General features: G+C 66.2%; 49 protein-coding genes and 1 riboswitch (2 of these 50 cut by a window edge). Of the genes, 27 read left to right on the top strand and 22 right to left on the bottom strand.

Annotated elements, in window-relative coordinates; translation table 11 throughout:
- The 7 genes from B2747_RS14875 to B2747_RS14905 all read left to right on the top strand — a co-directional run.
- Window positions 1-2,133 carry the 3' portion of a chemotaxis protein CheA gene (locus B2747_RS14875; protein WP_291162599.1) on the top strand. Its footprint begins 177 nt before the window's first position, so only the last 2,133 of its 2,310 coding nucleotides appear in the window; the start codon falls outside the window, past its left edge; it ends in the stop codon at window positions 2,131-2,133.
- A 106-nt stretch (window positions 2,134-2,239) separates the two neighbouring features.
- On the top strand, window positions 2,240-2,734 hold the full coding sequence (locus tag B2747_RS14880; RefSeq protein ID WP_291162602.1) for a chemotaxis protein CheW: 495 nt from the start codon (window positions 2,240-2,242) through the stop codon (window positions 2,732-2,734).
- Between the two features lie 114 nt (window positions 2,735-2,848).
- On the top strand, window positions 2,849-3,685 hold the full coding sequence (locus B2747_RS14885; RefSeq protein WP_291162605.1) for a protein-glutamate O-methyltransferase CheR: 837 nt from the start codon (window positions 2,849-2,851) through the stop codon (window positions 3,683-3,685).
- A gap of 2 nt (window positions 3,686-3,687) precedes the next feature.
- Window positions 3,688-4,200 (top strand): chemotaxis protein CheD, encoded by a 513-nt coding sequence (locus tag B2747_RS14890; RefSeq protein WP_291162606.1) that lies wholly within the window; start codon window positions 3,688-3,690, stop codon window positions 4,198-4,200.
- 15 nt (window positions 4,201-4,215) lie between these two features.
- A complete protein-coding gene (locus B2747_RS14895; RefSeq protein WP_291162609.1) occupies window positions 4,216-4,644 on the top strand; it encodes a response regulator in 429 nt (142 codons plus the stop codon).
- Window positions 4,592-5,068, top strand: coding sequence for a chemotaxis protein CheX (locus B2747_RS14900; protein ID WP_291162611.1), 477 nt, complete (start codon window positions 4,592-4,594; stop codon window positions 5,066-5,068). Before B2747_RS14895 ends, B2747_RS14900 begins: the two co-directional genes overlap by 53 nt.
- A 5-nt stretch (window positions 5,069-5,073) precedes the next feature.
- Window positions 5,074-6,180, top strand: a complete 1,107-nt coding sequence (locus tag B2747_RS14905) for a protein-glutamate methylesterase/protein-glutamine glutaminase (RefSeq protein ID WP_414652201.1) — start codon at window positions 5,074-5,076, stop codon at window positions 6,178-6,180.
- A gap of 214 nt (window positions 6,181-6,394) precedes the next feature.
- On the opposite strand, the gene B2747_RS14910 is transcribed toward B2747_RS14905, so the two are convergent.
- Entirely contained in the window at window positions 6,395-7,078 is a 684-nt protein-coding gene (locus B2747_RS14910) for a HAMP domain-containing sensor histidine kinase (RefSeq protein WP_291162617.1), read from the bottom strand.
- Between the two features lie 123 nt (window positions 7,079-7,201).
- Between B2747_RS14910 and B2747_RS14915 the strand changes: the two genes are divergently transcribed.
- The 6 genes from B2747_RS14915 to B2747_RS14940 all read left to right on the top strand — a co-directional run bounded on the left by B2747_RS14915 (window position 7,202) and on the right by B2747_RS14940 (window position 12,054).
- Window positions 7,202-7,801 (top strand): hypothetical protein, encoded by a 600-nt coding sequence (locus tag B2747_RS14915; RefSeq protein WP_291162620.1) that lies wholly within the window; start codon window positions 7,202-7,204, stop codon window positions 7,799-7,801.
- Entirely contained in the window at window positions 7,801-8,463 is a 663-nt protein-coding gene (locus B2747_RS14920) for a DNA-3-methyladenine glycosylase family protein (RefSeq protein WP_291162952.1), read from the top strand. Before B2747_RS14915 ends, B2747_RS14920 begins: the two co-directional genes overlap by 1 nt.
- Before the next feature lie 98 nt (window positions 8,464-8,561).
- Entirely contained in the window at window positions 8,562-9,938 is a 1,377-nt protein-coding gene (locus B2747_RS14925; RefSeq protein WP_291162623.1) for a TIGR01777 family oxidoreductase, read from the top strand.
- 391 nt (window positions 9,939-10,329) lie between these two features.
- Window positions 10,330-10,590: a hypothetical protein gene (locus B2747_RS14930; RefSeq protein WP_291162626.1), complete on the top strand. Its 261-nt coding sequence runs from the start codon at window positions 10,330-10,332 to the stop codon at window positions 10,588-10,590.
- Window positions 10,574-11,554 carry a prohibitin family protein gene (locus tag B2747_RS14935; RefSeq protein WP_291162629.1) on the top strand — a complete coding sequence of 327 codons (981 nt, stop codon included), beginning with the start codon at window positions 10,574-10,576 and terminating at the stop codon, window positions 11,552-11,554. Before B2747_RS14930 ends, B2747_RS14935 begins: the two co-directional genes overlap by 17 nt.
- 8 nt (window positions 11,555-11,562) lie before the next feature.
- Window positions 11,563-12,054, top strand: coding sequence for a hypothetical protein (locus B2747_RS14940; protein WP_291162632.1), 492 nt, complete (start codon window positions 11,563-11,565; stop codon window positions 12,052-12,054).
- A gap of 289 nt (window positions 12,055-12,343) precedes the next feature.
- Here B2747_RS14940 and B2747_RS14945 read toward each other — a convergent pair whose 3' ends face one another.
- From B2747_RS14945 to B2747_RS14965, 5 genes are read right to left on the bottom strand one after another with little or no spacing between them, the layout of a single operon-like run.
- Complete coding sequence (locus B2747_RS14945) at window positions 12,344-13,423, bottom strand: dihydrodipicolinate synthase family protein (protein ID WP_291162634.1); 1,080 nt, start codon at window positions 13,421-13,423, stop codon at window positions 12,344-12,346.
- The gene (locus B2747_RS14950; protein ID WP_291162636.1) at window positions 13,410-14,435 is read right to left on the bottom strand and encodes an NAD-dependent epimerase/dehydratase family protein; all 1,026 of its coding nucleotides are present in this window, start codon (window positions 14,433-14,435) and stop codon (window positions 13,410-13,412) included. Before B2747_RS14950 ends, B2747_RS14945 begins: the two co-directional genes overlap by 14 nt.
- 16 nt (window positions 14,436-14,451) lie before the next feature.
- A complete protein-coding gene (locus tag B2747_RS14955) occupies window positions 14,452-15,231 on the bottom strand; it encodes a lysophospholipid acyltransferase family protein (protein ID WP_291162638.1) in 780 nt (259 codons plus the stop codon).
- A gap of 6 nt (window positions 15,232-15,237) precedes the next feature.
- Window positions 15,238-15,480: a CDGSH iron-sulfur domain-containing protein gene (locus B2747_RS14960; protein WP_291162640.1), complete on the bottom strand. Its 243-nt coding sequence runs from the start codon at window positions 15,478-15,480 to the stop codon at window positions 15,238-15,240.
- 60 nt (window positions 15,481-15,540) lie between these two features.
- Window positions 15,541-15,984 carry a SufE family protein gene (locus B2747_RS14965; RefSeq protein ID WP_291162642.1) on the bottom strand — a complete coding sequence of 148 codons (444 nt, stop codon included), beginning with the start codon at window positions 15,982-15,984 and terminating at the stop codon, window positions 15,541-15,543.
- A 119-nt stretch (window positions 15,985-16,103) separates the two neighbouring features.
- On the opposite strand from B2747_RS14965, the gene B2747_RS14970 reads away from it, so the two are divergent.
- From B2747_RS14970 to B2747_RS15000, 7 genes are all read left to right on the top strand, one after another.
- On the top strand, window positions 16,104-17,102 hold the full coding sequence (locus tag B2747_RS14970; RefSeq protein WP_291162644.1) for an HlyD family secretion protein: 999 nt from the start codon (window positions 16,104-16,106) through the stop codon (window positions 17,100-17,102).
- Window positions 17,099-17,857: an ABC transporter ATP-binding protein gene (locus tag B2747_RS14975; RefSeq protein ID WP_291162647.1), complete on the top strand. Its 759-nt coding sequence runs from the start codon at window positions 17,099-17,101 to the stop codon at window positions 17,855-17,857. The genes B2747_RS14970 and B2747_RS14975 overlap by 4 nt, the downstream gene beginning before the upstream one ends.
- A complete protein-coding gene (locus B2747_RS14980; protein ID WP_291162650.1) occupies window positions 17,854-19,002 on the top strand; it encodes an ABC transporter permease in 1,149 nt (382 codons plus the stop codon). Before B2747_RS14975 ends, B2747_RS14980 begins: the two co-directional genes overlap by 4 nt.
- Before the next feature lie 89 nt (window positions 19,003-19,091).
- Window positions 19,092-19,997: a protein-methionine-sulfoxide reductase catalytic subunit MsrP gene (gene msrP / locus B2747_RS14985; protein ID WP_291162652.1), complete on the top strand. Its 906-nt coding sequence runs from the start codon at window positions 19,092-19,094 to the stop codon at window positions 19,995-19,997.
- An 82-nt stretch (window positions 19,998-20,079) separates the two neighbouring features.
- Window positions 20,080-20,694 carry a sulfite oxidase heme-binding subunit YedZ gene (locus B2747_RS14990; protein WP_291162655.1) on the top strand — a complete coding sequence of 205 codons (615 nt, stop codon included), beginning with the start codon at window positions 20,080-20,082 and terminating at the stop codon, window positions 20,692-20,694.
- Between the two features lie 73 nt (window positions 20,695-20,767).
- Entirely contained in the window at window positions 20,768-23,608 is a 2,841-nt protein-coding gene (locus B2747_RS14995) for a putative bifunctional diguanylate cyclase/phosphodiesterase (RefSeq protein WP_291162657.1), read from the top strand.
- Window positions 23,553-24,812 (top strand): THUMP domain-containing class I SAM-dependent RNA methyltransferase, encoded by a 1,260-nt coding sequence (locus B2747_RS15000; protein WP_291162660.1) that lies wholly within the window; start codon window positions 23,553-23,555, stop codon window positions 24,810-24,812. The genes B2747_RS14995 and B2747_RS15000 overlap by 56 nt, the downstream gene beginning before the upstream one ends.
- On the opposite strand, the gene B2747_RS15005 is transcribed toward B2747_RS15000, so the two are convergent.
- From B2747_RS15005 to pnuC, 3 genes are read right to left on the bottom strand one after another with little or no spacing between them, the layout of a single operon-like run.
- Entirely contained in the window at window positions 24,797-25,237 is a 441-nt protein-coding gene (locus B2747_RS15005; protein WP_291162662.1) for a DUF6526 family protein, read from the bottom strand. The genes B2747_RS15000 and B2747_RS15005 overlap by 16 nt on opposite strands.
- A 26-nt stretch (window positions 25,238-25,263) precedes the next feature.
- Window positions 25,264-25,851: an ATP-binding protein gene (locus tag B2747_RS15010; protein ID WP_291162665.1), complete on the bottom strand. Its 588-nt coding sequence runs from the start codon at window positions 25,849-25,851 to the stop codon at window positions 25,264-25,266.
- Window positions 25,838-26,455, bottom strand: coding sequence for a nicotinamide riboside transporter PnuC (gene pnuC / locus B2747_RS15015; protein WP_291162667.1), 618 nt, complete (start codon window positions 26,453-26,455; stop codon window positions 25,838-25,840). The genes B2747_RS15010 and pnuC overlap by 14 nt, the downstream gene beginning before the upstream one ends.
- Before the next feature lie 25 nt (window positions 26,456-26,480).
- Window positions 26,481-26,584, top strand: a riboswitch (TPP riboswitch).
- On the opposite strand from pnuC, the gene B2747_RS15020 reads away from it, so the two are divergent.
- Window positions 26,576-28,738, top strand: a complete 2,163-nt coding sequence (locus B2747_RS15020; RefSeq protein WP_291162670.1) for a TonB-dependent receptor — start codon at window positions 26,576-26,578, stop codon at window positions 28,736-28,738. Its footprint overlaps the riboswitch before it by 9 nt.
- Before the next feature lie 281 nt (window positions 28,739-29,019).
- Here the strand turns inward: B2747_RS15020 and B2747_RS15025 are convergent, their stop codons facing one another.
- From B2747_RS15025 to B2747_RS15035, 3 genes are read right to left on the bottom strand one after another with little or no spacing between them, the layout of a single operon-like run.
- Window positions 29,020-31,065, bottom strand: a complete 2,046-nt coding sequence (locus tag B2747_RS15025) for a hypothetical protein (protein WP_291162673.1) — start codon at window positions 31,063-31,065, stop codon at window positions 29,020-29,022.
- Window positions 31,066-31,121: 56 nt separating this feature from the next.
- On the bottom strand, window positions 31,122-32,420 hold the full coding sequence (locus B2747_RS15030) for a hypothetical protein (protein ID WP_291162675.1): 1,299 nt from the start codon (window positions 32,418-32,420) through the stop codon (window positions 31,122-31,124).
- A gap of 46 nt (window positions 32,421-32,466) precedes the next feature.
- On the bottom strand, window positions 32,467-36,150 hold the full coding sequence (locus tag B2747_RS15035; protein WP_291162677.1) for a TonB-dependent receptor: 3,684 nt from the start codon (window positions 36,148-36,150) through the stop codon (window positions 32,467-32,469).
- A 108-nt stretch (window positions 36,151-36,258) separates the two neighbouring features.
- On the opposite strand from B2747_RS15035, the gene B2747_RS15040 reads away from it, so the two are divergent.
- The 4 genes from B2747_RS15040 to B2747_RS15055 all read left to right on the top strand — a co-directional run bounded on the left by B2747_RS15040 (window position 36,259) and on the right by B2747_RS15055 (window position 43,307).
- Window positions 36,259-37,539: a sensor histidine kinase gene (locus B2747_RS15040; RefSeq protein ID WP_291162680.1), complete on the top strand. Its 1,281-nt coding sequence runs from the start codon at window positions 36,259-36,261 to the stop codon at window positions 37,537-37,539.
- A 275-nt stretch (window positions 37,540-37,814) separates the two neighbouring features.
- Entirely contained in the window at window positions 37,815-40,586 is a 2,772-nt protein-coding gene (locus tag B2747_RS15045) for a 2-oxoglutarate dehydrogenase E1 component (RefSeq protein ID WP_291162683.1), read from the top strand.
- Window positions 40,586-42,133 carry a PIG-L family deacetylase gene (locus B2747_RS15050; RefSeq protein ID WP_291162685.1) on the top strand — a complete coding sequence of 516 codons (1,548 nt, stop codon included), beginning with the start codon at window positions 40,586-40,588 and terminating at the stop codon, window positions 42,131-42,133. The genes B2747_RS15045 and B2747_RS15050 overlap by 1 nt, the downstream gene beginning before the upstream one ends.
- A 4-nt stretch (window positions 42,134-42,137) precedes the next feature.
- Window positions 42,138-43,307 carry a hypothetical protein gene (locus B2747_RS15055; RefSeq protein WP_291162688.1) on the top strand — a complete coding sequence of 390 codons (1,170 nt, stop codon included), beginning with the start codon at window positions 42,138-42,140 and terminating at the stop codon, window positions 43,305-43,307.
- 114 nt (window positions 43,308-43,421) lie between these two features.
- Here B2747_RS15055 and B2747_RS15060 read toward each other — a convergent pair whose 3' ends face one another.
- On the bottom strand, window positions 43,422-45,086 hold the full coding sequence (locus B2747_RS15060; protein WP_291162690.1) for a sodium:solute symporter: 1,665 nt from the start codon (window positions 45,084-45,086) through the stop codon (window positions 43,422-43,424).
- Between the two features lie 286 nt (window positions 45,087-45,372).
- Between B2747_RS15060 and B2747_RS15065 the strand changes: the two genes are divergently transcribed.
- On the top strand, window positions 45,373-47,343 hold the full coding sequence (locus B2747_RS15065; protein WP_291162693.1) for an ATP-binding protein: 1,971 nt from the start codon (window positions 45,373-45,375) through the stop codon (window positions 47,341-47,343).
- Window positions 47,344-47,346: 3 nt separating this feature from the next.
- On the top strand, window positions 47,347-47,949 hold the full coding sequence (locus B2747_RS15070; protein ID WP_291162695.1) for an ANTAR domain-containing response regulator: 603 nt from the start codon (window positions 47,347-47,349) through the stop codon (window positions 47,947-47,949).
- A 13-nt stretch (window positions 47,950-47,962) separates the two neighbouring features.
- Here B2747_RS15070 and B2747_RS15075 read toward each other — a convergent pair whose 3' ends face one another.
- The 9 genes from B2747_RS15075 to B2747_RS15115 all read right to left on the bottom strand — a co-directional run.
- On the bottom strand, window positions 47,963-49,450 hold the full coding sequence (locus B2747_RS15075; RefSeq protein ID WP_291162698.1) for a M20/M25/M40 family metallo-hydrolase: 1,488 nt from the start codon (window positions 49,448-49,450) through the stop codon (window positions 47,963-47,965).
- A gap of 90 nt (window positions 49,451-49,540) precedes the next feature.
- The gene (locus B2747_RS15080) at window positions 49,541-51,676 is read right to left on the bottom strand and encodes a TonB-dependent receptor (RefSeq protein WP_291162701.1); all 2,136 of its coding nucleotides are present in this window, start codon (window positions 51,674-51,676) and stop codon (window positions 49,541-49,543) included.
- 62 nt (window positions 51,677-51,738) lie between these two features.
- Window positions 51,739-52,836 carry a hydrogenase expression/formation protein HypE gene (gene hypE / locus B2747_RS15085; protein ID WP_291162704.1) on the bottom strand — a complete coding sequence of 366 codons (1,098 nt, stop codon included), beginning with the start codon at window positions 52,834-52,836 and terminating at the stop codon, window positions 51,739-51,741.
- A gap of 7 nt (window positions 52,837-52,843) precedes the next feature.
- Window positions 52,844-53,959 carry a hydrogenase formation protein HypD gene (hypD, locus tag B2747_RS15090; protein ID WP_291162707.1) on the bottom strand — a complete coding sequence of 372 codons (1,116 nt, stop codon included), beginning with the start codon at window positions 53,957-53,959 and terminating at the stop codon, window positions 52,844-52,846.
- Entirely contained in the window at window positions 53,956-54,261 is a 306-nt protein-coding gene (locus B2747_RS15095; RefSeq protein WP_291162710.1) for a HypC/HybG/HupF family hydrogenase formation chaperone, read from the bottom strand. Before B2747_RS15095 ends, hypD begins: the two co-directional genes overlap by 4 nt.
- Window positions 54,262-54,263: 2 nt before the next feature.
- Window positions 54,264-55,448 (bottom strand): NHL repeat-containing protein, encoded by a 1,185-nt coding sequence (locus B2747_RS15100; protein WP_291162713.1) that lies wholly within the window; start codon window positions 55,446-55,448, stop codon window positions 54,264-54,266.
- The gene (locus B2747_RS15105) at window positions 55,445-56,320 is read right to left on the bottom strand and encodes a NifU family protein (RefSeq protein ID WP_291162715.1); all 876 of its coding nucleotides are present in this window, start codon (window positions 56,318-56,320) and stop codon (window positions 55,445-55,447) included. The genes B2747_RS15100 and B2747_RS15105 overlap by 4 nt, the downstream gene beginning before the upstream one ends.
- A gap of 7 nt (window positions 56,321-56,327) precedes the next feature.
- Window positions 56,328-56,714 (bottom strand): hypothetical protein, encoded by a 387-nt coding sequence (locus B2747_RS15110; RefSeq protein ID WP_291162718.1) that lies wholly within the window; start codon window positions 56,712-56,714, stop codon window positions 56,328-56,330.
- Window positions 56,714-57,671 carry the 3' portion of a hypothetical protein gene (locus B2747_RS15115; RefSeq protein WP_291162720.1) on the bottom strand. 320 nt of this gene lie beyond the right edge of the window, so 958 of the gene's 1,278 nt are visible here — the last part of the coding sequence; its start codon lies off the right edge, out of view; it ends in the stop codon at window positions 56,714-56,716. The genes B2747_RS15110 and B2747_RS15115 overlap by 1 nt, the downstream gene beginning before the upstream one ends.

Here is a 57,671-nt window from a genome sequence, read left to right on the forward strand (position 1 = left end):
AATGGTACGGCCGCGGATGTACAGGCCGCCTTCACGGAAGTCGGGCAGTCGATTGAAGAAGCCATGAAGATCTGCGACGCGGCCACGCCACCGGCCGCGGTTGGTGCGGTGCCCGTTGCCCAGGCGCTGGCCGGCACGGTGAACGGCGCGACGGCGATTGCGGTGGCGTCGGGGGCGCTCAAAAAGCAAACGCAAACGGCGGAAGCCGAGACGGCAGAAGCCACAGTGGCAGAAGCCGCAGTGGCAGAAGCCGTGCTCCCGCCTCCTGCGGTTGAGGCTTCTGTAGTAGTGGCTGCTGCTCCTGTGGCTTCCGTGGCGCCGGCTCCCGCTGTTTCGCGGCATCAGCCGCCTGCCCATAGCCAGACCGAGCGTCTTCCCGACGATGCCGACCGCGATCTGCTGCCGGACTTCATCACGGAAAGTGTCGAATGCATCGCGGCTTCCGAGGCGGCGCTGCTCTCCCTCGAGGAGAACCCGAGCGACGAGGAAGCGGTCAACACGGTGTTCCGCGCCTTCCACACTGTGAAGGGCACGTCGGCCTTCCTTGGTCTCACGCGTATCGCCGAATTCGCGCATGAAGCGGAGTCGCTGCTGAGCCGCGTACGCGACAAGGAAATTGCGTACACGCAGGGCTGCGCGGATCTTTCGCTGCGCTCGGTCGACATGCTCAAGGATCTGCTGGACGTGGTGGAGAAGGCGCTGTCGGGTGATGGCCGCCTGCCCCTGCCGGCCGGTTACCACGAACTGCACCAGGCGCTTGCCTCGTACGATCCGGCGCGCGATGCAAACGGCGTCACGCTGGCCATCGTGCCGGCCGCCGAGGACATCTTCCCGGCGCCGTCCGACGCCGCCTCTGGCGACCATGGCAGCGCGGTGTCCGCGCGCGCCGAGTCGGGTCAGGCCGCTTCCCGCAAGTCGGGCGAATCGAACGCCGACGCCACCATTCGCGTGCGCACCGATCGTCTCGACCGACTCATCGACATGGTGGGTGAGCTGGTCATCGCGCAGTCCATGATTGCCGGTGACGAGACCATCGATACCAGCACGCAGTACGAACTGCAGCGCAAAGTCACGCATGCCGGCAAGATCGTGCGCGAGTTGCAGGATCTCTCCATGTCCATGCGCATGGTGCCGCTGCGTCCGACGTTCCAGAAGCTCGCCCGCGTGGTGCGTGACACGGCCACCAAGGCCGGCAAGACCGTGCAGTTCACCACCGAGGGCGACGACGTCGAAATCGATCGCAACATGGTGGACCGCCTCGGCGATCCGCTGGTGCACATGGTGCGCAACGCCGTCGACCATGGCGTGGAGCCGCCGCACGAGCGCACGGCCAACGGCAAGAATGGGCTGGGCCAGGTGCGCCTGCATGCCTACCATGCCTCGGGCAACGTGGTCGTCGAGCTCATCGACGACGGACGTGGCCTGCATCGCGACAAGATCGTGAAGAAGGCCATCGAGAAGGGCCTGATCGAGTCCGACAAGGGCATGAGCGACAGCGACGTGTTCAATCTCATCTTCGCGCCGGGGTTCTCGACGGCCGAGAAGATCACGGACATCTCCGGTCGTGGTGTGGGCATGGATGTGGTGCGCCGGAATCTCGAGGAGATTCGTGGCCGCATCGACATCACCTCGGCGCCCGGCAAGGGCACCACCTTCTCCATCCGTCTGCCGCTCACGCTGGCCGTGACCGACGGCATGCTGGTGCGCGTGGGCAGCGAGCGCTTCATCATCCCGCTCACGCACATCCACATGTCGTTCCGCCCCGAGCCCAGCATGCTGAGCACGGTGGTGGGCAAGGGCGAGATGGTGCTGCTGCGCGGCGAGCTGATGCCCGTCGTGCGCCTGCACCGGCTCTTCGATGTGCCGGATGCCGTGGAAAGCCCGCTCGAGGGGCTGCTCATGATCGTGGGCGATGGCAACAAGCGCACCGCCCTGCTCGTGGATGACCTGCTCGGACAGCAGCAGGTGGTGGCCAAGGCCATCGGTGACGGCCTCGGCAAGGTGCCGGGTGTGAGTGGTGGCGCCATCCTCGGCGATGGTCGGGTCGGCCTCATTCTCGACGTCAACGAGACCGTGGCCCTCGCGCAGAACACGGACAGCAGTTCCAGCCTGACCCGCAGCGTCGCGGCCTGAGCACCACCTCGCAGCATTTCGCACTGCAGCTCCGCCGCCGGGGCGCCGATACCTCCTTTGTACGGGTCATGCGACCCGGCGATCTACTCAACCCATCGAGCGAGCCATGAGCACGCACAGCGATTCCACGACCCTGACCCAGTCCCGCGCCGGCAAGTATCTCACGTTCTTCCTCGCGGGCGAGGAATACGGTCTCGAGATTCTCAAGGTCAGCGAGATCATCGGCCTGCAGCCCATCACGCGCGTGCCCCGCATGCCGGAGTTCGTGCGCGGCGTGATCAACCTGCGTGGCAAGGTCATTCCCATCACGGATCTGCGCCGCAAGTTCGGCATGGCGGCCGAGGACTCCGAGGACAGCTGCATCATCGTTGTGCAGATGCGCGGCATCCAGACGGGCATCGTCGTCGATCGGGTGAGCGAAGTCGTGGCCGTCGCCGAAGGCGACATTGAAGATGCGCCGAGCTTCGGCGCCGGCATCCGCACCGAATTCCTGCTGGGCATCGGCAAGGCGGGTGGCCGCGTGAAACTGCTGCTCGACATCGACAAGGTGCTGGCGACGAGCGAAATCGAGGCCCTGCAGGCCGCGCAGCAGGCGGCCTGATTCGCTGCGTCTGACACCCGGCGGCCCCGGTCGCCGGGTGTCGTCAGCGCCCCACATGCGACGCAGCGATGACGCTGCCCGATGTCTGCGCGACTGCCCCAGTAGTCCCGTCCAATGACTGCCCCCGGAACCAGCGCCCTGTTCGCCGAATGCGAACTGACGGCGACGCAGTTTGCGCGCATCACGCGCCTTCTCCACGATCATGCGGGCATCCGCATGCGCGAGGGGAAGGAAGGCCTGGTGCGTGCACGACTCACCAAGCGGCTGCGCAAACTCGGGTTGTCCGATTTCGATGCCTATCTGACGTTCGTCGAGCAGGAGCCGTCGCGCCGCGAGTTTGCGGAAATGATCGACGCGCTGACGACGAACAAGACGAGCTTTCTGCGCGAGGCCACGCACTTCGATTTTCTGCGTGACGCGGTGTTCCCCCATCTCGACGGCCCCGTGCGCATCTGGAGCGCCGGCTGCTCGAGCGGGGAGGAGCCCTACACGCTGGCCATGCTCTGCCAGGAGACGTTTGGCGGCAGCAGTGCGCGGGACGTGAAGATCCTCGCCACCGACATTTCGCATCGCGTGCTCGCGACGGCCAAGGCCGGCGTGTATCCGGTGGACGGCATGCAGGACGTCCCCGCCGCGTGGCTGCAGAAGTACTGGGCCAAACGCAGCGAGGCCACGGGGCGCGCCGTGTACGAGGCGCAGCCGGCCCTCCGCCGCCTGGTGCACTTCGCCAAGCTCAACCTGATGGAGCAGTGGCCCATGCGCGGGCCCTTCGATGCGATTCTGTGCCGCAATGTCATGATCTACTTCGACAAGGCCACCCAGCAGCAGCTCGTCGAGCGCTACTGGGCCCTGCTGCGGCCCGGTGGGCATCTGTTCGTCGGGCACTCGGAGAGTCTCACCGGTCTCACGCACCGCTTCCGGTACGTGCAGCCAGCCGTCTACGTGAAGTAGCCATGGGGACCGCCGCGCCCGTGCGTCCCACGGAAAAGGTGGTCGGTGTGGCCGACCTCAAGGTATCGAACGTGCCGGGTGAGCGTCTTATCACATATGCCCTCGGCAGTTGCCTGGGCATCGTGGTGCACGACCCGGTGGCCGGCGTGGCCGGCATGCTGCATGTGATGCTCCCCACGGGGACCATCGATCCTGCGAAGATGGCGGACAAACCCGCCATGTTCGTGGACAGCGGCGTGCCGCTGCTGTTCAAGGAATGCTACAAGCTGGGCGCCAGGAAGGAGCGCATGCAGGTGAAGGTGGCCGGCGGAGCCCATGCCGGCGCGCGCGAAGAAGACGACAGATTCCAGATCGGCAAGCGCAACATGATCGCGCTGCGCAAGCTGCTCTGGAAGAACGGCGTGATGATTCACGCGAACGACACGGGCGGCGTGCAGACGTCGCGCACGATGTGGGTGGACGTGACCACCGGTGAGGTCACGCTCAAGATCAACGGCACCGAAAGCACGCTCTGACACGCGGACCGACACATGGCATTCAACGTACTGGTGGTGGACGACAGCGCCGTGATGCGGCAGATGGTCGTCCGGACGCTCAGGATGAGCGGCCTCCCGCTGGGCACGGTCCACGAGGCCGGCAACGGGGAGGAGGGGCTGTTCATCCTGCAGGAGCAGTGGGTGGACCTGCTGCTGCTCGACATCAACATGCCCGTCATGAACGGCGAGGAGATGCTGCGGCGTCTGCGCGCCAATCCCGAGACGGAGCAGCTGCCGGTCATTGTGGTGTCGACCGAAGGCAGTGAAACGCGATTGCAGGCGCTGCAGGAGCTGGGCGCATCGATCGTTCGCAAGCCATTCGCGCCGGAGACCCTGCGCGAGACCATCCTGCGCATGACCGGAGTCACCGATGTCGAATACTATGGTTCAGTCCCTGTCGCGAGCGACGACAGCGACTTTTGAGGAGCTCGCGCTCCTCTTTCCGGAGCTCGAACTCTCGCCCGAACAGGCCGCGGCCCCGCTCGATGTGGCCGTGTCGGTGGACTTTCGTGGCCCGCTGACCGGCCGTCTGGTCGTGCGCGCGTCGCACGGCATTCTGCCGGCCATCACCGCCAACATGCTCGGCGCCGAAGAGTCGGAAAAGCTTCCGCTGCAGCGTGATGCGCTGGGCGAAGTGGCCAACGTGATCTGCGGCCATGTGGTGCCACTCATTGCTGGTGCCGATGCCGTGGTCAATCTCAGTGCGCCCCGGGTGCACGACGGGGGTGAGCTGCCCTCGCGCGATGAAGACGAACCGTCGGCCCGCGTCCAGGTGGGCCTCGAGGACGGCCGTGCCGAGACCGTTCTCTATCTCTTTCACACCGCTGGAGCCGCGTCAACCGCGTGAGCACGCTGCTGGCCTCACCTCATGGCGCAACGGGCGCCGCAGTCCCCGGGCGTACGCCCGGCGTGATTCGCGTGCTCGTCGTCGACGATTCGGCGCTGGTGCGACGCATCCTCACCGATGCGTTGTCGAAGCACGAGGACATCGAGGTGGTGGGCACGGCCACGGATCCCTATGTGGCGCGCGAGCGCATTGCGCAATTGCGCCCCGATGTGATCACGCTCGACATCGAAATGCCACGCATGGACGGCCTGTCCTTCCTGTCCAAGCTGATGCGGCACTTCCCGCTGCCGGTGGTGGTGTGCAGTTCGCTCACACCGCAGAACAGTGAGACGGCGCTGCGTGCACTCTCGCTGGGCGCGGTGGAGGTCATTGCGAAACCCGGCTCGTCGTTGGCGGCGGGTGATGTGGCGGAGGAACTCGCGCGGGCCGTGCGTGCGGCGTCACACGCGCGCGTCACCAAGCGGGTCGATGCACCAGAGCCCCCCGCGGTGCTGCGCCCTGCCATTGCCACGATCGACTCCACCAACAAGCTCATCGCACTCGGTGCGTCCACCGGTGGCACACAGGCGCTCGAAGTGGTGCTGCGCCGCTTCCCCGTTGATGCACCAGGCACGGTGATCGTGCAGCACATGCCCGAGCACTTCACGGCGTCGTTCGCGAAGCGACTGGACAGTGTGTGTCAGATGCGCGTGCAGGAGGCCAAGGACGGCGACTACGTCGTGCCGGGGCTCGCGCTGGTGGCGCCTGGTGGCAAGCACCTGGTGGTGCAGGCCAGCGGTGCACGCTGGGTGGCACGTGTGAAAGACGGACCCAAGGTGCATCACCAGCGGCCGGCCGTGGATGTGCTCTTCCAGAGTGTGGCGCGCAGTGCGGGCCGCAATGCGGTGGGTGCGATTCTCACCGGCATGGGCGCCGATGGAGCCAAGGGCATGCTGGCCATGCGCGAGGCGGGCGCGTACACGGTCGCGCAGAATGAGGAGACCTGCGTGGTCTACGGCATGCCGCGGGAAGCGGTCAAGCTCGAGGCGGCCGTGGATGTGCTGGCGCTTGAACGGATAGCCGAGGCGTTGCTCACGCACACGCACTCGTCGGTGCACGCGCTTACGCCATAATTCACGTTTGACATTTGAGACTTCAGAAATGAGAAGTGCGAATTGGGAGGATGAGACAGAAATAGATCAATGAGAGATGAGCAACCAATGAAAAGGGAAACGGGAAGTGCTGCGGCAGGGACTGCGGTCGGGGTTTGGGTCGGGGTTTGGGTCGGGGTTTGGGTCGGGGTTTGGGTCGGGGGCGTTGGCCGCCGGCGCCAGATTGGAGACCGCCTCAGGCTGGCCCGGAGGGCGACAGGGGCAGCGTGATGCCCACGCGCGTTTCGCCATCCGCACGCTCAACCGCCAGCGCGCCGCCAAGGGCAAGAGCAAAAGCGTTGGTGAGGGCGAGCCCCAGGCCCGCACCGCGCACGCCATTCTTCGACGTCACGAAGGGTTCACCGACTACCGGCAGCGACGACGGGAAGCCTGGGCCCGGGTCGCACACCACGATGGACACCGCGTCGCCCGCGCGCGCGAGACGCACCGCAACCGTCGACCCTGCCGGCGCGGCGTCGTTGGCGTTGCGCAGCAGTTCGATCAGGACCTCACGGAACCAGACCGGGTCCGCATGAACGTCAGCGCCGGTCTGGCCGTTGACCTGCACCGGCCGTGTTGGCAGCTCACGCGCGAAGGCCTCCACGGCCTCGGTCACCGAGTGATCCACCGGGACCGCCACGCGCTTCATGCTGCCGGCCCGCGCGAAACGCGTGACCCGCTGCAGATATTGCACCATGCTCTCGGCAGCCCGCTGAATCTCCGCGACGTCGGCATGCGTGGGCGAGTCCGCCGGCAGCTCGGAGAGCAGCAGCTCGCTGTAGGTGCGCACGACCGTGGAGAAGTTGTTCAGGTCGTGCGAGATCCGGCGTGCAAACCGGATGAGGGTCTCGTCGGCAACCGCTGGTGTCGTGTCTGGCATGGGAGGGGTAGAATATGGACACGCTAGCTGCAGCCGGCCGCCTGCACCATAGGGCGAACGCCCGAGTCCGCTTTCCCTGCCCCTCCGTTACACCACCCGCCCTTCATCTTTCCGGAGTCCCCGATGCGTTCCCGACTTTCCAGGATCGGACTTGTAGTCCTACCTGCACTCCTCGCCATGCCGCAGGCCGTGCAGGCACAGGCAGTCATGACGGTGGACCAGCAACTCGCCTCGGCAGTGCTGCCCCTGCCGGCGGAAATGCGCGAAGGGGCCGGCGTCATGGGGTACAAGGCGGCCGGCAAGCTCGAACTGCTGCGGCCCGTCAAAAACGGCATGCTCTGCCTGGCCGATGATCCGGCCGATGACCGCTTTCACGTGGCCTGCTATGCCGACACCATCGATCCCTTCATGGAGCGCGGACGCGAATTGCGTCGCCAGGGCGTGACCGGCGCCAAGGTGGACACGATGCGCTTCGCCGACATCCGCAGCGGCAAGCTCAAGATGCCCGAGAAACCAGCCGCGCTCTATCAGATCACGGCGCCCAAGAACGCCTACAACGTCGCGACCAGAACCATCACCGGCGGCACATCGAGCATGGTGGTGTACGTGCCGTTTGCGACCGGTGAATCGACCGGACTCAGCACCAGGCCGTCGAACACCTCGCCATGGCTCATGCTGCCCGGCACGCCCAAGGCGCACATCATGTTCACGGCCACGATGTGATGGCCAGGCCGGCGCGCGTACGACTCACGCGCCGATTGCTCGATCAGGCGCAAGACGAACTGGCGGCGGCCGATGTCCGCATGGCCGCCGTCATCGAGCAGGTTGGACCCTGCACGATGTTGCCGCGACGTGAAGGCACGCACTTCGGGCATCTCGTGCGCAACATCGTGTATCAGCAGCTCTCGGGCGGCGCCGCGGCCACCATTCACGGCCGCTTCGCCGAGCGACTGGGCGGCGATCCGCATGCGCCGCATCCCGAACAGGTGTTGGCGCTCGACGAGGCCAGCATGCGTGCCTGCGGCTTGAGCAGCGCCAAGGCGCGCGCCATTCGGGACCTGGCGCAGCATGTGGTGGAGGGCCGACTGCCCATCGAATCGCTGGACACGCTCGACGATCAGGCGGTCATCGACGCACTGGTGCCGGTGCGTGGCATCGGGCCGTGGACGGCGCAGATGTTTCTCATGTTCCGTCTCGGCAGGCCCGACGTGCTGCCCGTGCTCGATCTCGGTGTGCGCAAGGGCGCGCAGCGCATTTATCGCACGCGCGCGCTGCCCGACGCCGCACGACTCGAGAAGATCGCGCGGAACTGGCGCCCGTGGGCCAGCGTTGCCAGTTGGTATTGCTGGCGTGTGCTGGATATCGACGACGCGGGTGGCTGGTAGCATCGCGATCGCGGCGGAAGCGCCATGCAGTTGCCGCGCGACCGCCGCGCGACGGCATCACGCGCATTCCTGTGGTCATCGCCTTGCCAGGACCCATCATGCACGAGTTCTCCCAGCGCTCCACCTATCCCGTCCCGGTCGACGAGCTCTTCGCCTGGCATGAGCGACCCGGCGCATTTCTGCGTCTGTCTCCGCCCTGGGACGCGCCCGAAGTCGTGAAGCAGGAGGGTGGCATTCGCGATGGCGCGCAGGTGGTGGTGCGCGTGCAGGCCGGGCCGGTGCCCACCACCTGGCATATCGAACACCGCGACTACATCGCCAACCGGCAGTTCCGCGATGTGCAGCGTGAGGGTCCCTTTGCGCATTGGGTGCACACCCATCGCTTCGAGCCGGTGGAGCCAGCCGTCAGCGCGCTCGAGGACCACATCGCCTACGCGCTGCCGCTCGGTGCGTTCGGCGACACGTTCGGCAAGAACTTTGTGCATGACACGCTCTTGCGCGTGTTCCGCTATCGGCACGCGGTGCTGGCTGGCGACATCGCACGCCACGCAGCGTATGCCAATCGCCCCAGGCTCACGGTAGCCATCACCGGCGCCAGTGGCTTCATTGGACGACAGCTCGCGGCCTTCCTGTCCACTGGCGGACATCGTGTGCTGCGCATCGGGCGTGGGCCAGTGGTGCCCGGCGTCACGGACATCTCGTGGAATCCCGACCGTGGGCAGCTTGATGCGGCCGCGCTCGAGGGGGTGGATGCCGTCGTGCATCTGGCCGGCGCGTCCATTGCCGATCGCTGGACAAGTGCGCACCGTGCAGCCATCAAGACCAGTCGGGTGGAAGGCACGTCACTGCTGGCGCACACGCTGGCCAAACTTTCGCGCAAGCCTGCGGTGTTGCTGAGCGGATCGGCCATTGGCATTTACGGCGCGCAGCGTGACGAGGAACTCAACGAACGCAGCGCGCTCGGCACCGACTACCTCGCGGAGGTCGGCAAGGCCTGGGAAGGCGCCACCGAACCGGCGGCGCGCGCCGGCATTCGTGTGGTGCATCTGCGCACCGGTATCGTCCAGGGCGCCGCAGGCGGTGCGCTGGCCAAGCAACTGCCGCTGTTCAAGTATGGTGCGGGTGGGCCGCTGGGTGATGGCTCGCAGTGGCTCAGTCCCATCGCGCTCGACGATCATATCGGCGCCATGCACTTCTGTCTCTGGCACGACACGGTGCACGGTCCCGTGAATCTCGTGGCGCCCACGCCGGTCACCAACGCGGAATTCACGCGCACGCTCGCAGATGTGCTGGATCGTCCGGCGTTCCTGCCGGCGCCGGCCTTCGCGCTTCGACTGGCGCTTGGGCGCGAGATGGCGGACAGCACGGTGCTCGCCAGCCAACGCGTCGTGCCTGCGGTGCTGCAGGCGGCGGGTTTTGCATGGCGACATCCGTCGCTGGCGGACATGCTGCGCTTCGAGCTTGGTGTGGCGTGATGCCGTGGCCCGACACAGGCACTTGTGTTGCGGCCAGATCGTCAACAGCTCACGCAGAGGGGCGGAGGACCGCAGAGTTCGCAGAGAGGCGCGGTCGGGGTTGAACAACCTTGTCGCGGATGACACGGATGAAGCGGAAACAGCACGGATTAGAGCTTCAATTGTTGTTGATCCGTGTTTTTTCCGCCCCATCCGCGTCATCCGCGAAACGAACCATGACCAGGACCTTGACCAGGACCAGGACCGCTTCTCTCAGCGCCCTCTGCGGTTCTCTGCCCCTCTGCGTGGGCTGTTAACGAGCCTCGAGTACGCACCACAGCCTGTGGTCCCCGAGAAACTCGCCGAAGATTGACACTTCCGCGCGGCTTGTCCCGTAGGGATCATCAAGACCATGACCGTCATCATCATCGAAAGCGTCCTGTTCATCGCCCTGCTGGCGGTGGGGGGCGCTTTTGTCGCCACGGCCCTTGGTATCACGCCGTGGGGTCGGCGCCTGCGGCAAACGGCCAATCGCAAGCGGATCGACAAGCAGGCCGAGCTCACCTGTCCCCTTCACGGGTTGCAGCGCGAGGAAGATCTCGTGCGGCTGCCCACAGGTGAGCCTTTGTGTCCCAAGTGTTACGAGGAGGCAGTCCATGGCCACATCGGTTGATGCCACCATCGAGGGGCTGCGCAGTGCCATGCGCAACTCCATGAGTGGCAGCGGGCGCGGCGGCGGCGTGAGTGGTGGGGGCGGCGGCGGTGGCGTATTCCGGCGCCTGGGGCTCGGTATTGTCGGCCTCGTGGCTCTGCTCCTGCTGCTGCGGCCCACCGTGGCCTACATCGAACCCGGGCACGTGGGCATCGTCATCAACCGCGCGGGCGGCGGTGTGTCTCCGCAGCCTCTCGGTCCGGGCTTCCACCTGCGCAATCCGCTGTTCACGCAGATTCAGGAGTATCCCACGTTCATGCAAACGCTCGTGCTCACCCGTGACATCACGTCGGGCAGCGGGCGCAACGACGAAATCAACGTGAACTCGGTGGAAGGCCAGCCGCTGTCACTCGACGTGTCGATGTCGTTCGAGCTGGATGGTGCCAAGGTGCCGGCGCTGTATCAGACGTTCCGCACGGATGTGCAGACGATCGCGCAGGGCTTCATCAAGCAGGCCATCCGTCAGTCGCTGCAGGAAGTGGTGGGGCAGGAGGAGATCGCGGCCATTCTCGGTCCCAAAAAGGCCGAGGTGGTGACGCAGACACAGGTGCAGCTGCAGAAGCGACTCGATCCCTACGGCATCAGCGTGAAGCAGTTCACGCTGAACGAATTCCGCGCGCCGCAGGCGGTCATGGACGCGATCTCGCTCAAGAACGTCATGCAGCAGCAGGCGCTCACGGCGCAGAACGAGCTGCAGAAGAACACCTTCCAGGCGCAGGGCGACAGCATCAAGGCGGCGGGTCGGGCCAAGGCCATTCTCACGGAGGCCGAGGCGCAGGCCAAGGCCAACGAACTGCTCTCGCGCAGCATCACCGGCAACCTGGTGCAGTACGAAATGGCGAAGCGCTGGAACGGCCAGATGCCGCAGGTCACTGGCGGTGGCTTGCCCATGCTGCAGTTGCCCGGCAGCAGCAAGACGCCCTAAGCTTCGGCATGCCAACTGTATCGTTCGACACGCTGCCGGACTCGGCGCGGCTGTGGGTGTTCGGCGCGGCGTCTCCCGTCACGGGGGACGCCGCGTCGCGTGTGTTGCGGACCGTCGATGCGCATCTCGCCGTGTGGCGCGCACACGGTGTGCCGCTGGTCTGCGCGCGCGACTGGCGTGATGATCGTTTTCTGGCCATCGCGGTGGATGAGCAGGCCAGTCAGGCGTCCGGATGTTCCATCGACGCGCTGTTCCGGCAATTGCAGACCGTGGAGGCTGAGCTGTCGGTGTCGCTGGTGCCAAGCGGCCTGGTGTACTGGCGCCGCCCCGATGGGGCAATTGTCGCCACCGATCGGGCGTCATTTCGTTCGGCCATTGCAGCGGGTGAGGCTGGTCCGGATACCTCCGTGTTCGACACACTCATCACCACGGTGGGCGAGTGGCGTTCACAGTTCGAGCGCCCGGCGCGGGATTCCTGGCACAAGCGCTGGCTTGCCTGATCGTTTGGGAGAACGGCGGTCGGGGTTCAACAGCCCTGTCGCGGATGACGCGGATTGGACGGAAACGACACGGATCAGCTGCAACGTGCGCCGTGGCGTGAACGTTGTTCATTGTTTCTTATCCGTGCTGTTTCCGCCAAATCCGTGTCATCCGCGACAAGGTTGTTGAAAAGTCCTTCTGCCACACCAGCACTCGTCGTGTGGCCGGATCGTCAACAGCTCACGCAGAGAAAAGGAGGCCGCTGAGGGCGCAGAGCACTGCAGTCAGAGCTGTCGCGAATGATGCCACTCAGGCCAACCACGCATCCCGGTGCTCGGCCACAAACGCATCATCCACCAGTTCCGGATACTGCGCAGACAACCGCGCAATGGCCTCGGCCTGCCCTGGTGACAAGCGTTCGTGTGTGTCAAACGTCCAGCAGCCACGCACCAGACCCTGCAAACGCAGCACCTCGAGGATGCCCGGCAGACAGCCGGTGTATCCATGCGCCGCGTCGAAGATCACGGCGTTGGCCATGGTCAGCGCGGCGCCGCGCGTGAGCCACGCGCGCGGGACGGATGTGGCGCCAGACGCGCGCCAGTCCTGCATCTCGCGCAGCATGGATACCGCGCGATGCGTCCACACGGCCCACTGCCCAAGCAGACCGCCTACAAAGTGCCGCGTATACGCGCGTCCCCCGCTCGTGACTGGCACATCAGTCACCAGGTCGGACACGATCGCGTCGTCGTTGCCCGTGTACAGTGCAATGTCGTCGCGGCCCGCGTCGGCGAGCGCACGCACCACATCGAGTGTGGCGTAGCGGTCGAACGGCGCAACCTTGATGGCCACCACCTGCGGAATCTCCGCGAACTCCCTCCAGAACGTGTAGGAAAGTCGGCGTCCGCCAACCGCAGGCTGCAGGTAGAAACCAAACAGCGGGATGGCCTCGGCCACCCGCCGGCAGTGCGCAAGAATCTGCACGTCCGTGGCGTCACGCCACGCACCGAGCGAGAGCAGCCCGCAGTGATAGCCGAGTGCGAGCGCCACCTGGGCTTCACGCAGCGCCTGGGCCGTGTCACCAAGGAGTCCGGCCACACGCACGAAGGGCCGCGGTGACGAAGCCAGGGCCGCCGTCGCGGTCTCCGCCGCGAGTTCGAGCACCGGCCGATACAGGCCGATCTTGTCGTCGTGGATGGGAAAGCCGGTGGTGTGCACACCCACCGCTATGCCACCCGCACCCGCAGCCACGTAGTAGCGCGTGAGTGCGCGCTGGTGCGCTTCGTCCATGGTGCGCGAGGGCGTGAGCGCCAACGGGTGTGCGGGAATGACAAGCCCCGACTGCAGCGCCCCGCGCATGGAGAACGCGGGTGTTGCGTCAGAAACGCCCATCGCGCACCTCGAACTTTGTCGGCTTGTTCAGCAGACGCCCATTGCTGCGCATCCAGTCCACCGCCCAGGCGCACAGGGTTTCCAACGGCAGGGCGGTGTACGGCAGTTCGTCGCCCAGACGATGCACGTTGGCCACCAAGGCCTCATCGCCTTCGCGTCCGGCAAATCGTGGCGACACACCCGCGTACAGCGCGCAGCGTTCGGCGATCTCACGCACGCGCACCATGGGCCCGGTGACATTGAGTGCCGTGGCCGGCGCACTGGCCACAGCCAGCCCGCGCAACGCCAGGCGGTTGGCATCACCCTGCCAGATCACGTTCACCCAACCCGTGCTGAGGTCCACCGGCTCGCCGTGCAGCACCTTGCGCGCGATTTCGGTGACCACGCCGTAGCGCAGGTCACAGGCATAGAACAACCGATACAGGAGCAGTGGGGAACCCGTTCGCCGCGTCACGCTCTCGAACACCCGTTCGCGGCCTATGGTGCTGGCGGCATACTCGCCATCGGGCACCAGACCATCACCCTCCTGCGAGCCACCGCGTGACACGGCGCTTCGTCCATACACGTTGCCCGTGGAGAAGCACACGATACGCGCACCGGCATAGCGCTCGGCGGCATGGACGCTCGCCACCACGTTGTGCGTCCAGGTGCCAACCGGGTCACCGGTGGTGCCGAACTTCTGTCCTGCCATCCACAACACATTCGCGGCGTAGGGCAGCGCTGCCACCTGCTCTGGGTCGGCAAGATCCGCACGCAGTACCTCGACGCCTGATGCCGCGAGGGCCTCCGCTGCGCCGGTGTCACTGAAGCGCGAAACGGCCATCACCCGCCGCGCGCTGATGCCCAGCGCACGACGCGCCATGCGCGCGACGGTGGGGCCCATTTTGCCGCCAGCGCCCAGCACGATGACATCGCCGTCGAGCGCGGTGAGTGCGTCAATCGTTTCCTGATCGGGACGCGAAAGGCGCTCGTCGAGCGCCTCCTCGGTGGCCGGGACCTGATCGTGCGCCATGCTCACACGATGCGCGCTACACGCCGGCCGGTTCGGCGGCTTCCCGCGGTGCCATGTGGATGCCCAACTCCGCCGCCAGCGCACGCCGCCCCGCTTCGATGCGCTCACGCGTCTTGGCCTTGAGTGTCGGGATGTCGTTCAGGGTCATGCCGGTGGTGTCGATGGGTTCGAGCACCTGCGCCATGGCGCGCGCGCGCAGAAACTTGAACGTGCCCTTGGCCATCGCGTTGCGCGTGCCGGCCACTGCAATGGGCAGCACCGGGGCCTGGGCCTCGATGGCCAGACGGAAGGCACCGTCCTTGAAGGGCAGCATCTCCTGTGTGCGCGAGCGCGTACCCTCGGGGAAGATCATGACACTCACCCGCTTGGCCAGGCGATCACGGCACTGCGCAATGGCGTTGAGTGTGCTGTCCCGGTCACCGCGCACGAGCTTGATGTCGCCGGCCATCTGCATCATCCAGCCCATGCACGGAATCTTGAACATCGTGTCCTTGCTCAGCCACTTCATTTCCCAGGGAAAGAAGCTGATGAGGAAGACATCGGCGTAGGACTCGTGGTTGGCCACCACCACGTAGGGGCGACGTGGGTCGGCGAGGCGACCACGCACACGAAAGGACCAGAGCCCGTTGATGCGCGTGGCACACACCGCTACCAACCGGAAGGCGCGACCCGCCGCGTACCGCCCCTTGTCGAAGGGTGCGGTGAACGCGTACACGAGGGCCACGATTGGCGTCCCGACGATGACACACAGCACCGTCTCCGTCCACGCCCACCAGTTGAGCAGCGTGCCAATCATGGTGCGTCAGCCCTGTGGAAGGTCCGGGTTGTCCATGGGGTCGGCCGGATCGATGAAGCCCAGCTCCTTGTGCGACCCATCGCAGAACGGCTTCACCTTGGACGCGCCGCAGCGGCAGAGCGACATCGGGCGGCCTTCGGCACGGGGCGGAATGACCTTGCCCTCGTGGTCGAGCAACACGATCTGTGCTGCGTCTTCGGCGTTGATGCCAAGCGAACCGTTCTTGCGGACCGTAATGGTGATGGGCATGCGGATGTCGAGAGGGAAAGGAGTCGCGTTCGGCCTGTGCGAAATGCGGCCGGAACTGATTCAGGCGGCGAAGCGCTTGAGTCGCTGGATCATGGCGTTGAGACCCGCTTCGCGGGCACCCAACCCAATGTCGTTCATGAGTTGCCGCACAATATCCGTGGGCAGTGACTGCGTGACCGATGGCGGCTGGTCGTTGACGGCCGCAAACACGATGGCCAGAATGGCGGCCACGGTTGGCGACTGTCGAGCGTTGACGTCGGCATAGAAGTGCAGGGTGCCGTCGTCCTGATGTTCAGGAAAGATGTCCACACGCGTCTGACACTCGTGCACCGTGAAGGCTTCGCGGTCCAGCGCCGCGAACCGCTCCGGCAAGGGCTCGAGCTTGCGTGACCAGGCCAGCAGCGCCTGCATCTTGTCGTCCCGGCTGAGCAGACGAAACTGACGCAGGGTCTTGGCGAGGGCCGGCGGCATGCTGCCACCGTCGATCGTGCTGGAATCGGACATTCCTGAAAGATAGCGTGTTGGCGCAGCGGCACAGACCCGTTTGACGCGGACGCGCCGGCGAGTGACGATTGGGGAGCCCTGCAAACATACCGGCTCCCCCACATCCAGCTGGACGCCCCGTGCCCCGCACTCCCCTGCCCAAACTCCGTCGCTGCTGGATTCCGCTCATGCTGGCCTCGGCGCTCGGCGCCTGCCAGTCCGCGCAAGACGACGGCACAGTGGTCGGTACGCTGGAACAGGTGGAAGTGGATGTGGGACCGCTGCAGCCGGCCCGTGCCCTGCGCGTGCTCGTGGACGAAGGCGACGCGGTGACGATTGGCGACACGTTGGTGGTCTTCAGTACCCCCACCTTGGCGGCCACGGGTGAGCAGCTCGAGGCGCGGGCCGTGGCTGCCGCACGTGCGGCCGAGGAACTCGCTCGCGGCGCACGGCCGGCGGAAATCGGGCGGGCCCGGGCCGAGGCCGAGGCGGCGACCGCCGAGGCGGAGCGGGCGGCCGCCGACCTGGCGCGTCTGGAGCCCTTGGCGGCGCGTGGCGACATCAGCCGGCAGCAGTTGGGGGCAGCCCGCGCCGCGGTGCAGGTGTCGGCCTCGCGCCGCGATGCAGCGCGCGAGGCGTTGCGGCTGGTGGAGGAGGGAGCCCGGCGAGAGCGGCGCGAGGCCGCCGTAGCGGAAGCGCAGAGTGCGCGTGCGGCCGTAGAGGCCTGGCGGGCCACGGCTGGTGATCTCGTGTTGCGCGCACCGGTCGATGGTGTGGTGACCAGTCGGCACGTCGAACCTGGCGAGGTGCTCGGCGCAGGGCAAAGCGCAATTTCGGTTGGGCAGCCTTCGCGGCCCTGGGCGCGGGTCTATGTGTCGTCGGCCGTGCTGTCCCGTCTCAAGATCGGCGATTCGGTGACCGCCTGGCTGGACGGCGACAGTGCCCGCTTTGTGGGGCGCGTGGTGTCCGTGAGTTCGCGTGCGGAATTCACGCCGCGTGTGGCGCTTACCGAACAGGAGCGCGCCGATCTGCTGTTCGGTGTGAAGATCGAGTTCGCGGCACCTGTCGCGTCCAATGGCGCGACGCTGCGGGCTGGGCTGCCCATCACGGTGCGATTGCCGGCAGCGGCCGCGCCGTGAGTGCAGCCGCCGCGGGACCGGTTGTACGCACACACGCCCTGCACAAACAGTTTGGGGCATTGATCGCGGTGCATGGGCTCGATCTCGAAATTCCGCGCGGCCAGGTGTTCGGTCTGCTGGGGCCAAACGGCTCCGGAAAGACGACCACCATTCGCATGCTCTGCGGATTGGTTCTGCCAACGAGTGGCTCGGCCACCGTGGCGGGATTTGACATCAGCACACAGTCCGAGCAGGTCAGGCGACGCATTGGCTACATGTCGCAGCGCTATGGGCTGTATGACGAACTCACGGTGCAGGAGAACCTGCGCTTCTATGCCTCGGTGTACGGGCTGGTGGGACGCGCACGCGATCAGCGTTTGGCGGAGCACATCGCGCGCTTGGGACTCGGGGCGCGGCTCAAGCAGCGTGCCGGCACGCTGAGCGGTGGATGGAAGCAGCGTCTCGCGTTGGCCTGCGCCACGGCGCATCACCCCGACCTCGTGTTTCTCGACGAACCCACGGCCGGTGTGGACCCGGCAGCGCGTCGCACGTTCTGGGACACGATCTACGAGTTGGCGGGCAGCGGCACCACGGTGCTGGTGACGACACACTACATGGACGAAGCCGAGCGCTGCCAGCGGCTGGCCTTCCTGTCGCGTGGTCATCTGATTGGCGTGGGCACGCCGGCGGAAATTGTGCAGCAGTTTGGCGCACGCAGTGTGGAGGACGTGTTTGTCATGCTGCAGCAGCGTGACGAGCAGGAGGTGAAGGCATGACGGGCCGCGTGGACTCCGGTTTGCTGGCGCGCGTCCGTCGCTGGACCCTGTGGCCCATGCTCTGGAAGGAGTTTTTGCAGCTCCGTCGCGACCGGCTCACGTTTGCACTGATGACGGGGTTGCCGGCCATTCAGCTCATGCTCTTTGGCTACGCCATTCAAACGGACGTGCGCCGACTGCCCACGGTGGTGGTGGATGCCTCACGCACGGGCGAGAGCCGCGCGCTCATTCAGGTGTTGGAGAATACCGACAACTTTCGGGTGGTGGCGTCGGTATCGGGGCGCGAGGAGGCGCGGCGCTGGATTGAGCGTGGGGCCGCGCGCGTGGCACTGATCATTCCGCCGGAGTACCAGCGCGACATTCGTCGTGGACAGACGGGCCGGGCACAACTGCTCATCGATGCGGCCGATCCGCAGTCGAGTGGCGCAGCCATTGCCGGTGCGCAGCTTGCGGCGCAGGCACGCAGCGCGCAGCTGCTGGCAGAGCGTGTGGCCCTGCGCGCACCAGTGGAGATCCGCGTGCGGCCGTGGTACAACCCGGCGCAGAAGAGCGCCACGTTCATCGTGCCAGGCATCGTGGGCATTCTGCTCACCATCACCATGACACTCATCACCAGCACGGCCATCGTGCGCGAACGCGAGCGCGGCACGCTGGAGCAGCTCATCGTCACGCCCATTGGCAAGACCAGTCTCATGCTGGGCAAGCTCGTGCCCTTCGTGCTGGTGGGCTACGTGCAGATGTCCGTGGTGCTGTTGCTGGGCGTGCTGGTGTTTGACGTGCCCGTGCGTGGCAATCTGCTGCTCCTCTACGCCATTGCGCTGGTGTTCATCGTCGCCTCGCTTGGCGTTGGGCTGCTTATCAGCACCTTTGCGCGAAGTCAGGCGCAGGCCATGCAGCTCAGCTTCTTCTTCATGCTGCCCAACATTCTCCTGTCGGGCTACATCTTCCCGCGCGCGGCCATGCCCGAGCCGGCACAGTTTGTGGGGCTGGCGCTGCCGCTGACCTATTTCCTGGATGTGCTGCGGGGCGTGCTGCTCAAGGGCGTTGGGCTGCGTGACCTGCTGCCGCAGCTCGGGGCCCTCGCGGCGCTGGGGGCGGTGCTGCTTACGGGGAGCGTGCGAAGGTTCTCGAAGACGCTGGACTGACGCCGGCTTGGTGCATTCGGCGCAGTTCGGGAACCCTCGACCCGCCCAAGCGCTAGTATTGTAGATTGTCCCTCTTTCCCGACCGACCGATGCTCATTCGCCGACCCGACGACATCCCGTCCTCCGAAATTACTCCGGAAGGCCTGTACCAGAACCGCCGCGCCTTCATTGGCACGGCCGGAACCCTGGCACTTGGCGCCCTCGTCGCACCGGCCAATATGGGAGCAGCAGAGCGACAGAAAGACGACATTACGCCCGAAAAAGACGCCACGACGTACAACAACTTCTACGAGTTCGGCACCAGCAAGGAAGATCCGGCCGAGAACGCCAAGGACTTCCGCGCCACGCCCTGGACGGTGAATGTCGAAGGCCTCGTCAAGAATCCGCGGCCCTACGACATCAACGAGCTGCTGGGCCGACTGACCGTCTACGACCGCACCTACCGCATGCGCTGCGTCGAGGCCTGGTCGATGGTCATTCCGTGGCAGGGTATTCAGCTCCGCGACATCATCAACCGTCTTGAGCCCCTGCCCAGCGCCAAGTTCGTGGAGTTCACCACGCTGTTCGACCCGCGCCGCATGCCCGGCCAGCGGTCCGCGGTGCTGCCCTGGCCCTACAAGGAGGGCCTGCGCATGGATGAAGCCATGCATCCGCTCACGCTCTTTGCCACGGGCATGTACGGCAAGCCGCTGCCCAACCAGAACGGTGCCCCACTGCGTCTGGTGGTGCCCTGGAAGTACGGCTTCAAGGGCATCAAGAGCATCGTCAAGATCCGCTTCACGGAAGCCATGCCCAACACCACCTGGTCGGACGCGAATCCGCGGGAGTATGGGTTCTACGCCAACGTGAACCCCGCGGTCGATCACCCGCGCTGGAGCCAGGCCAAGGAACGCCGCATCGGCGAGTTCCTGAAGCGCAACACACTGCCGTTCAACGGCTACGCCGACCAGGTCGCGTCGCTCTACGCCGGCATGGACCTGCGCAAGTTCTATTGAGCGCCGGACGGTGAGTGCCGGAGCCACTGCCGCCCCCGCCCGGGCAGGCCTGATCGCGCGCGCCGAACCCATCGTTCGGCGCGTGCTGCGTCCCGCCCTCTGGGCTGTCGTGCTGTTCCCGCTCCCCTGGATGGTGGGGCGGCTCCTGCTCGACCAATTGGGCGCTGACCCCATCGACAAGCTGGAGCGGGAGTCCGGAGCCTGGGCGCTGCGCTTCCTCATCGCCAGTCTCGCTGTCACGCCCCTCATGCGCCTCACCGGCTGGGGCTGGCTCGTAGCCCAGCGACGGTTTCTCGGGCTCGCCGCCTTCTTCTGGACGGCCGCGCACTTGTCGGTGTACACGGTCCTCGACTGGTTCTTCGACTGGGGCGAGATCATCAAGGACATTACCGAGCACCTCTACATCACCCTCGGCATGGGCGCCTTCACGCTCATGATTCCCCTGGCGCTCACGTCCACAAAGGCGAGTATTCGGCGCCTGGGTGGGTCAAGATGGAACAAGCTTCATGCATTGGTATACGTTTCGGTCATATTGGCCTGTTTTCATTTTGCATGGGCAGTAAAGAAGGATCTGACGCAGCCGATCCTCTATGGAGCACTTGCTGGCGGCCTGCTGCTGTTCCGCGTCTTCTGGCGGACCAGAACGCGTGAAGGCCGGCGGACGAGTGCCCTGGTTCAGTCCCCGAAGGAGGGGTAAGGGCGGCCACACGGGAACGTGACCGCCACTACGCCTCCACTGCGGGGCGAGTTCGCGTCCTTCCCTTCCGCTCATGACCACTGTCGACGACGCCGAACGGCGTCGCACCGATCGTCTCCGCGCCATCGCCGACCGCAGCCTCCCCATGGGAGTGCCTGCGGTGCCGACGCTGGTGTTCGGCCCGATGCGCGATCGCCTCATCATGGCGGCCGTCGGGCTGTACGCGCTGGCGATTGTGATCATGGGATGCATGCAGGGTTCGGTGGACCGCGTGTTCACCTTGCGACTCAGTGTCATTGTGCCGCTCGCGCTCGTCGCCGCCCTGCTGGCGGCCCGGGCCAGTCGCGAACTCGCGCTCGACCTCGGCACCCGACGCTTCTGGCGCTACAGCTCGGTCGCGATTGCGCTCATGCCCGTGCAGCTCTGGCTGGGGACGCTGACAGTGCGGTTGCCCGGCTGGCCGGGCTTCGTGGGCAGTGTGGTGCTGGCGACCACCGTGCCGGCCATGCTCTTCGTGGCCCTGCTGCAACTGCCCAGTGCACCGCGCAACAACGTAGACCGGGCCAAGCTCTGGCTCGACGTCGCCACCGTGGTGGTGGGCGGCGCGCTGGTTGCCTGGTATGACTTTGTCACCACCGGCTTCGGCAATGATCCGGTGCGCCGCGTGCAGGCCACGCGCCTGTATGTGCAGGGCGTGCTCGATATCGGCTTGCTGCTGGTGGCCTCCAATCTCTGGCGACGTGCCGTCCTGCGGCACCGTGCGTCCATGCTGGCCGTCTTCGGCGCCACGCTGCTGGTGCTGTTCCTCGGGCATACGGCTGCCATTGTGCTGTTGCATCGTGGCCTGCGGGTGCCGGGACTGCTGTATATCGTCGCGCCGCTGGTGTTCGTGGGGCTCGCGGCGTCGGCCTGGCTCAGCTGCGCCACCACCCTGCATCGTGAGGTACGTCCGCAGCGCGAAAAGACCAGTCGCTCGGCGTCCATCATTCCGTATGCGGCCGTGCTGCCGGGTTTCGCACTGCTCCTGCGTGTGGCCTTTGAGCAGGACACGCAGCCGCTTGTCGGGCTGGTCATTGGCGCCGTGGTGCTGACCGCGCTGGCCTTTGCGCGGCAGTTTGCCGCCACTCGCGAGGCCGTGCATCTGCTCGCTGAATCGGCGGCGCGTGACAACGAGGCGCGCTTCCGCGCGCTGGTGCAGCATTCGAGCGACGTGATCATGATTGTCGATCCCGACGGCACCATTCGCTACGCCAGTCCGTCCATGACCACGGTCTTCGGGCACGACGCGTCACGACTCGTGGGCACGAATCTCATGACGCTGCTGCACGACGACGACAAGGGGTCGTCGGGTGCGTTTCTCGAGGAGCTGGCCCGCACCACCACGCGCACCGGTACCACCGGCGCCTCACCCGGTGTGCTCAAGTGCGAATGGCGTCTTGCGCACGCCAACGGCGCCTGGATGACGGTGGACAATGTGGGCACCAACCTGCTGCGTGAGCCCGTCATTGGCGGCCTCGTGCTCAACACGCGCGACGTGACCGAGCAGAGTGTCATCAAGCAGCAGTACATGCACCAGGCCTTTCACGATCCCCTCACCGATCTCGCCAACCGCTCGCTCTTCCTGTATCAGGTGGGGCATGCACTCGCACGAGGGTCGCGTCAGAGTCATCCGGTCACGGTGCTCTTCCTCGACCTCGACAACTTCAAGACGGTCAACGATTCGCTGGGCCATGCCGCCGGCGACCGCCTGCTCGTCGAGGCCGCGCGCCGGCTGGCGACCTGTGTGCGTGAGGCCGATCTCATTGCCCGCCTGGGCGGCGATGAGTTTGCCGTGCTGGTGGAAGACGCCGAAACGGTGGACGACGTGTTTGTCGTGGCCGACCGCATTGGCGAGGCGCTCACACGTCCCTTCCTGCTCGGCGGCAAGGAAGTCTTCGTCAACGCCAGCATCGGTATTGCCCGCTCGTATCGTGGGGAGAGCTCCGATGACCTCGTGCGCAACGCCGACGTGGCCATGTATGTGGCCAAGACGCGCGGCAAGGGGCAGCATGTGCTCTTCGAGCCGGAGATGCACCGCGCGGCGCTCGAGCGCCTCGTGGTGGAAGCCGATCTGCGCCGCGCCATCGATCGTGAGGAGTTCTTCCTGGCCTATCAGCCCATCGTGCGGCTCGAGTCGGGCGACGTGATTGGCGCCGAGGCGCTGGTGCGCTGGATGTGTCGGGATCGCGGCACGGTGCCGCCCGGCGTGTTCATTCCCATTGCCGAGGAAACCGGCCTGATTGTGCCCATTGGCCGTTGGGTGCTGCGGCGAGCCTGCCGCGAGGCCCAGCGCTGGACTCGCGAACGGGGAATGCCCGTGCGCATCACCGTGAATCTCTCCGGGCGGCAGTTGCAGGACGCCGGGGTGGTGGACGACGTGCGCGCCGCGCTCGACGAGTCGGGCCTCGATGCCTCGCAACTGGTGCTCGAGATCACCGAGAGCATGCTCATGCAGAACACCGATGTGTCCATGGAGCGCCTCAACGCCCTTCAGGCGCTCGGCGTCTCGCTGGCCATCGACGACTTCGGAACCGGTTATTCTTCCCTGAGCTACCTGCAACGCTATCCGATCGACATTCTGAAGATCGACAAGGCGTTCGTGGATGTCATCGATAAGGGAGGCGAGGGGCCGGTGTTGGCGCAGGCGATCGTGGCACTCGGAGAAACGCTGCAGATGAATACCGTGGCCGAAGGCATCGAGACGGAGGCCCAGCGCGGGCAGCTGCTCGAACTCGGTTGCGAGCTCGGACAGGGCTACCTGTTCGCGCCGCCGCTTGATGCGGAGGATTTCTGGCAGCTCCTCGTGGCCCGTGGCGCCCGTGTGCCATACCTCGGTGGCCGGCGTCGTCGGGTGCGTGAGCAGCAAGCGGCCTGATCGCAGCTCTCCCCGGCTCGATGTCTTCGCGGTGGCAGCGCCTGGCGTTGCCCCGCTGCTCGCGCAGGAGTGTCTGGCCCTTGGGCTCACGCCGCTGAGCGTGACCGATGCCGGCGTGGCGCTGTCGCTCACGCCGGCCGAGCTCTTTGCACTCAACTGTCAGAGCCGGCTCGCCACGCGCGTGCTGCGCCGCCTCGCACAATTCGTGGCGCGCGACTTTGCCACACTCGAAAAGCAGGCGGCTCGTGTTCCCTGGTCACTCATTGTGGCACCGGGTACGCGCGTGCGACTCCGGGTGACCTGCCGCAAGTCGCGGCTCTATCACTCCGATGCAGTGGCCGAGCGCGTGGCGCGTGGATTGGAGGCCGCCGTGCCGGGTGTCAGTGTGGAATTGCGCGCCCGCGACGATGAAGACGATACCTCGGAGTCGCCGGCCGTCTCGACGCAGTCGCAATTGTTTGTCGTGCGCCTCGATCATGACCAGTGCACCATCAGCGCCGACAGCTCCGGCGCGCTGCTGCACCGTCGCGGCTGGCGTCAGGCCGTGGCCAAGGCGCCGCTTCGCGAAACGCTTGCGGCCCTGCTGCTGGCGGTGTTTGAGTGGAATGGCGAACTGCCATTGGTCGATCCGTTCTGCGGTTCGGGCACCATTGGCATTGAGGCCGCTCTGCGCGCTCGGTGTATTGCCCCGGGATTGCAGCGCAACTTTGCCATGGAGCAGTGGCCGGGTGCGGACACGGCCTTGTACGCCGAGCAGCGGGATCGCGCCCGCGAGCGGGTGAAACCCGCAGTGACCGTGCCCATTGTGCTGCGCGATCGCGATGCCGGGGCCATTGCCGCCGCGCGCGCCAATGCCGAGCGGGCCGGCGTGCTGGCGGATCTCGATATCGCGCAGGACGCGCTGTCTGCACTCGACCTGACGGCACACGGTCCTGCTGGCCTGTTGCTTACCAACCCACCCTACGGCCATCGCGTAAGCGAGGGCGCCGATCTGCGTGGTCTCTACGCGCGACTCGGCGACGTGCTCCGTGATGGTGGCCGCGCCTGGCGGCTTGGTCTCTTCATGCCCAACGACCGTGTGCTGCTGGGGCAACTCCGTTTGCGCGTGACCTCATTGCTGCGCACCACCAACGGCGGTCTGCCGGTGGAAGTGTGGGGAACCGAACCGCCACGCGCAGAACGCGCACGTCAGACCCGGAAGTAGTCCGCCCGCCAGTCGCGAATGGCGGCCTTGATGGCCTTGGGCTCCATGGACGGATTGGCCAACACCTGATCCAGCAGCGCGGGCAACTCTGCATCGCTCGCAAAGCGCAGCGCGATGTACTGCCGTGGGCGCAGTGTGGCCTCGGTGCGTGCGGCAAGTTCCGGCGTGAGCAGGCGGCGATAACGCAGTTGCTCCTCAAGGCGAATGAGACGGTCCTGCACGCGCAGCGGGGACAGGCGCGACACCATGGTTACACCGAGCAGGGCGAGGGCGCCGACGAGAAAGTAGCCCGTATCGGCGGACGGCGACTGCGCAAAGCGCACGATGGTCCACACCGCGAAGATCAGCGCCAGCGGACTCGCGAAGAAGTGATAGACCGGCGTGTACTGTGCGTGGTTGGCGAAGGACTGCGGAGTGGTGGCCATGGTGGCTGAACCCGGATGAAGGACGACTACGTGTTCAGGGACAACAAGTGATCGATGGTCTGTATGGCCAACGCGCGGCGTTCGGACCAGGTGCCATGAATGCGTGTGAACGTGGCGTCTACACGCGTCAACGTGTCCACGAAGAGTTGCTGCATCTCCGCACGGCGATCTCCCCGGTCACGAACGCCATCGGGCACCCAGGGCACGTCGATGTCGAGCAGCAGATAGTGGTCGGGGCGTCGGGCGCGCACGAGGTGCTCCACCGCGTCCGGTGCTCCCCCAAAATAGTGCTGCGCGTAGGCCAGCGTGCTGAGCGGGTCGGTGTCGTGCACGACCAGCGCGCTGCCTGTGGCGCGCGCTGCGGCCAGATGCTGGTCTTCGAGTGCGGCCTGCTCGGTGGCAATAATCAGCAGGTCGTTGTAGGTAATGGGTCGGGCAATGCGCTGCGCGTAGCTGCGGACAAACTCCGGCACCACGGGCGCGTGGTAGTGCGCGCCAAGTTCGCCGGCGAGTGTGGTCTTGCCCACGCTCTCCGATCCGGTCAGCACGACGCGCAGTGGACGGTGTGCGTCGCGCTGCGTGCGCGTGAATGGCGTGCGCTCAGGCTTGGACATCACGTCGCCAGCTGATGTGGCCGCGCACGGCCAGCAGGAGGAACAGGAAGTACAGCACCGCCGTGAGCGTGAGGCCGCGCCATAGGAAGAGGCCCACGTAACTGGCATCGATGACAATCCACAGCAGCCAGCACTCGAGCAGCTTGCGGGTCATCATCCACTGCGCGACGAGGCTGCCGGCCACGAGCAGCGCGTCGGCCCAGGGCAGCGCGGCGCCGGGGATGCGCGTCGTGATGAGGGCCAGCGCGATCCAGGTGGTAATCAGGATGAAGGCCAGCGGCAGCACCTGTGTGCCCGGCACGTGTGTGACGCGCAGTGGTGAGCGGTCGGGGGCTCCGCGCCACCAGTGCCACCAGCCATACACGGACAGCAGCAAATAGACCACCTGCAGGCCCGTGTCGGAATAGAGCCCGGCGCCGGCAAACACCACGGTGTAGACGGCGGCGTTGACGATGCCCACCGGCCAGCTCCACAGACTCTGCCGCGTGACCAGCCAGACGTTGAGCACGCCGGTCACGAACCCCAGCATCTCGAAGCACGAGGTGCCGCGTGCCGCGAGCCATCCGCACAGCGCGTCAAAGATCGGAGCCGGGACACTGGTCATGGCTGGCAAAGCTAATTAGCGTTCGCGCACATGACCGGGGTGCCTGTGCCGCTGGTGTGCACAGGCTGAGAGAGTCCCGCAGAACCTGATCCGGTTCGTACCGGCGTAGGGAGTCCAAACATGACACGTGGTTCCGCCACGCGCGCAGCGCGCGTGCGGCGACCGGCGTTGCGTCGCCTCGCGCGATCGACGTCCGGCGTCGCCCGGCCCCTTGGGGCCTCGCCCATTCGGGCCCTCCTTGTTTCCACCGTGATGGCCGCGTTTGTGCCGGCTTTCACGCCCCTTCTGGCCCAGGTCCGCCGGGACAGCGCCGCGGTCGACTCGGCGGCGCGGCGCATCGAAGGGGTGAGCGTGCAGGCCATCCGCGCCGGCAGCGCGGCGCCCATCGCGCAAAAGACCATCGAGCGTGAGGCGCTTACACAGCGGCACTTCGGGCAGGACGTGCCCATGCTGCTCATGAATGCGTCGCCATCGCTGGTGTCGCACAACGAAACCGGCACGCAGTGGGGCTACAGCTATCTGCGGCTGCGTGGCCTTGATCAGACGCGCATCAACATCACCATCGACGGCGTGCCGCTCAACGACATGGAGGATCAGGTCCTCTATTTCGCCAACTTTGCCGACTTGCTGTCCAACGTGCAGAGCGTGCAGGTGCAACGCGGCGTGGGCACGAGCACGGCGGGCACCGCCTCGTATGCCGGCTCCATCAATTTCGAGACGGTGCCGGTGGCGCGGCGGGACGCTGCGGGAGACGTACAAGTGCAGATGGGCTCATTCGGAGCGCAGCGCGCCACGGTGGGGTTCAATACCGGCCTCACGGCCGGCGGATTTGCGGCGTATGGCCGGGTGAGTGGTCTGCGCACCAACGGCTACCGCGATCACAGTGGCGTCATGGGACGCTCGGCGTTCCTCGGCGCGGGCTGGTTTGGACAGCGCGATGTGGTCAAGCTCACCGCCCTCGTGGGACTGCTGGCCGACACGCTGTCGTACACGGGCGCCACGCTCAGCGAACTGGCGCAGAATCGTCGCTTCAACCCGCTCAATCCGGGTGAGCGCGACAAGTTCGGTCAGCAAATGGTCTCGCTGGCCTGGTCGCGGGCGCTGTCCAACGGCGGCACGGTCAACACCACCGTGTATCGCAACTCGGCCAGTGGCAACTACGACTACTTCGACCTGCCCGACAAGTATCGCTACAACCTCGCGCACACCTGGTATGGCGCGACGAGCGTGTACAACGTCGAGCACGGCGCGCTGCGCCTCAACACCGGCGTCAACGCAAATACGTATCAGCGCGCGCATCGTGCCTACTTCCAGCCGACCACCGAGCTGTACGACAACACTGGTCACAAGCAGGATGCCAGTGGGTTCGTGAAGCTGTCGTATACGGCCGGTCGCGCCACCTGGTTTGGTGATGTGCAGGGCCGCTGGGCGCGATTCCGCTACGAGCCGTCGGAGAACGCCGGCATCACCGGGCGCGCCATCGACTGGACCTTTGTGAACCCGAAGGCGGGCGTCACCTACCAGTTGGCGCAGGGGCTGTCGGCATTCGCGAGCTATGGCATCACGAGCCGTGAGCCGGCGCGCAACGACCTGTTCGGCGGCGAAGACGATCTCAACGCCGACAACGTGGCGGACTTCGGCGACTTCACGCGGGTCAAGCCGGAGCGTCTGCACGATACCGAGCTCGGGCTCAACTACACGCGCCCCACGCTCGACCTGTCGGCCAACCTGTACAGCATGGACTTCCGCAACGACATCGCGCGCATCGGGGCGCCGACGGCGTCCGGATCCATCCTGCGCCGTAACGTGGGCAGCAGCTACCGTCGCGGGCTCGAGCTGGATGTGGCCTGGCGCGGCATCAACCGTGTGGTGCTGGCCGGCAATGCCACGTGGAGTGCCAATCGTATCCGGCAGTTCACGGACTCGTCGCGTGGGACGCCGGTGGTCCGGCGCAACGTCGAGCCGCTGCTCACGCCGCGTTTCATCTCCTCGCATCGCGTGGAGGTCACGCCGCGCCGCGGGCTGATGCTCGGGCTGGAGGGTCGCTATCAGAGCCGCGCCTTCCTCGACAACACGTCGAGCCCGGACCGTGTGCTTCCCGATTATTACACGGTGGACGCCACGGCTCGCGTGGCACTGGGCCGGAGTTCGCTCACGCTGCGCGGGCAGAACCTCGGCGATACGCAGAAGTTCGGTTCAGGGTCGGTGTCCGGCTCGGGCACCGTGCGCTACTTCGTGCTGCCGGCCCGGGCGCTGTTTGCCACACTGGCGTACGAGTTCTGAGGCGTCCGGTATTGCGCGGGTCAAGGTGCAGATCGTGCCAGGCACCGGCGTCCATTGTGCCGCGAGATCGATAACAGCTCACGCAGAGAAAAGGAGTTCGCAGAGGGCGCTGAGGGGTTCAGTCAAACTGAAAGGGTCTGGGAGCGTTTGCCGCTGTGGATCCGTGCGGTTTCCGCCCCATCCGCGTCATCCGCGACAAGGCCGTTCAACCAGCACTGCAGTTCTCTGCGCCCTCTGCGCCCTCCATTCCTCTGCGTGAGCTGTTGACGGTCTTGCCGCACTCAGCGCCCGATGATCGTGAGCGCACGCTCGCTCCGCACGGGCTGTCCGCCTGGAACGCGGGCCTCGACCACCACGCGGTACTCGCCGGGTTCGAGGTCGCCCAAGTCGAGCGAGATGGCTCGTGGCATGATGCTCGGGCCCTCGCTCATGGTGGTGCGCGTATCGGGGTCGCGCCAGGCAATGCCGAGCGCCCGGAGAGGCACGTCGCGCAGGCGGGTGACCTCGCCGATGCGCTGCAGGAAGCCGGTGCGTGTCGTACGCTCGATGGCCACGCGGAACTGCACCGAGTCGCCGGGCGTGACCCCGTAGGTCTCCCAGAAGATACCGATGCGATCGCCCTGCCTGAGCATCGTGGTGGCGAGCATGTGCGGAAACATGCCCGGCGCATCGGGCGGCGTGCCGCCGCGCGCGGCGTCGTAGAACACCGGGGCGGAGATGTCGAGCTGCCCCGCTGCGAGCGCCGAAAGCGCGGCCGGTGGCCTGACCCCGAAGCGCGAGCGACCAAACAGGTTGCGGAGCCGAGGATGACGGGCTTCGACACTCACCACCGCAGGCTCGGACGGAATGAGCGCCGAAGTGAACAGCGACCCGCCGGGGTGCACCCGTCCTCTGCCCAGGGTGTTCATGGTGTCGGGCGCGGGCGATACCACCAGGACGGCCTCGGCAGAATCCCGCCGCAGGTTGGTCAGTACCGTGTCAGCCCGCCCGAACAGATTGTGCGTGACCGCGAGCGTGACGCCCGTGTAGCGTCGCAGCATGGCCACCTGGCCCAACGGCATTTCGGCAATGCGCCCTTCGAAGGCCATATGCTCGTGCGGCCACCAGATGCGACCCCGATCCATGGCGTCGTGGGTGCTGTCACGCTGGTGCAACTGCCAGCTGCTGTCGCCAACCGAATAGGGACTGTACACGGCGGACAGCGAGGGCGTGAAAGACTGCCGGCCCGAGGTGTACTCCACGGTGGTGTACGGGCCGGCGTGCAGCTCACCCACATGCGAATCGTGCAGCCGGTCCTCCTTCTCGCCAATCCAGAGTGCGGCACTCGGCGGACCGTAGCGCGTGATGAGCTCCTCCACCGCATCGCCACCGTAGTCCTTGCGCCAGTCGTGCCGCTGGTCGCGATCCATGCCCGAATGCAGGCCATACCACACACGGCGGGCGAAGTGCGTGGCCCGTCGCTCATTGCCGGCCACAGAAAAGAGCGGGTCGCTCAGCCACCAGAACATCCGCGCGATCTTGTGGCGCTCGCTGCATGGCGTGAAGGCATACTCGTCACGCGGGCTGTCCGATGGCGGATCGGGCAGCAGTTGCCGGAGGTCAATCCACGAGCAGGCGCTCAGCTCATCGAGGCGCGAGGTCGCTTCCACAAACAGGGAGTCCGCGCGGGACACGTCGCCGCGCTCGTGCGCCACGTAGCCACGCAGCGAGAGACAGGCGAATGTGTCACCGCAGGTATCGAGGGCGCGCTCTGCACGGTCGTAGCGATGTGCGTCCACCAGGAAACGCACGCGCTGCATGCGCAGAAAGCCGTCTTCCGGCAGCAGGTCCTGAAATCCGTCCAGCGAGCGGATGAGATCTTCGCGCATCTGGCGAATGTGCAGTGTGTCGCCCGTGCGAATGGCGGCATCCGGGTAGCGCGCCTCGTCCATGTCGCGCGGCATCGTCCCCAGCAACCAGCTTGGACAGAGCGCGTACGCCGAGTTGTTGCTGACGATGGGCGTGAAGACCGTATCGGGCGTGCCCCACACCGGGATCATGGGGCGGCCGTTGCCGCGGCCGTACACGTAATCGCAATGACCATACGTGATGCGCATGGCGCGCACCTTCTTGTCCGTCTCGCCCGACACGGCGTTGATGTCACTGCGTATCCAGGCCTGTTGCCACCTGGCCTGAAACAGCGCGATGCGCTGTCGGGCGGTGTTGAGGACGGTGGCCGTGTCTACCGGGGCCGACCTCGGAGCGGGTTGGGCCGAGGCAATGATTGGGAAGCATGTGGCCGAAAAAAGAGCCACCGCGCACAGCGTCAGGAGGGGGGGACGCGACATGCTGAGATGTACTCCACAGCCGCAGGAGGTTCCATGGGCCGCGTCCCCCGAGTTGCTTAGCGGGCCACCCAGGCCCGCTCCAGCGTGGACTTGTTGAAGCTCCGCACATGATTGAGGTACAGCATGCCGTCCGGACCGAAGCCCACCAACGTGCGGCCCTGCGGCAGTTGCACGCGCTCGACGAGACGGCCCTCGCGATTCACCACGTCGTACAGGAGCCCGGCCTTGGCATCCTTCGAGGTGGCCGGCAGGACCCAGATCCGACCGGACGGATCGGCGCGGACCTGACCCTGACGCACGGCGGGATAGAAGTCGGGCAGATCCTCGGCGGGTACCGGGTCAAACCTGAAACGAGGCATGGCCGGCATGCCCGGTGCTGTTGGCGGAGGGGGAGGCAACTTGGCCTGTCGTTCGTCTTCCTGCCGCTTGAGCGAATCGACAATGGTCTGTTTCTCCTCGCGCGTAATGCGCTTCCAGTCGAACGGAAGTCGCGGCCCGGACGTCATGCGCCCATCGGGTTCGAGAATGTCCACGTGGTAGTCATGTCCGCGTACGATGGCGATGGCGCCGTCGGGCAGCATGGTCCACTCGTCAGTGAGGGGCAGCGGGTTTACGAGCGGTAGCGTGGATGAGAAGGTCGGGGTGCGGACCAGCACCATCTTCTCGGCGGCGACTTTGATCAGCGTCACCGTGTCCACCGTCCGCCGATCAAAGTCCATGCGCAGGATGGGAGCCGAGTCGGGCTGTGCGATGATCGTGCGCGACTCACCACCCGCTGGCGCCTGCGTGCCAAACATGTTGGCAATGCCCTGGTTGCGGCGCACGGACTTGTAGAGCAGCCGCCCCTCTGGATCGAATGCCGAACTGGCTGAGTTGCCGCCACCGATATAGAACAGATCGTTGGCGCGCACTGGAGCCATCACGCGCGCGAAGGCGCCGTGCTCGTCGATGACGAGAAAGGCCTGCGAGTCGAAGTCCATGAACAGCGTCGAGTCGCCACGATACGGAATGAGCGACGCGCCGGTAATGCGGAGGCCGTAGGGGTTGGGCGAGTTGCTGCTGGTGTCGGCAATGACGCGCGGGTTGCGGAGCGCCGAGTCGAACACGACCAGCTGTTTCTTGCGCGTGTCGTTGACAATGACGCTGCCGCCGGGCAGGTGCCGCACCGCCGAGGCGTCCATGAGGATGCTGCTGTCGCTGGCGACTACGCGCGACAGGCCGCGGATGGGCACGGTCGCCCGCGTGCTGCTGCGGGTACTGTCTGGCGATTGCGCGACAGCCGAACCGGGCGCGACCTGCGCCGCGAGTGTCGTGGCACAGCCCAGGCCAAACGCGGCGACCGTTGCACGGAGCATCGTGCCATGACGTGAAAACATTCCGGAGCGTCGCATTGGGAGGGCCTCAGAAGAAAAAGAAGAACTCGCCGCCCACCTGGCCGGCACGGAGCAGCTCGAGGTAGCGCGGCTCGAGCTGCTGCACGATGGAGTTGTCCATCACCCGCAGCTGTCCCTTGGTGAGCAATTTGCGCACATTGGGCACGGCGGTAATGAGATAGCCGACGGCCACTTCACGTGCCTCCACCAGGCGACGCTGGGCATCACGCTTGTCGTAGTCCTTGGGCAGCGATGCGAGGTGCTTGGCCGCCGGTGTCCACACCGAGTCCACCAACCGCGTGTAGCGTCGGCTCATGGTGGCCAGGCTATCCGCCTGCACCCGGGTGAGATGAATGCGCTCGCCCACCTGCAGCAGGCGCGCCATGACGTTGGGGAAAATCTGCGGCGACATCTGGCGGACCGAGGCTTCGGTCATCTTTGTGCCCGCCCGGGTGCGTCCCCGCGCGAGCTGCTGGTCGAGGTTCTGCCAGTCGCGCGTGGGCGCAAGATTGACACTCATCTGCAAAGTGAGCACCGCCGGAGCGCGTGAGGTGACCTGCTGAACCCGCGTGGCGCCGAAGCGCTGATTGACGTCGTAGCGGAAGCGCTGTGTGCTCGGGTCGAAGCCGCGCACGAACAGCAGCGACTGATCGATGATGGGCGGCTGCCCCCAGCCGCGCAGACCATTCTCGCCATTGATGAGCAGGTCGGCGGCGGCCAGCGGGTTGCTGAGGGTCAGCGTGAGGGTGGTGCGCTGGGGCAGTCGCACCCTGGACGGATTGGGGACGATGCGAAGCTGCGAACTGGCCGCCGTCCACGGGCCCGTGCAGGAATGGCGATCGGCCAGACGGCCCAATTGGTTGCGCAGGCAGCGGCGCACGAAGGGCGAACCCTGGTCGAGCAACTGCTGCATGGCACTGCTGAGTGCCGCGTCCGTCGTGGCCCCCGGTGCGAAGACAAAGGCGCGGTCGTTGGCGCGGCCGTCGCCGTTGACATCGTGCGAGATCATGGGGGTGAAGCGCTGGCCGGACTGCAGGCGTCCGTTCCAGCTGAACGTCACGGCGTTGCCCAGCGTGTAGCTGAGCGTGTAGCCGATGTCGTGACGCGGTTGCGCCGCGGTGTTCCACGCGATCGCAAAGGGATCACCGGCCGTGTTGCTGAAGCCCCGATACTCCTGCGTGAGATACAGGTAGTTGTAATTGACCGACCAGCGGAATCGCCGATCGGCGAACGAGAAGGGCGACAGCGACACCGTGAGCTGTGCGCTGCGTGACTGCAGGTCGCTTCGCTGTTCCTGTACGCTGGTGAAAGCCGTGCTGCGCCGCGCCGCGCGTGAAGCAATGAGTCCGCTGGCCGCATCGATGTTGCCGGGGGCCACGTACACGGGCCGTCCGTCCTCGTTGGTCAGGGTGAACAGCTGCCCGTCACGGAAGTTGCGATCGACGAAGTCCGGCTGCGAGAAGTTGAGTGCGCCCTGGAGATTGAGTGTGAGGTTGAATCGATTGTCGAAGGCGAGTCCGGTCCATCCGATGTTGCTGCGCAGGCTGCGTTCCTGCACGAATCCCGGAGCAAACATCGTGATGGACGGCGTGTTGTTGGCAAACAGCGTCGCGCCCGTCCCGTCGGCGCAGGCGCCGGGTACGAGGCCCTGACTGAGCAGCACGTCCCAGTCGGCGCCCGGTGTCGCGGCGCCCGTGCAGGTGAGCTGTTGCTGCGCGCTGGCCAGGCCCGTGTTGGCCAGCGCGTTGCTCACCAGGTCGGGGCCTCGGACATTCTGGAACAGGCCAATGCCGCCGCGAATGGTGGCGCGTGGTCCTCTCGCAAAGCCCTCGCCAAACGGGATCTGCGCGGCGGTGCCGTACAGCCAGGAGAAGCCAAGTCGTGGACTCAGGTACACTCGATTGGGAACCGGCGTGTTGCGCAGGCCGAGCAGCGAGTCGAGCGACGTGTTGAGCGCCGGCCGATCCAGAAAATGATTGGCATCGGCACGCACGCCGTATTGCACCTGCACGTTGGCCGTGGGCCGCCACGCGTCGCCCAGGGCCACGGCACCCACCAGCGCCCGTCCGGACTGCTGTACGGTGTTGAGATTGCGGCTGTAGGACGATGGGACGCCGGCTTCCAGGTCTGCCAGCGACTGATACGTGAAGCGTCCGCGCAGATTGAACGCCCGGTCGGACGCGGACTCCTCGAGTCGTGCTTCGGTGATGAGCTTGAGACGATGCTTGTTGTTGGTGCTCACCCACGAGAGCATATTGCGCGCACTGTAGCTGGTGCCCGAGTTGCTGCCGGCATTCAGCCCACCACCAAAGGTCAACGAACGGGTGGCCGAGCTGCCGTCTGGCAGTGTGGAGGTAACCAGCACCGTGCCGCCGGCCGCATCCAGATAGGGTGCGTTCTCGTTCCGGTTGTACGAAGCGCTCACCATGGACTCGGTGAGCACGCCGTTGTTGAAGTAGTTGGTGTGGCGGAGTTGTGCCCCGAGACTGGTGGATTGGGATTCTGACAGCGCGGTGGGCGTCTGGGTGGTGGCCTGGAACTGCGGGCCCGCATTGCTGAAGCTGCCGTTCACCGACAGGGTGAACGCATGCCCACTGGTCGGGCTCTTGGGTGCCCAGTCGAAGGCGCCAATCAGCGAGGCGTTGGTTCGGGGCGACGTGCGTCCCAAGCCACCGGCCGTGAGCGGAATGCGCTGATTGCCAAGAATCTGACGCAGGCGCTGGGCCGAGTCGGCCGAGACACCGGCACTCTGGAACAGTGTCGGCACACTGGAGAGCAGTGTGGGCAGTCGCTGATCACGCTGGTCGAACTGGAAGGAGACGTTGTAGAAGTCCTTGTCCATCACAATGGGCCCCGACGCCCGACCGCCGATGGAGATGAAGCGGTACGCACTGGCCATACCCACGGCGTCGTTGAACTGCGCCTGCGGCGCGTTGAACACACTGCTCAGGTTGCGCGCGATGTAATTGGTGCCGGATTGCGTGGTCACGGCAATCTGTCCGCCGCTGAAGCCACCATTGGCGACGTCGTATCCGGCGCGCAGCTGCGTATTGACGGCGGCATCGCGCGGCAGGTTGGACAAACCCGACTGCTGGCCGTTGAGCGTCGCGTTGTTCTGGTTTGGGTCAAGCCCGAACATCGAGAAGCGATCGGGATTGCCATCGACACCGGGAATGAGTTGCACACCCGGCGTGCCAGCGGCCATGGCGGCAAGATTGCCGGCCTGGTCGGGCGACACGCCCTGCGTGCCAAGAAAGCGGTCCGCGCCCGAGATGTCGGACTGGAACGTGTTCTCCGAGCGTGGAGGCGGGGTGCGCGCCGCGTTGGCCGTCGTCGTCACGGTCTGCAGCATCTGTGCGGCCGACAGCTTGATGTCGGCCACCAGCACCTCCTCGTCGGCATTGCGGCGCACCTGGATGCGCTGCGCCGTGTAGCCGATCGCGGCGAAGGAGATCCAGTAGTCGCCCTCACCGTTGGGATAGGTGAGCGAATAGCGTCCGTCGCGATTGGTGCGCGTTTCCTTGGTGATGCCGCCAAAGTAGGACACGGCGGTAATGCGCGCGCCCACGATGGGCTGCCCCTCCGTACTGGTCACCCGGCCCCGGATGACATCGGCAGTGACCTGGGCGTGCAGGTCGATGGCCATCAGCAACATGCCAAGGGCCAGAATCGACAGGGCGGATTGGCCCCGTCTGAATGCAGTGAACGTCATGGGAGAAAACAGAAGAGTCTTGATGCCATTCATCACCGGGCATCGGTGACGAGCGCCCCGAAAGTGCAGGTCAGTTGGAATGCGCGCAAGATGGTGCAAGCTTACAGCATGCCACTGCCCCGCGACTCGGCCGACGTGCCGTCCCAGACCGACGACCTGCTGTATTCAGACTATCGCAAGACTGAGGAACTGCACACCCTGCGCGAGGTCGCCCGGGCGCTGGCGGCCGAGACAAGCGCCGCGAGTGTACTCAGCACGCTCTGCGACCTGAGCATGGTGCAGGGCAGCGCCAGCGGCGCGGCGGTGGCACAGATCCACGCCGACAGCGGACTCTATGTGGCCACCTCGGGTCGGGCACTGGCGCTCATGGGCATGAGTTTTCCGCTGGCCGGCACTTTCACGGGACGCGTGGCGGCGGAGCACCGCACGCTGGCGCTCGAATCGCCTGCGTCGTCCACGCCCTTCTTTGCCGCGCTGCTGCCGTCCCTCGGCGTGGGGCCCATCATGCTCATCCCGCTGCTGGCCAATCAGCAGCTCTTTGGCGTGCTGTCGGTGGTGCGCGATATCGGACACCCGGTGTTCGATGCGCAGGACGAGGAGCGCCTTGGTGTGCTGGCGGATCTGGCGGCCCTGGCCCTGTGGAAGGCCCGGCTGCTCGAGGACGCGCAATCGGCTGACGCGGCCAAGACCAGTTTGCTGGCCACACTCTCACACGAGCTGCGCACGCCGCTTGCCGCGCTCGAGGGCTACAGCGAACTGCTCGAGGACCAGATTCTTGGTCCGCTCAGCGACGAGCAGCGTGATGTGGTGGTGCGACTGCGCACGGTGGGCCGACACCTCGGCGCGCTCATCGAAGACATTCTGACCTATGCGTCCCTCGAGGCCGACCGGGTCTCGCTGCGTGAAGGACCGGTGCGACTGCCCGAGTTGTTCGACTCACTGCATCCGTTTCTCGAGCCGCTCGCTCGCGAAAAGGGACTGGAGCTGGAGTTCGACATCGAAGCCTCGTTGCCGCAACTCCATACCGACGAAGCGCGCGTGCGGCAGATTCTGCTCAACCTTTGTCAGAACGCCATCAAGTTCACCGAGCACGGTCGGGTGCAGCTCAAGGCGTCGCGTGGCTCGGCCACGCTGGGCAGCACGCAGCCCACGGTGCGTCTGGCCGTAAAGGACACGGGCATCGGCATCGCGGCGGCCGATCTGTCGCGGCTGTTTCGGCCGTTCTCGCAGTTGGCCGATGTGCAGTCGCGCCGGCATCGTGGTACTGGTCTGGGGCTCTACATCTCGCGTCGACTGGCCGGCATGCTCGGTGGCCGCATTGAAGTCGTGTCGCGTCCTGGTGAGGGGTCGGTGTTCACGCTCGTGCTGCCCATGCCGCCAGGCAACTGACTCTCCAACTGATTATCACGGATTCCACGGAAACAACGGACAACAACAGGAAAAGCCTTGTCGCGGATGACACGGATGGGGCGGAAACAGGCAGGGATCAAACAGTTGGTGCCTGAGCTTTTCCTGTCGTTGTCCATTGTTTCCGTGAAATCCGCGATAATTGATTTGGCTTTTGTTCGGTATGTGTGGATGCGCGATGAGAGTAACCGGCGTGATGCCATTTGCCGGCGCGAAGGGTCCGATTTCCGGGCAGCCCCTCACTAGATTTCATGGTTATGCCAGCCATCACGAGCGTTTTCAACGACGGCATTTTTGCCGAGCAGTTCGAGCGGTACCGCCGCGACCCCTCGAGCGTCGACGAGACGTGGCGCCAGTATTTCCGCATCGCCGAGTCCCTGTTCGGGAGTGCGGCGGCCCCTGCCGCCGGTCAGGCCGCCGGCACCGACGTCTCCCTGCTGGCCAAGGTGGCCGCGGCAGCGTCGCTGCAGCAGGCCATCCGGATGTTCGGGCACTACGCCGTGCAGCTCGATCCGCTCGGCACGCCGCCGGCTGGCGCTGATGAATTGACCCCGGAGTTCCACGGCCTCACGGAAGCCGATCTGGCGCTGATCCCCGGTGCCGCGCTCGGCGACGAGCGCTTCGCCACCGCGAAGGACGTCATCGACCGCAAGCGCGCCGTCTACCAGAACCGGATCGGCTACGAGGTCTGGCACCTCGAAGTCAACGAGGAACGCAACTGGTTCCGTCGCGCCTTCCGCGATGGCATCCTCACGCGTCCGCTCACGGTCGACGAGAAGAAGCAGGTGCTGCGTCGCCTCAATGAAGTCGATGGCCTCGAGCGTTTCCTGGGCCGCGCCTATCAGGGCTACAAGCGCTTTTCCGTCGAAGGCACCGACGCTCTCATTCCCATGCTCGACGCGATGGTCGATGCGCTGGGACGCGAAGGCGCGGATGAGATCGTGATTGGCATGGCGCATCGTGGTCGCCTGAACGTGCTGACCAATGTGATGGGCAAGCCGTTTGAGGCGCTCTTTGCCGAGTTCGAAGGCCATCACGATGCGGTCATCGACAGTGGCACGGGCGACGTGAAGTACCACATGGGATACAACGGCGTGCGCAGCGTGGAAGGCCGCGAGGTCAAGCTGCGCCTGGTGCCGAACCCGTCGCACCTCGAAGTGGTGAATCCGGTTGTGGAAGGCGTGGTGCGTGCACTGCAGCGTGACGCGGCGCATCCCGGTTCGCGCGACGAGCATCGCGTGGTGCCCGTCGCCATTCACGGCGACGCGGCCTTCCCCGGTGAAGGCATCGTGGCCGAGACGCTCAACATCTCGCATCTCAACGCCTATCGCACCGGCGGTACGATTCACATCATCGTGAACAATCAGGTGGGCTTCACCACCGATCCGTCGGACGCGCGCTCCACGTATTACGCCTCGGATCTCGCCAAGGGCTTCGAGATACCGATCTTCCACGTCAATGCCGACGACGCGGAAGCCTGCATTCAGGCCATGCGCCTCGCCTGCGCGTATCGCGCGACCTTCAAAAAGGACGTGCTCATCGACCTCGTGGGGTACCGTCGTCACGGGCACAACGAGGGTGATGAGCCCATGTACACGCAGCCCACGCGCACGGCGGCCATTCGCCAGCACCCCACGGTGCCGCAGGTTTGGGCCAAGCGCATTGTGAGCGAGGGTGTGCTCACCGCAGACGAAGCGGCGGCGGTGGAGAAGGACGTGGCGCAGCGCTACGCGGACATTCACGCGCGCTTCAAGCAGTCGCTGCTCGGCAGCGAGAAGCACGCGCCATGGCCGGCGGAAGGTGCGCAGACACCGCGTGCGGTGACCACGGTGGTGCCGGCCGAGCGTCTGCAGTTCATCAATGAGTCGCTGCTCCAGTGGCCGCAGGATCTCACACCCAACCCGCGTCTCGCCAAGCAGCTCGAGCGTCGCCGCGAGGCCATGGGTGAGCAGGGGGGTATCGAGTGGGGCCACGCCGAGGCGCTGGCGTTTGGCTCGCTGCTGCTTGATGGCATGTCGGTGCGCCTCACCGGCCAGGATGCGGAGCGTGGCACCTTCTCGCACCGTCACTCGGTGCTCAACGACGCGAACACCGGTCGCAAGTACGCGCCGCTGGCCAACCTGCCGGGTGCGCGTGGCAGCTTCGAGGTCTACAACTCGGCGCTCAGCGAAACGGCCATTCTGGCCTTCGAGTACGGCTACAGCGTGGTGGCCACCGACACCCTCACGCTGTGGGAAGCGCAGTTCGGAGATTTCGTGAACGTGGCGCAGCCCATCATCGACCAGTTCATCGTGGCCGACCGCGCCAAGTGGGGGCAGGACAGCGGTCTCGTGATGCTGCTGCCGCACGGTTACGAAGGACAGGGCCCCGAGCACTCGAGCGCGCGTCTCGAGCGTTTCCTGCAGCTCTGTGCCGAAGGCAACATGACGGTGGCCTACTGCAGCACGCCGGCGCAGTACTTCCACCTCCTGCGTCGTCAGGCGCTGCGCAAGGCGCGGCGTCCGCTCATCTGCATGCAGCCCAAGAGTCTCCTGCGTCTGCCGCAGGCCGCGTCGCGGCTCGAAGACCTGGTGCAGGGGGGATTCCAGTCGGTCATCGACGATCCCATTGCCTCGCAGCGCCGCGACGAAGTGCGTCGCATCGTGTTCTGCACGGGCAAGGTGTACTACGATCTCGCGCTCGCGCCGTCGCGCAATCCGGCGGTGGCGCTCGTGCGCGTGGAAGAGTTGTATCCGTGGCCGCACGAGGAGATCCAGCGCATCATGGATCTGTATCCGGCCATCGAGCAGGTGGTGTGGGCGCAGGAAGAGCCCAAGAATCAGGGCGCCTGGACCTATGTGCAGCCGCGCCTGCGCGTCTCGGCCGGTGCTGCGGTGGGCGTGCGCTATGTGGGACGCCCAGAGCGGGCCAGTCCGGCCGAGGGCTTTGCCGATGCGCACCAGACCGAGCAGGCGCGCATCATTGCCACGGTCATGGACACGGGCGAGGTCCCGGCATCCGGTGCCTCGTTGGCGGGGGCGCAGAGCTGATGCGCCCGGGCACGGTTGGCACCACGCGAGACGTGGCGCACCGGAGCCTGCTGCAAGTGGTGAGCGCCGCGGCAGTTGCCGCGGCGCTCGTCGTTTGTGCGCTCCCCGCTCGCATGCAGGCCCAGGTGACGCCGGAGCGCGGCGCGGCTGCGTTGGGGTCTACGCTGGCTGGCATTGGGACCACGGGGCGTGTGCTCACGGTCGCGGCGCATCCCGACGACGAGGACACCCCGGTTATTGCGTGGTTGGCGCGCGGCCGTCACGTGGAGACGGCCTATCTCAGTCTCACGCGTGGCGACGGCGGGCAGAATCTCATCGGCAATGAACTGGGCGAAGCGCTGGGTGCCATTCGCACGCAGGAGTTGCTGTCCGCGCGGCGCATCGATGGTGGACGGCAGTACTTCACGCGTGCCTATGACTTCGGCTTCAGCAAGAACGCCGAAGAAACCTACGAGCATTGGCCCAAGGATTCGATTCTTGGCGATGTGGTGCGTGTGGTGCGCGCGTTCCGCCCGCATGTCATCGTGGCCTTCTTCAGCGGCACGCCGCGCGATGGACACGGACATCATCAGGTGTCGGGGCTGCTGGCGCGCGAAGCCTACGAGCTGGCTGGCGACACGGTTCGGTATCCCGTGCAGGAGTTTGGCTTGCCGTGGACGCCCTCCAAGTTCTACCGCAGCGCGCGTCAGGTGCCGGACAGCGCGACGCTGCGTATCAACACGGGTGAATACGACCCGCTGCTCGGCCGCAGCTACTATGAGGTGTCGGCCGAGAGTCGCTCGCAGCACAAGAGTCAGGGCTTTGGCGTGCTGCAGCGCAAGGGCGTGATGTACGCGTATCTCTCGCGTGAAGCCTCGCGTGTGGGGCCGGACGACGCGCGCAGTGAGCGCTCGCTGTTCGATGGCGTGGACACAACGTGGGCGCCGCTGCGAGGGCAGCTTCCAGCGTCGGCGCAGCCACTGTTGGACTCGGCGCTCGCGGGTACGGCAGCCGTTCGTGCGGCGTATCGTGCGCAGGATCCGTCAACGATAGTGGAGCCCCTGGCCGAGGTGCTGCGTCAGTGGCGCGCGCTGCGCAACGCCAGTGGTCGTGGTGTGCCGCTGCTGATTACGTCGCAGCCTGGTCGCCCGTCACGGCTTGGTCCGCGCAACGCACAAGAGGCCAGGCCCGCGCTCTGGGACGCGCTGTCCGTCACGGTGGAGCGCACCGAGGAAGCGTTGGCGCTTGCGGCAGGTGTGGCGCTGGAGGCCACGGCCACGCAAGCCACGCTGCCGGTGCGAGAGGCCGTGAAGGTGGAGGTCAATGATTCGCTGCCCGTCACCGTGCGACTGTTCAATCGGGGGCGTGTACCGGTGCAGGTGAACTTCACCAGCGTGGTTGGACTGGGTATGCCGTCCGCCTTTGTCCGGAGCGGTGGCGTGCTGGCGCCGGATAGCGCGTTCACCGCTTCCTTGTGGGCGGCGGCGTTTGCCTCCGATTCGCCATGGTGGCGGGCATACGGCCGCAAGGGCATGGACTGGTTCCAGGCACCCTATCGATGCCCGTGATGAAGTGCAGCAGCAGAGTGAGCGGGCCACGCGCGTGCAAGCGTCGTTGCTGATTGCGGGCCAGAATCTGACCATCACCGCGCCGGTGGTGTATCGCTGGGCCGATCCGGTGAAGGGCGATCAGCAGCAGCCGGTGTCGGCCGTGCCGGGCATTACGGTCAATCTGGCCAACTCCATGGAGTACATGCGTGCCGGTGTGCCGGTGGAGCGCATGGTGCCGGTGCGTATCCAGAGCGCGTATCCGCACGAGGCCAAGGTGCTGGTGCGTCTTGAACTGCCTGAGGGGCTCAAGGCCGATTCGGTGGAGCGGGAGCGTGTGCTGCCGGCCAACGGCACGGACATTGTGTGGTTCCGCGTGCGCGGCACCGTGAAGGAAGGGCAGCAGCAGTTGGTGGCCCTCGCCATTCACGACGGCGCCATGAGTACAAACTCGTCGTATCTCATCCAGTACGATCACATCGCGCCCATGCGGCTGTATGGCGGATCGGGCATGTATTTGTCGGCCGTGAACGTGCGGATTCCGGCGCGGGCGCGTGTGGGCTACATCAAGGGCGTGGGTGACACGGGCTACGAGGCGCTGCAGCAGCTCGACATTCCGGTGGAGGTCATCGAGCCGGCGTTGTTGGCGAGCATGAACCTGTCGCGTTTCACGGCCATCGTGGTGGGACCGCGCGCGTACGAAGCCAGCGAGGTGCTGGTGAAGCAGAACCCGCGGCTGCTGGACTTCGCGCGCGCCGGTGGGACGCTGGTGGTGCAGTACGGCGCGCAGAACATGAACGCGTTGCCGGGCATCACGCCGTATCCGCTGCAGTGGGCGCCGCGTGCGGCGCGCGTGACCATGGAACAGGCACCGGTCACGCTGCTGCAGTCCACACATCCGTTGCTGACCACGCCCAACAAGATCGGTCCGGCCGACTGGACTGGTTGGGTGCAGGAGCGGGCCACGTACATGCCGAGTGTGATTGACCGGCGCTATACGCCGCTGCTGCGCATGAACGATCCGGACGAGCCAACCAACGACGGTGGGCTGCTGGTCACGTCACTGGGCAAGGGGCGCTATGTGTACGTGACGCTGGCGCTGTTCCGGCAGTGGGCGGCCGGTGTGCCCGGCGGGGCGCGCATTCTGGCCAATCTCGTGAACAGTACGCCGACGCCGGTGGCGCCCAAGATGTAGTTGGCGTGCTCTACTGATTATCGCGGATTGCACGGACAACAACAGAAACCACAGGATGAACTCATGTTGTTCTCATCCTGTGGTTTCCTTTGTTGTCCCTGTCATCCGTGGTAGTCAGTTGACCGCTTGCGCCGGCGCACGGCCGCTGCTGAGCAGCAGCCCCACAACGAAAACCACTACGGCGCCGATCACGTTGTGCCAGAGGAAGCTGACCTGCGGCGCACCAAACGAGACTGCCGCCACGGCGCTCATCCCGGCCAGGAGGCCCACGAAGGCCCCCAGTGCATTCGCGCGCTTCACCATGGCCAGGAGGAAGACGCCGAGAATGGAGCCGTAGAAGAACGAGCCGAAGCGGTTCACCACTTCAATGAGCGAACCGAGCGTGGCGGCATAGCCGGCCACGACCATCGCAAACACACCCCACAGCGCCGTGGCCACGCGGCCGGCGCGCAGCAGGTGGGCGTCGCTGGCCTCGGGCTTGTACCAGCGCTGATAGAAGTCCACCACGCTGGCCGTGGCCAGCGAATTGAGCTCGGCGGCAATGCTGGACATGGCTGCGGCCAGTACGGCCGCGAGAAACACGCCGGCAAAGCCCAGCGGCAGGTGGTCGAGCACGAGACGCGGAATGATGTAGTTCACGTCGCGCGGATTTTCGCCTGTGGCCGCACCGGCGGCGTCGAGGGCGTCCTTGCGCACCGCGTTCACCTGCTGATCGAGTTCTGCAAAGGTCTTGACCGGCGCGGAGCCACCCACGGTGGACGCGTCCTGCGCAGCCTGCAGACGCCCCGCCGTGGCAGCCGCGAAGCGCGACTCGAGTTCCGCATAGACGGCCGGCTGCTTCTCGCGGAGCGCGGCGTCGTGTCGCGGATTGTACAGCATGGGCCCCGGCGAGAAGGTGTAGAAGAGGAACACCAGCACGCCGATGAGCAGAATGAGTGCCTGCAGCGGGATCTTCCAGTACGCGCTCATGAGCAGCGATTCGCGGGCCTCGTCCACCGAGCGCGCGGCGAGATAGCGCTGCACCTGACTCTGGTCGGTGCCGAAGTACGACAGCATGAGAAACGTGCCGCCCAGAATGCCCGACCAAAATGTGTAGGTCTCGGTGAGCGAGAAGGAGAAGTCGAACACCTTGAGGCGTCCGGTGCTACCGGCCACACGCAGCGCATCATCGAGTGGCACGGGCAGTCGCATGACCAGCACCACAACAATGGCCAACAGGGCGGTCACGATGATGACCATCTGCTTCACGTCGGCCCAGGCCACGGCCTCCACGCCACCAAGCACTGTGTAGAGAATCGTGGGCACGCCGATGAGCACCACACACCAGGTGAGATCCCATCCGAAGATGGCGGACAGCACCACACCCGGCGCGGCAATGATGGTGCCCGCCGACATGCCGCGCGACAGCAGAAACAGCAGACTGGTGAGCGAGCGGGTCTTGGCGTCAAAGCGTCGCTCGAGATACTCGTAGGCGGTGTAGACCTTGGCGCCATGCAGAAACGGCACCAGCGTCACGCCCAGCAGCACCATGGCAATGGGCAGACCGAAGTAGAACTGCACGAAGCGCAGTCCGTCGGTCGCGCCCTGTCCGGTGGTGCCAATGAGGGTGATGGCCGACAGCTGTGTGGCCATGACGCTGAGCCCCACGGCCCACCAGGGCAGGCTGCGTCCGGCCAGGAAGTAGCCTTCGATATTTTTCGTACCGCGGGTGCGGCGCAGGCCGTCGCCGATGACGACCAGCAGGTACACGGCGACGATCAGCCAGTTGATCCAATGCATGCGGTACTCAGCTCGCGTAGCGGGACTGCAGCAGCCACAGCAGCACGAGGGTCACGAGCTGCACGCCGAGCACACGAAGGAGGGTCGTCTGAAAGCGAGACATCGCAATAAGTTACACTGCGTACACGAGGGGCGGGCGAGGCCGCGGTCTCCTGCACGGGGTGAACGTCGCCAATTCGACAGCCGCGTCCCGTTCGGCTAGATTCGCCGCCGGTGCGCTTGCTGCGAGCGTTCGTGCCAGCATGCGTGCCGCTCCGCCCCTCTCTGCAGCCCCATACCGGACTCGATGATCGATCAGCCAGCCGTCTGGCTTGAAGCGCTGCCCATGCCCGCGCTGCTTTGCGGGCGCGATGGCTTTGCGCGTGGCATCAATCGAACGGGGCGCGACGCCTTTGTCTGGGACGCGCGGGCGCCACTGGACCGACAGTCGTGGCGTGTCCTGCTGTTCGGGTTTGGCCAGGCGCTGGTCGAGGCCGTACAGCAGGTCGCGGCGGGCAGTCTGCCGCAGGGTGAGTTGGAGGTCGAGGGGCCGGGCAGCCGGCGCTATCTCTGCCGAGTCGTGCCCGTCGGCGAGGCGGTGCTCGTCTCGGCCAGCGACATCACGGCGGAACAGGCAACCAGAGACGCACTGGAGGCGTTGCGCCGCGAGTACCACACGCTCTGGGCCGTCCAGCCGGCCCGCGTGCTGGTGGCCGATGCGCGTGGGCAAGTGCACAGCGCGCTCGACGACGCGGATCGTTCCGCGAGTCCTGACAACGAAGCGGACACGCTGCGTCGACGCTGGGAGCAGGAGGCTCCGCACGATCCGGTGCATCACCAGCCCATCGAATGGCTGGAAACGCCGGCCATGCGGGCACTGGGTGGCCAGCAGGTGCACGGCCAGCGGCTCGAGGTGCGCCGGCCGGAGGGGCGTCGTGTCGTGGAAGCGCACGCGGCCCCCATGCGCGATGCCGATGGCCGAGTGAGCGGCGTGGTGGTGGTCGAGTGGGACGTCACCGAACTCGCGCGACTCGAGCTGCGCGTGCAGGAGCAGGCGCGCGAGGCAGCCGCCTTGCAGGCACGGGCCGCGTCCACCAGCGATTCCATTGAGCGCCTCGTTGAGGAGCGCTCGCAGGCCCTGCTGGCCTCACAGGAAGAACAGGTGCGCGAGCGCCGCCTGGCGGCAGTTGGTCAGTTGGCCGCGGGTGTCATGCACGATGTCAACAACGCGCTCAATCCCATCATGGCAGCGGCCTATCTGCTGCGCCATCACGCGGAGTCGCCCGAGGCGGTGCGCGACTACGCCGATCGCATTCGCAAGGCGGCCGAAATCGGGGCGGCGACGGCGTCACGTGTAGGGCGCTTCATACGGCAGGAGCCGGTGCACGCCGGTGGCGACGAGGTCATCGACCTGTCGGCGCTGGCCGACGAGGTGGTGGATCTCACGGAACCCATGCGTCTGCGCCGAACAAGCGAGGCCGACGAGGTTCGGGTCGAGCGTCAGCTCGGCGCCGATGTCCAGACGCGTGGTCTGCCCGGTGAGATTCGCGAGGCGCTGCTGAATCTCGTGCAGAATGCCATCGATGCCATGCCGAATGGCGGAACGCTCACCCTGCGTACCGCGATCGACGGTAACGAGGTCTGCATTGCCGTCCGCGATACCGGTGTCGGCATGACCGAGGAGGTCCGTGAGCGGGCCTTCGACCCGTTCTTCAGCACCAAGGGCGCCGGCGGTACCGGGCTCGGCCTTGCCGAGGTGTATGGCATTGCGCGCCGGCATCGCGGGTCGGCGGCCATTACCTCAGTGCCGGGCCGCGGCACCGAAGTGCTGCTGCGATTCCCTCGTTGGCGGGAGCGCAGCGGGACTCCCACGCCAAGCCAGCCGCTGGAGCCGGCCTTGCCTCAGCGCATTCTGGTGGTGGAAGACCATGACGATGGACGGGACTTCCTGCGCCGCATTCTCGAGGCCGATGGCCATGCGGTGACCGTGGCGGCCAGTGTCCGCGAGGGTGAAGCCGCGCTCGAGGCCGCCGGCCCGCCCTTCGACCTGCTGCTTACCGACGTCGGTTTGCCGGATGGCAGCGGCTGGTCGCTGGTAAAGACGGCGCGGGCCCGATTCCCGGACCTGCGGGTGGGCGTGATCACCGGCTGGGAGCCCCAGGTTGGCACGTCGGAAGCCCAGGCGGTGGAATTCGTTTTGCGCAAACCGTTGCGAGCGGCCGAACTCAAGTCGCACATTGCTGCACCCCTCCGTCGCGATACAACCTCCGAGACGTAACCCATGTCCGAATTGCCCACGACCATCCGCGTGCTGGTTGCCGAAGACAACGCGCTCGAGCGCTCCACCCTGGTGGACCTGCTGGGGGCGCTGGGGCACATGGTGGTGGCCGAGGTCGAGAGCGGCACGGCGGCCATCGAAAAGGCGCAGCAGTTCACGCCCGACGCGGTGCTGCTGGACATGCACATGCCGGGAGCCAGCGGCGTGCAGGCGGCGGAGGAAATCGCCAACGCGCTGCCGGGAACGGCGGTGGTGCTCATCACCGGCGACTTGTCGTTGACACTGTCCACGGCCGACGTGCTGCGCAGCACGGCCGTGGCCCTCCTGCCCAAGCCCACACCGCCCACCACGCTCGACGCCACGCTGCGCATGGCCGTGACCCGCGCGCGGGAGCTCATCGAGGCCAAGCGTGAAGCGGCCGAAGCCAAACAGCAGCTCGAGGCACGCAAGCTCATCGAGCGCGCCAAGGGCATTCTCATGCGCCGCACGGGCAGCAGCGAGCAGGAGGCCTATCGCATCATGCAGCGCAGCAGCCAGGATCGCAGTGTGCGCATGGTCGACATCGCCCGCGCCGTGATCGACAGTGAGCCCGGGATGAAGGTGTGAGGCTGGGCTCCGGTCAGCTGACCGGAGTGCCGGGCCCGGCCACCCGCTTGACCAGTTCGTAGAGGAACGCGAGGCCATCGTAGTAGCTCTTGACCCGCAGCTTTTCGTTGCGGCCGTGGGCGTTGGTCTCGCCGGGCGCCGAGAAGATGCCGCTCACCCCGAAGGTCGGAATGCCGGCGTTGCGCAGGCGATAGCCGTCCGTGGCGCCGGTGCTCATGGTGGGAATCACCGGAATGTCGCCGAACATCTGCGTGGTCAGCTGCTCGGTGATCCTGAGCAGCGTGGCGTTCACCGGCACCGGCGCGCCGTCGCTGCGATCGGCGCGCGACCCCGAAATGGAGACGCTGGTGTCGTTCACGACCCGCTCGAGCGTGGCACGGACCTGCGAGGCCTTGCTGGTCGGCGCGATGCGGCAGTTCACGTTGGCCGTCACCGTTTGTGGCAGGGCATTGGGCGCATGTCCGCCGTGCAGCATGGTTGCCACACAGGTGGTGCGCAGCATGCTCGCGTACCGCGGATCGGTGGAGATGATGCGCGCGGCCGCCGTGTCCCCGGGGTTGGCCACGATGGCCCGCATGGCCGCCGCCAGGGACGGCATTTCCACCTTGGCGGTCTGTTCGAAGAATGGGCGCGTGATGTCGTTGAGTTCGACGGGGAAGGTGTGTTGCTGCACGCGCAACAGGGCCTGCGCCAGCGAATAGATGGCATTGTCGCGGCGCGGCACGCTGGAGTGCCCGCCGGTGTTGTGCACCGTGAAGGTGAAGTCTTCATACACCTTCTCGGCGGCCTGAATGGAATGGAACTGCGGCTTGTCGTCCTTGAGCGTGCCGCCGCCGCCTTCATTGATGGCATATTCGGCGTCGATCAGCGCCCGGTGATTGGCGATGAGCCAGCTCACGCCATTTTGACTGCCGCCCTCTTCATCGGCCGTGAGCGCGAGAATGAGATCGCGCTCCGGCACCCAGCCCTCGCGCTTGTATCGCAGCAGATTGGCCACGAACATCGAGGCCATGGATTTGTCGTCCGAGACCCCGCGTCCGAAAAACCACCCGTCTTCTTCGATCAGCGTGAACGGATCGCGCGGCCAGTCGCTGCGGAGGGCCTGCACCACGTCCAGATGGGCGAGCAGCAGAATGGGCTTGCCACGTCCCTTGCCGCGGTAGCGCACGACGAGATTCTGCTTCGTTGGTGCGGCGGCTGGCCCCACCAGATGCATATCGGCGTCGGGAAACCCTGCTGCACGGAAGTGTGCCGCCATGGCCTGCGCCGCCTTCGTGACCGATCCGACGGAATCGTCGACGGTGTTGATCTCCACCATCTCCTTGTAGATCGCGCGCGCGGCGGCCTGATCCGGCGTCAGCGAGGTCGGCGCGCCGGGAGCCCTGGCGCCCGGCAGTTGCGCGGCGCCGGTGTGAAACGGTGCGCTGAGCAGCGTCCCGGCAACGGCGGCCAGGGCCAGGGTCCGGCGGGAAGCGTGGAGGCGCGACGGTGGGCAGAGCATGGCGGTGACGGGCGGCAGGAAATGAGGGTCGACCTGGCCGAATATCGTACCTCCGTCGTCGTCACGCGAGCGGGCGGGATGGTGAACCGCTCACTCCGGTGTGCTCATGCCCCGCCAATTGCCAAGGCTGACCCCGACCCGCACCTGGCGCGGCTCCACCGGATGGAAGTGCACATCGTCGAGACCCCCTGCGGGTTCGCCGCGGAGACGGGACGCATAGAAATACTGCACATCGCGGCCGCGGCTGCCGAGCAGGTTGAGTACGCTGGCGGTGAGCCGTACGGAGCGCAGCGGAACGCCGATGCTGGCATTGAGCAGTGTGGTGGACCGCCCGCGTACCGTATTGTCTTCGATGAGGGGGTGCGCGCCGAAATGCCGCACCCGTACTACGGCCGCAGGCCCGTTGGGCATGGGGCTCCACTGCACGCCGGCGGCGATGACCGCTTCGAGAGCGCCGGGCACGGACTGCTCACCCGCCGGCTCGTCGACGTAGCGGGCACGCGTAAACGACACATCGCCGTCCACGGCCAATGTGCGGAGCGGACGCCAGAAATTGGCGATCGTAATGCCGGTGCGTGCGCTGCGCCCCTGGGGCTCCGTGGTGCCGGCATCACCCACGAACAGCAATTCACTGTCGAGCCGCAGGGTCCACAGTGAGATGGTCGTACGCAGATCGCGGGCGCCGGACATCCGCATGCCCAACTCGCCTCCACGGGAACGCACCAGCGGGTCCACGGCATCGACCGAATCACCACTGGCCGGATCGATACGGATGGTGGTGCCACGGGCGTCGTTGCTGTGAAAGCCCAGGCCCCCACCCAGGTACAGTTCAACTCGCGAAGACGGCGCATAGGCCAGCGAGGCTTTGGGGCTGGCCAGCATTGCCGTGCGGCTACCTGAGTTCACGGGCAGGTCGCTGTTCACGTCGAAGCGATAGCCGTCGAGGCGCGCGCCGAGCGTGCTGCGCCACTGCGGAAGCCATCGAGTCACGATGGCGCTCCAGGCACCTATGCTGCCCTGCTTCACGACATCGGCGCGCACCATGTCGTGAAACGCACGCGAGGTGGTACGCGCCAGCGACACGTCGGCGTTGTCCCAGCGGCTCTGCACGCCATATCGCCACTGGTGTGCCATGCGGCCCGGAGTGAATACCCGTTGCTGTTCGACGTTGAATCCAAAAATGGTCCGACCGTCACGCTGACGGATCTGATCCCCGTTGGCTTCGTCGTCCAGGAAGTAGGTGAAGTTGGAGAACAATTCGAAGTCGTACCGGACGGCATAGGCTTCAAACTGCGAACGCGTGCGGCCGCGCAGGCGTGTGGCATCGAGTGAAAGACTGTAGCGCGATGTGGAGCCGCCCAGCGAAGGATCGACCTGGCCAAATCGCGGCAGTTGGCCACTGTCGACCAGGCGTTCGGGAATCTGATCGGAGGCGTTCCAGCGGTTGTGGTAGCCGAGCCCGAGTAGCGAAACGGATTGATCGGCGCCCTGCCAGGTGTAGCGGGCGACTCCGCTGCGCTTGCTGAGCCCTTGCGCGACATCCCACGGACCGTCGTAGCCTTTGGCTTCTCCACCCAGCAACATCGTGTGCGCGCCCGCCGTGCGGCTGCCAGCCGCCACGGCGCGTCGGAAGCCCCACGCGCCACCTTCGACCTGCGCAATGGACTGCGGCAGCGCACGTACCAGGTTGAGCGTGGCACCTCCGGCACTGCCAAAGTCTCCCAGCTCGGCGTAGTACGGTCCGAGGGAATAGGTCACATGATCCACCAGCTCGGGAATGAGCAGGTTGAGATCGGTGTAGCCCTGCCCGTGCGCGTGCGTGGGCAGATTGAGCGGCATGGACTCGATGCGCGTCTGAAAGTCCGTGCCATGATCGAGATTGAAGCCACGCACGAACATCTGATTGGCTTTGCCGTCGCCGCTGTGCTGTGTGAGAATCATGCCCGGCACAACCTCGAGCAGTTCGCCTTCGCGCAGCAGCGGGCGCTGGCGCAGATCGGCACGTCCTACACGCCCCTGAGCGGCACTCGATGCCACGCCGATCAGATCATCGAGGCGACCAGTCACGCGCATCGGACGCAGAGTGGTGAGACTGTCGCGCATGCGATCTCGTGTGGTGTCCTGCAGCGCACGAGCTGAGTCAGGCAGGAGGGCGCTGCAGAGGGCGGTGCTGCAAAGCAGCACGCGCAACGCGCGCGGTTGCACGCGTGGAGTCGGGCGGGTCATGACGGTGGTGGGCGAGACGGAAAGGGGGCCGTTCCGGGACCGGCAGGCTGGCTGGCAGGCGGTCAGCAGATGCGGGGCAACTGTTCGCCTATGGGCATGGTGATGACACGCCGTGCGCCGAGGCCGGTGCGCGCGACGAGCATGCCCGGGTGGTCGGCAGCCACATGGCCGATGATGGCCGCCTGCGTGCCCAACGCGTGGGCGCGCATGGCCTCGAGTGCCCGCTCGGCGCATTCGGGCGGCACGATGGCCAGCAGCTTGCCCTCGTTGGCCACGAACAGGGGATCGAGACCCAGGACTTCACAGGCGGCGCGCACCGTAGCGCGTACCGGGACCGCCTGTTCGTCGATGGCAATGCCCACGCCGGCATCACCGGCAATTTCGTTGAGCGAGGCCGCCACACCGCCACGCGTCGGATCTCGCAGCACATGAACGTCGGGGACCGCAGCGAGCAGGTCCGCCACCAGCGTGTGCAGGGCCGCCGAATCGCTGGCAATGGGGGAGCCGAATTCGAGGCCTTCGCGGCGGCTCATGATGGCCATGCCGTGATCGCCGATGTGTCCGCTGAGCAGGACCACATCGCCCGGCCGCGCACGCTCCGGGCCAATGTGCAGGTTCTCGGCCAGCGCGCCGATACCGGTGGTGTTGATGTACACGCCGTCACCGTGACCGCGCTCGACCACCTTGGTATCACCACACACGATGCGCACGCCGGCGTCGTGTGCGGCGCGGGCCATGTCGCGCACAATACGCGCCAGTTGCGCCATGGGCAGCCCCTCTTCGAGCACGAACCCGGCGGTGATGGCGATGGGGCGGGCGCCCACCATGGCGAGATCATTGACCGTACCATGCACGGCCAGCGACCCGATGGTGCCGCCGGGGAACTCGAGAGGCTGCACCACGAAGGTGTCCGTGGTGCAGGCGATGCGCGTGCCGGGCAGCGACAGAACCGCGGCGTCCCCCAGTGCGTCCGTGGCATTGGGCGCAAAGGCCGGTCGGAACAGGTGCTGCACCAACTCGGCCGACAGTTGCCCGCCGCCGCCATGCCCCATCACGATGGCCGGATAGTCACGCAGCGGCAGCGGACACACCCACGTGTCCATGGTGATATGGCCGGTCTCGGGGTGGGCTCCCGCGGCTGGTGTGGTCGCGACGCTCATGAGGCTGTCACCGGGTGATCGTGAGGCGCTCGAGCTGCACCGTGCGGCCATAGTTGAAATACGCGGCACAGGCGCCTTCGGTGGACACCATGGTGGCACCGAGCGGGGTGCGCGGTGTGCACTGTGCCCCGAACGCCGAGCAGGCGGTGGGTTTGATGGTGCCCTGGAGGACGTCACCGCTGCGGCACAGGGGGGATTCCTGCGTGCGGATGCCGGTCACGGAGAAGCGGTGCGCGGCATCATAGTCGCGATACGCGGCGCTCAGATGCCAGCCGCTCTGCGGGATCAGCCCGATGCCGCGCCATGCACGGTCACCGACGGCAAACACGTCTTCGAGCAACGCCTGCGCGGTGCGATTGCCATCGAAGGTGACCACGCGTGCGTATGCATTCTCCACCGCCGCCTCACCACGCTCGAGTTGACGCACTGTACGCAGAATGCCGTCCAGCACATCGAGCGGTTCAAACCCGGTGATGACGATGGGCACCTGATGCTGTTTCACCAGGGGGGGGTACTGCCAGAAGCCCATTACGCTGCACACGTGGCCCGCTGCGAGAAACGCCTGCACCCGATTGGCGGGCGAGCGCATGATGGCGTCGATGGCCGGCGGGACCAGCACGTGCGAGACCAGCATGGAGAAGTTGCGCAGCCCTTCGCGCCTGGCCACATGCACGGCCATGGCGTTGGCCGGTGCCGTGGTCTCAAAGCCGATACCGAAGAACACCACCTCTCGATCGGGATGCTGTCGGGCAAGGGCCACGGCGTCGAGCGGGGAGTACACCACCCGCACATCCCCGCCTTCGCTCTTCACCCGGAAAAGGTCCTTCTCGGAGCCCGGCACCCGCAACATGTCACCGAAAGAACAGAAGATCACGCCGGCCTGGGCCGCAATGGCCAGCGCCTGGTCAATGACCTCCAACGGCGTGACACACACGGGACATCCAGGACCGTGAATGAGCTCGATTTCCGACGGCAACAACTGATCGATGCCGTTGCGGAGGATGCTGTGGGTCTGACCGCCGCACACCTCCATGATGGCCCATGGACGAGTGGTGAGCTGGCGGATCTCGGCCGCCATGCGCTGCGCGACCTCCCCATCGCGAAATTCCGTGAGATACTTCATTGTGGCACCGCAGCCGGCAGCGGGCACGGTGGTGGTGGCGCGTACGCTTCGTCCGCCGCTTCGCCCAGCTCTTCCTCGAGAATGCCGAGCGAGCGGAAGTGGCGCAGCGTTTCCTGCGCCGACGCTTCGTCGATCAGACTGATGGCAAAGCCGACATGCACGATGGCGTACTGCCCGACGACCGCGTCGGGCAGATAGGCGAGGCACACGGCCTTGGTGATACCGTCGAAATCGAGTGTGGCCATGCGCATGGGACCGTCCTGATAGATGGCGGCAATGCGGCCGGGTACGGCGAGGCACATCGTCAGATCTCCCGGGAAAGAGCGGGTGCAACAGTTGGACCGGCCCAGAGCATGACGCGGTTGTTTCCGCTGTCGGCGATCGCCAGGCGATCGCCGTGGCTCCAGAGTCCATAGGGCCAGCAGAGTGAATCATCGACGACGGCCTTCCAGCGGTTCTCGCCGGCGGCATTGAAGTCGAGTTGGCCCAACACGGCCTGGGCTTCGTGCCGGGTGCCGTGTCGTGGCGGCTGATGCCAGTGCAGCACGCGGTTGTTGGCGGTGTCGGCCACTGTCAGTCCGTGATCACTCATGGCCGCGGCATACGGGAAGCGCAGTCGATGTGGCCCCTGCGGACGATGCGGCAGCTCCTCGGCGTGCGCATGGTCGCGTTGACCGATCACCACCTCTGCCGGTCTGTCGCGGGTTGGCAACGTCGACCAGCCGAGGATACGGTGATTGCCGGCGTCGGCGACGTACAGCGTGTGCGCGTCTCCGGTAATGGCGTGGGGCCAGCGAAAGGACGACGCGGACACGGCGCCGCCGCGATTCTCGAGCGCCGTCTGCGCGTCGTCCTGCCCGAGCACCACATGGGCGGCCTCCCCGGGCTGGGGCACGTGGGGCCAGCCCAGTACACGACGGTTGCCGGTATCGGCAATCCAGAACCATCCGCCCACCATGCCGAGTCCGTAGGGCCAGTAGAGGGTGTTGCCCTGTACCGTGCCGCCGGCATTGGGGTGTGCGTCGGCGAGCACCGGTTGACCGATGGCGTACGAGGGCGGGGTGTCACTGGCCGTCGGCAGCGTGTTCCACACCAGCACGCGATGGTGCCAGGCGTCGGCTACGAAGAGACGACCGTCATGCACCAGTACCCCGGTGGGCAGGTGCAATCCGTTCTCGCATCCGCGCCCGCCGGCCGCCGGCCCCTCACTGGTGAAGTCCGGCTGGCCGAGCACGACATCGGCGTCGGCGCCGTCCGTCTCCGGCCAGCGATGCCAGATGAGCACCCGGTGATTGCCGGAGTCGGCCACCACCACGCACTGGTCATCGAACCATACGCCGCGTGGCGCATAGAGCTGACCGGCCGTAGGCTGCGCCGACGGCAACGCCAGGCCAAAGGGCGACGCGGCGCCCAGTCGCCGCAGCGGACGGGCGCCGCAGGCGACATCCTTCGCTGCAGGCGATGGCGGGGGTGAGAGCCCAACCGTCATTGCGCGGGACGCAGTTGAATGCGGCCATTGGTCACGCGGGCCGGAACACCTTCGAGCTGTGCCTGGGGGGCCGTCAGACACTCGCCCGAGGCACAATCATAGCGGAAGCCATGCCAGGGGCAGGTGATGGTCCGTGCCTCGACGTCCACCATGCCGCCGTCGATGGGAAGCCCCATGTGTGCGCAGGCATTCCACCAGGCGCTGATGCTGTCGCCGAACCGCAGGATGACGATGCTGCGGCCATCGCTCACTTCGAAGCGGAACGGCCTGGCGTCCTGTACGTCGTCCAGAGCGGGGCCGTCCACCCAGCCATCGCCGCGCGGGGCACGCGAGAGTGAGACGAGGGCCGGCGTGCTGTCCGGTTCGTTCGGCACCACTTCGATGCGCGTGATCTCGGGCACCTGCTCCTTGAGCGCTTCCTCGATCCCGTTGCGCAGCGTGACCGACGACATGCTGCAGCCGTTGCAGGCACCGGCGAGCCGCACGTACACCGTATCGGCAGTGACGTCCACCAGCGTCACGTCGCCCCCGTGCGACTGTGTATACGGGCGCAGGTTCTCCACCACCCGGGCCACGCGAGTGCGGACATCGGCCTTCACGATACCGTGCAGGGCCAGCAGCGCGTACACACCCGGATCGTCGACGAGTGCGAACAGCAGCTCCTTGCCGTGCGGATCCTGCTTGAGCGTGCGCACGATGGTGGAGAGCCCGGCCTTGTGAAACGCCTCCAGCGCATCCTTGAGTGCCAGCGCCCGTGTGCGCTGATCGATGGGCATGCCGCGCACGTCGTCGAGTGTGCGCTGCACATTGGCGGCCAGTGTCTCGAGCGATGGCGACGCGGCGGTGTCGGAAACGGGGGCGGTGGCAGTCATACGGAACTCAGTCGGTGACCTGGAAGGCGAGACGCTGCTCCAGCGCCTCTTCGGTCTTGGCCACGAGGATGGCCGCGAAGATATGCCGAGCCAGCAGCTGGACGGCGTCACCCGCCGTGCGGGCGTCTGCCATGCGTGCCAGGGCCGCCTGAGGCACGGGGCGCCGTGACAAGGCCTGCACGATGAACGCCGCCCCGGCCGGATTGTCGAGCAGGAAGTCCGTGAACAGCGCCGTCACGAACTCGTCCACCCAGATGCCCTCGGCGTTGGGGTCGAGGCGCAGTCGCGTGAGCGCCGGGACCGGGCCGCCGCAGCGCTGTTCGACCCGTTCGACAAAACGCTCCACGGCGGTGTTGAAGAAAAAGTCGAACTGCTGACGCACGTGCAGTTCCATCAGGCGCTCTCCGCCGTCGCGAGTTGGACGTTGATGGCTTCGAGTTGGTCGAGCAGCCGCTGGGCGGCGTCGGGTTCTCCATGCCAGTGCAGCAATTTGTGCGCCTCGGTCAGCTTCTCCACGGCCGGCGTGAAGATGCCCAGGTGGGCCAGCGCATTGCCCTGGTTGGCCAGAATGCGGGCATATCCCACGGGATCCATGGCCCGCGGCCTCACGGTGAGCAGTTCTTCGTAGGCCTCCACGGCCTGCATGAGATTCTCCTGCTGATGACCGGACGGCATGTACTGCATGGCGTTGGCCATGTTCAGCATGGTGCTCGACCACTCATCGGGATGCGCCTCACGATCGTACACCGTGAGCGCTTCACGGAAGGCCTGAACGGCCACCGCCAGACGCAGCTTGTTCCCGGCTTCGGACATGGGCATGGAGACGTAGGCGATGCCGAGGTTGGCCTGAATGCGCGCCCACATGAGTGGGTGGGAGTCACGATCGATGCCGGCGCGCAGGGCCTCCTGATAGAGCTGCACGGCTTCTACCAGACGATGCCGACGCGACTCCGAGTCCTGATGCACGACCAGCGCTCGGCCGCACAGCAGTTCGGCGCGCAGCCCGGGCAGTGGCGAATCGCCAGCCAGATGCAACGCCTCCTGCCAGAGGGCTTCGGCCGTATCCGCCGCTTCCTCGAGCCCCGCACGTTGGGCCAGCAGCTGCGCCGCCAGGATTGGCGATACCACGCGTGCCGCGGCAACGCCCTGTTCGAGCACGGTCAGGGCCTCGGCCACGGCATGGTTCTCCAGATGCCAGGCCGCCTGCACCGCCAGCGCCTGTGCGACGAGTTCCGCGTCGAGCGCGCGGTGCATTTCCTCGACCGGAGGCAACCCGGACACCGCACCCTGCACGTACGCGGCGCAGCAGGCCATGACGCGTACGGTCGGTGCCGACGCGCCGAGGGCGGCG

Origin of the sequence: Gemmatimonas sp. UBA7669 (genome assembly GCF_002483225.1) — a bacterium.
In the GTDB taxonomy this organism is placed as follows: Bacteria; Gemmatimonadota; Gemmatimonadetes; order Gemmatimonadales; family Gemmatimonadaceae; genus Gemmatimonas.

Bases quoted from the DNA above. Each gene is read 5' to 3' on its own strand.
- B2747_RS14880 (WP_291162602.1), top strand. From the start codon at position 2,240: ATGAGCACGCACAGCGATTCCACGACCCTGACCCAGTCCCGCGCCGGC.
- B2747_RS14885 (WP_291162605.1), top strand. From the start codon at position 2,849: ATGACTGCCCCCGGAACCAGCGCCCTGTTCGCCGAATGCGAACTGACG.
- B2747_RS14890 (WP_291162606.1), top strand. From the start codon at position 3,688: ATGGGGACCGCCGCGCCCGTGCGTCCCACGGAAAAGGTGGTCGGTGTG.
- B2747_RS14895 (WP_291162609.1), top strand. From the start codon at position 4,216: ATGGCATTCAACGTACTGGTGGTGGACGACAGCGCCGTGATGCGGCAG.
- B2747_RS14900 (WP_291162611.1), top strand. From the start codon at position 4,592: ATGTCGAATACTATGGTTCAGTCCCTGTCGCGAGCGACGACAGCGACT.
- B2747_RS14910 (WP_291162617.1), bottom strand. From the start codon at position 7,078: ATGCCAGACACGACACCAGCGGTTGCCGACGAGACCCTCATCCGGTTT.
- B2747_RS14915 (WP_291162620.1), top strand. From the start codon at position 7,202: ATGCGTTCCCGACTTTCCAGGATCGGACTTGTAGTCCTACCTGCACTC.
- B2747_RS14920 (WP_291162952.1), top strand. From the start codon at position 7,801: ATGGCCAGGCCGGCGCGCGTACGACTCACGCGCCGATTGCTCGATCAG.
- B2747_RS14925 (WP_291162623.1), top strand. From the start codon at position 8,562: ATGCACGAGTTCTCCCAGCGCTCCACCTATCCCGTCCCGGTCGACGAG.
- B2747_RS14930 (WP_291162626.1), top strand. From the start codon at position 10,330: ATGACCGTCATCATCATCGAAAGCGTCCTGTTCATCGCCCTGCTGGCG.
- B2747_RS14935 (WP_291162629.1), top strand. From the start codon at position 10,574: ATGGCCACATCGGTTGATGCCACCATCGAGGGGCTGCGCAGTGCCATG.
- B2747_RS14940 (WP_291162632.1), top strand. From the start codon at position 11,563: ATGCCAACTGTATCGTTCGACACGCTGCCGGACTCGGCGCGGCTGTGG.
- B2747_RS14945 (WP_291162634.1), bottom strand. From the start codon at position 13,423: ATGGGCGTTTCTGACGCAACACCCGCGTTCTCCATGCGCGGGGCGCTG.
- B2747_RS14950 (WP_291162636.1), bottom strand. From the start codon at position 14,435: ATGGCGCACGATCAGGTCCCGGCCACCGAGGAGGCGCTCGACGAGCGC.
- B2747_RS14955 (WP_291162638.1), bottom strand. From the start codon at position 15,231: ATGATTGGCACGCTGCTCAACTGGTGGGCGTGGACGGAGACGGTGCTG.
- B2747_RS14960 (WP_291162640.1), bottom strand. From the start codon at position 15,480: ATGCCCATCACCATTACGGTCCGCAAGAACGGTTCGCTTGGCATCAAC.
- B2747_RS14965 (WP_291162642.1), bottom strand. From the start codon at position 15,984: ATGTCCGATTCCAGCACGATCGACGGTGGCAGCATGCCGCCGGCCCTC.
- B2747_RS14980 (WP_291162650.1), top strand. From the start codon at position 17,854: ATGACGGGCCGCGTGGACTCCGGTTTGCTGGCGCGCGTCCGTCGCTGG.
- msrP (WP_291162652.1), top strand. From the start codon at position 19,092: ATGCTCATTCGCCGACCCGACGACATCCCGTCCTCCGAAATTACTCCG.
- B2747_RS14995 (WP_291162657.1), top strand. From the start codon at position 20,768: ATGACCACTGTCGACGACGCCGAACGGCGTCGCACCGATCGTCTCCGC.
- B2747_RS15005 (WP_291162662.1), bottom strand. From the start codon at position 25,237: ATGGCCACCACTCCGCAGTCCTTCGCCAACCACGCACAGTACACGCCG.
- B2747_RS15010 (WP_291162665.1), bottom strand. From the start codon at position 25,851: ATGTCCAAGCCTGAGCGCACGCCATTCACGCGCACGCAGCGCGACGCA.
- pnuC (WP_291162667.1), bottom strand. From the start codon at position 26,455: ATGACCAGTGTCCCGGCTCCGATCTTTGACGCGCTGTGCGGATGGCTC.
- B2747_RS15020 (WP_291162670.1), top strand. From the start codon at position 26,576: ATGACACGTGGTTCCGCCACGCGCGCAGCGCGCGTGCGGCGACCGGCG.
- B2747_RS15025 (WP_291162673.1), bottom strand. From the start codon at position 31,065: ATGTCGCGTCCCCCCCTCCTGACGCTGTGCGCGGTGGCTCTTTTTTCG.
- B2747_RS15030 (WP_291162675.1), bottom strand. From the start codon at position 32,420: ATGCTCCGTGCAACGGTCGCCGCGTTTGGCCTGGGCTGTGCCACGACA.
- B2747_RS15035 (WP_291162677.1), bottom strand. From the start codon at position 36,150: ATGACGTTCACTGCATTCAGACGGGGCCAATCCGCCCTGTCGATTCTG.
- B2747_RS15040 (WP_291162680.1), top strand. From the start codon at position 36,259: ATGCCACTGCCCCGCGACTCGGCCGACGTGCCGTCCCAGACCGACGAC.
- B2747_RS15045 (WP_291162683.1), top strand. From the start codon at position 37,815: ATGCCAGCCATCACGAGCGTTTTCAACGACGGCATTTTTGCCGAGCAG.
- B2747_RS15050 (WP_291162685.1), top strand. From the start codon at position 40,586: ATGCGCCCGGGCACGGTTGGCACCACGCGAGACGTGGCGCACCGGAGC.
- B2747_RS15060 (WP_291162690.1), bottom strand. From the start codon at position 45,086: ATGCATTGGATCAACTGGCTGATCGTCGCCGTGTACCTGCTGGTCGTC.
- B2747_RS15065 (WP_291162693.1), top strand. From the start codon at position 45,373: ATGATCGATCAGCCAGCCGTCTGGCTTGAAGCGCTGCCCATGCCCGCG.
- B2747_RS15070 (WP_291162695.1), top strand. From the start codon at position 47,347: ATGTCCGAATTGCCCACGACCATCCGCGTGCTGGTTGCCGAAGACAAC.
- B2747_RS15075 (WP_291162698.1), bottom strand. From the start codon at position 49,450: ATGCTCTGCCCACCGTCGCGCCTCCACGCTTCCCGCCGGACCCTGGCC.
- B2747_RS15080 (WP_291162701.1), bottom strand. From the start codon at position 51,676: ATGACCCGCCCGACTCCACGCGTGCAACCGCGCGCGTTGCGCGTGCTG.
- hypE (WP_291162704.1), bottom strand. From the start codon at position 52,836: ATGAGCGTCGCGACCACACCAGCCGCGGGAGCCCACCCCGAGACCGGC.
- hypD (WP_291162707.1), bottom strand. From the start codon at position 53,959: ATGAAGTATCTCACGGAATTTCGCGATGGGGAGGTCGCGCAGCGCATG.
- B2747_RS15095 (WP_291162710.1), bottom strand. From the start codon at position 54,261: ATGTGCCTCGCCGTACCCGGCCGCATTGCCGCCATCTATCAGGACGGT.
- B2747_RS15100 (WP_291162713.1), bottom strand. From the start codon at position 55,448: ATGACGGTTGGGCTCTCACCCCCGCCATCGCCTGCAGCGAAGGATGTC.
- B2747_RS15105 (WP_291162715.1), bottom strand. From the start codon at position 56,320: ATGACTGCCACCGCCCCCGTTTCCGACACCGCCGCGTCGCCATCGCTC.
- B2747_RS15110 (WP_291162718.1), bottom strand. From the start codon at position 56,714: ATGGAACTGCACGTGCGTCAGCAGTTCGACTTTTTCTTCAACACCGCC.